54 protein-coding genes (2 of these 54 only partly in view) are annotated in these 57,671 nt (G+C 27.5%); 23 read left to right on the top strand and 31 right to left on the bottom strand.

Annotation, left to right across the window (positions count from 1 at the left end):
• A protein-coding gene (locus CP965_RS05855) for a molybdopterin molybdotransferase MoeA (RefSeq protein ID WP_129061146.1) crosses the window boundary here: on the bottom strand, window positions 1-797 show its 5' portion. Its footprint begins 427 nt before the window's first position; the window shows 797 of its 1,224 coding nt (coding positions 1-797); it begins with the start codon at window positions 795-797; its stop codon lies beyond the left edge, outside the window.
• 73 nt (window positions 798-870) lie between these two features.
• On the opposite strand from CP965_RS05855, the gene CP965_RS05850 reads away from it, so the two are divergent.
• On the top strand, window positions 871-1,275 hold the full coding sequence (locus CP965_RS05850; protein WP_129061145.1) for a hypothetical protein: 405 nt from the start codon (window positions 871-873) through the stop codon (window positions 1,273-1,275).
• Window position 1,276: 1 nt separating this feature from the next.
• Window positions 1,277-1,948, top strand: a complete 672-nt coding sequence (locus tag CP965_RS05845; RefSeq protein ID WP_129061144.1) for a 16S rRNA (uracil(1498)-N(3))-methyltransferase — start codon at window positions 1,277-1,279, stop codon at window positions 1,946-1,948.
• Window positions 1,949-1,994: 46 nt separating this feature from the next.
• Here CP965_RS05845 and CP965_RS05840 read toward each other — a convergent pair whose 3' ends face one another.
• The 7 genes from CP965_RS05840 to CP965_RS05810 form a co-directional block, all read right to left on the bottom strand.
• The gene (locus CP965_RS05840; protein WP_129061143.1) at window positions 1,995-2,390 is read right to left on the bottom strand and encodes a hypothetical protein; all 396 of its coding nucleotides are present in this window, start codon (window positions 2,388-2,390) and stop codon (window positions 1,995-1,997) included.
• Window positions 2,391-2,431: 41 nt separating this feature from the next.
• A complete protein-coding gene (locus CP965_RS05835) occupies window positions 2,432-3,460 on the bottom strand; it encodes a c-type cytochrome (protein ID WP_129061142.1) in 1,029 nt (342 codons plus the stop codon).
• Window positions 3,460-4,707: a cytochrome b gene (locus CP965_RS05830; protein ID WP_129061141.1), complete on the bottom strand. Its 1,248-nt coding sequence runs from the start codon at window positions 4,705-4,707 to the stop codon at window positions 3,460-3,462. The genes CP965_RS05835 and CP965_RS05830 overlap by 1 nt, the downstream gene beginning before the upstream one ends.
• A 10-nt stretch (window positions 4,708-4,717) precedes the next feature.
• Complete coding sequence (gene petA, locus CP965_RS05825; protein WP_129061140.1) at window positions 4,718-5,218, bottom strand: ubiquinol-cytochrome c reductase iron-sulfur subunit; 501 nt, start codon at window positions 5,216-5,218, stop codon at window positions 4,718-4,720.
• Between the two features lie 148 nt (window positions 5,219-5,366).
• Window positions 5,367-6,845: a threonine synthase gene (gene thrC / locus CP965_RS05820; protein ID WP_129061139.1), complete on the bottom strand. Its 1,479-nt coding sequence runs from the start codon at window positions 6,843-6,845 to the stop codon at window positions 5,367-5,369.
• Window positions 6,846-6,886: 41 nt separating this feature from the next.
• On the bottom strand, window positions 6,887-7,789 hold the full coding sequence (gene argB, locus CP965_RS05815) for an acetylglutamate kinase (protein WP_129061138.1): 903 nt from the start codon (window positions 7,787-7,789) through the stop codon (window positions 6,887-6,889).
• A gap of 64 nt (window positions 7,790-7,853) precedes the next feature.
• On the bottom strand, window positions 7,854-9,680 hold the full coding sequence (locus CP965_RS05810; RefSeq protein WP_129061137.1) for a GGDEF domain-containing protein: 1,827 nt from the start codon (window positions 9,678-9,680) through the stop codon (window positions 7,854-7,856).
• 113 nt (window positions 9,681-9,793) lie between these two features.
• On the opposite strand from CP965_RS05810, the gene CP965_RS05805 reads away from it, so the two are divergent.
• On the top strand, window positions 9,794-12,520 hold the full coding sequence (locus CP965_RS05805) for a RecB-like helicase (RefSeq protein ID WP_129061136.1): 2,727 nt from the start codon (window positions 9,794-9,796) through the stop codon (window positions 12,518-12,520).
• Here the strand turns inward: CP965_RS05805 and CP965_RS05800 are convergent.
• From CP965_RS05800 to CP965_RS05780, 5 genes are all read right to left on the bottom strand, one after another.
• On the bottom strand, window positions 12,517-13,083 hold the full coding sequence (locus CP965_RS05800) for a thiamine phosphate synthase (RefSeq protein ID WP_129061135.1): 567 nt from the start codon (window positions 13,081-13,083) through the stop codon (window positions 12,517-12,519). The two genes, CP965_RS05805 and CP965_RS05800, sit on opposite strands and share 4 nt — an antisense overlap.
• Before the next feature lie 104 nt (window positions 13,084-13,187).
• Complete coding sequence (locus CP965_RS05795; RefSeq protein WP_129061134.1) at window positions 13,188-13,874, bottom strand: F0F1 ATP synthase subunit A; 687 nt, start codon at window positions 13,872-13,874, stop codon at window positions 13,188-13,190.
• Window positions 13,875-13,962: 88 nt separating this feature from the next.
• Window positions 13,963-15,168: a threonine ammonia-lyase gene (gene ilvA / locus CP965_RS05790; RefSeq protein ID WP_129061133.1), complete on the bottom strand. Its 1,206-nt coding sequence runs from the start codon at window positions 15,166-15,168 to the stop codon at window positions 13,963-13,965.
• Between the two features lie 89 nt (window positions 15,169-15,257).
• Entirely contained in the window at window positions 15,258-17,534 is a 2,277-nt protein-coding gene (gene metE / locus CP965_RS05785) for a 5-methyltetrahydropteroyltriglutamate--homocysteine S-methyltransferase (protein ID WP_129061132.1), read from the bottom strand.
• Between the two features lie 121 nt (window positions 17,535-17,655).
• Window positions 17,656-18,003, bottom strand: a complete 348-nt coding sequence (locus tag CP965_RS05780; protein ID WP_228712681.1) for a hypothetical protein — start codon at window positions 18,001-18,003, stop codon at window positions 17,656-17,658.
• A gap of 96 nt (window positions 18,004-18,099) precedes the next feature.
• Between CP965_RS05780 and trmD the strand changes: the two genes are divergently transcribed.
• The 4 genes from trmD to CP965_RS05760 are packed head-to-tail and all read left to right on the top strand — an operon-like array spanning window position 18,100 to window position 21,008.
• On the top strand, window positions 18,100-18,789 hold the full coding sequence (gene trmD, locus CP965_RS05775) for a tRNA (guanosine(37)-N1)-methyltransferase TrmD (RefSeq protein WP_129061131.1): 690 nt from the start codon (window positions 18,100-18,102) through the stop codon (window positions 18,787-18,789).
• 54 nt (window positions 18,790-18,843) lie between these two features.
• Window positions 18,844-19,200, top strand: a complete 357-nt coding sequence (gene rplS, locus CP965_RS05770; protein WP_129061130.1) for a 50S ribosomal protein L19 — start codon at window positions 18,844-18,846, stop codon at window positions 19,198-19,200.
• A 33-nt stretch (window positions 19,201-19,233) separates the two neighbouring features.
• Window positions 19,234-19,764, top strand: coding sequence for a phosphorylase family protein (locus CP965_RS05765; protein ID WP_129061129.1), 531 nt, complete (start codon window positions 19,234-19,236; stop codon window positions 19,762-19,764).
• The gene (locus CP965_RS05760) at window positions 19,761-21,008 is read left to right on the top strand and encodes an SPL family radical SAM protein (protein ID WP_129061128.1); all 1,248 of its coding nucleotides are present in this window, start codon (window positions 19,761-19,763) and stop codon (window positions 21,006-21,008) included. Before CP965_RS05765 ends, CP965_RS05760 begins: the two co-directional genes overlap by 4 nt.
• 11 nt (window positions 21,009-21,019) lie before the next feature.
• On the opposite strand, the gene CP965_RS05755 is transcribed toward CP965_RS05760, so the two are convergent.
• Window positions 21,020-21,760: a ferredoxin-thioredoxin reductase catalytic domain-containing protein gene (locus CP965_RS05755; protein ID WP_129061127.1), complete on the bottom strand. Its 741-nt coding sequence runs from the start codon at window positions 21,758-21,760 to the stop codon at window positions 21,020-21,022.
• Window positions 21,761-21,983: 223 nt separating this feature from the next.
• Between CP965_RS05755 and CP965_RS05750 the strand changes: the two genes are divergently transcribed.
• The 6 genes from CP965_RS05750 to CP965_RS05725 are packed head-to-tail and all read left to right on the top strand — an operon-like array spanning window position 21,984 to window position 28,217.
• A complete protein-coding gene (locus tag CP965_RS05750) occupies window positions 21,984-24,500 on the top strand; it encodes a methyl-accepting chemotaxis protein (RefSeq protein WP_228712680.1) in 2,517 nt (838 codons plus the stop codon).
• A gap of 47 nt (window positions 24,501-24,547) precedes the next feature.
• Complete coding sequence (locus tag CP965_RS05745; protein WP_129061126.1) at window positions 24,548-25,150, top strand: DedA family protein; 603 nt, start codon at window positions 24,548-24,550, stop codon at window positions 25,148-25,150.
• Window positions 25,138-25,770: an SDR family oxidoreductase gene (locus CP965_RS05740; RefSeq protein ID WP_228712679.1), complete on the top strand. Its 633-nt coding sequence runs from the start codon at window positions 25,138-25,140 to the stop codon at window positions 25,768-25,770. The genes CP965_RS05745 and CP965_RS05740 overlap by 13 nt, the downstream gene beginning before the upstream one ends.
• On the top strand, window positions 25,767-26,633 hold the full coding sequence (locus CP965_RS05735; RefSeq protein WP_129061124.1) for a patatin-like phospholipase family protein: 867 nt from the start codon (window positions 25,767-25,769) through the stop codon (window positions 26,631-26,633). Before CP965_RS05740 ends, CP965_RS05735 begins: the two co-directional genes overlap by 4 nt.
• On the top strand, window positions 26,630-27,460 hold the full coding sequence (locus tag CP965_RS05730) for a hypothetical protein (protein WP_129061123.1): 831 nt from the start codon (window positions 26,630-26,632) through the stop codon (window positions 27,458-27,460). The genes CP965_RS05735 and CP965_RS05730 overlap by 4 nt, the downstream gene beginning before the upstream one ends.
• A 1-nt stretch (window position 27,461) precedes the next feature.
• Window positions 27,462-28,217 carry an ATP-binding protein gene (locus CP965_RS05725; protein WP_129061122.1) on the top strand — a complete coding sequence of 252 codons (756 nt, stop codon included), beginning with the start codon at window positions 27,462-27,464 and terminating at the stop codon, window positions 28,215-28,217.
• A gap of 9 nt (window positions 28,218-28,226) precedes the next feature.
• On the opposite strand, the gene CP965_RS05720 is transcribed toward CP965_RS05725, so the two are convergent.
• From CP965_RS05720 to CP965_RS05710, 3 genes are read right to left on the bottom strand one after another with little or no spacing between them, the layout of a single operon-like run.
• Window positions 28,227-28,697 carry a threonine/serine exporter family protein gene (locus CP965_RS05720; RefSeq protein WP_129061121.1) on the bottom strand — a complete coding sequence of 157 codons (471 nt, stop codon included), beginning with the start codon at window positions 28,695-28,697 and terminating at the stop codon, window positions 28,227-28,229.
• Window positions 28,698-29,480, bottom strand: coding sequence for a threonine/serine exporter family protein (locus tag CP965_RS05715; RefSeq protein ID WP_129061120.1), 783 nt, complete (start codon window positions 29,478-29,480; stop codon window positions 28,698-28,700).
• Window positions 29,473-30,216 carry an SdiA-regulated domain-containing protein gene (locus CP965_RS05710; RefSeq protein ID WP_129061119.1) on the bottom strand — a complete coding sequence of 248 codons (744 nt, stop codon included), beginning with the start codon at window positions 30,214-30,216 and terminating at the stop codon, window positions 29,473-29,475. Before CP965_RS05710 ends, CP965_RS05715 begins: the two co-directional genes overlap by 8 nt.
• Before the next feature lie 203 nt (window positions 30,217-30,419).
• Between CP965_RS05710 and CP965_RS05705 the strand changes: the two genes are divergently transcribed.
• Together CP965_RS05705 and CP965_RS14115 are read left to right on the top strand one after the other, a co-directional pair.
• A complete protein-coding gene (locus CP965_RS05705) occupies window positions 30,420-30,650 on the top strand; it encodes a hypothetical protein (protein ID WP_129061118.1) in 231 nt (76 codons plus the stop codon).
• Between the two features lie 4 nt (window positions 30,651-30,654).
• Complete coding sequence (locus CP965_RS14115) at window positions 30,655-30,831, top strand: hypothetical protein (protein ID WP_164970999.1); 177 nt, start codon at window positions 30,655-30,657, stop codon at window positions 30,829-30,831.
• A gap of 14 nt (window positions 30,832-30,845) precedes the next feature.
• On the opposite strand, the gene gshB is transcribed toward CP965_RS14115, so the two are convergent.
• A complete protein-coding gene (gene gshB / locus CP965_RS05700) occupies window positions 30,846-31,877 on the bottom strand; it encodes a glutathione synthase (protein WP_129061117.1) in 1,032 nt (343 codons plus the stop codon).
• A gap of 135 nt (window positions 31,878-32,012) precedes the next feature.
• Between gshB and CP965_RS05695 the strand changes: the two genes are divergently transcribed.
• Genes CP965_RS05695 through CP965_RS05680 form a run of 4 tightly spaced genes read left to right on the top strand, consistent with a single transcriptional unit; the run spans window position 32,013 to window position 34,239 of the window.
• On the top strand, window positions 32,013-32,345 hold the full coding sequence (locus CP965_RS05695; RefSeq protein WP_129061116.1) for a hypothetical protein: 333 nt from the start codon (window positions 32,013-32,015) through the stop codon (window positions 32,343-32,345).
• Entirely contained in the window at window positions 32,332-32,958 is a 627-nt protein-coding gene (locus tag CP965_RS05690) for a type III pantothenate kinase (RefSeq protein WP_206732259.1), read from the top strand. The genes CP965_RS05695 and CP965_RS05690 overlap by 14 nt, the downstream gene beginning before the upstream one ends.
• Window positions 32,936-33,553, top strand: a complete 618-nt coding sequence (gene hisG, locus CP965_RS05685) for an ATP phosphoribosyltransferase (protein ID WP_129061114.1) — start codon at window positions 32,936-32,938, stop codon at window positions 33,551-33,553. Before CP965_RS05690 ends, hisG begins: the two co-directional genes overlap by 23 nt.
• Window positions 33,544-34,239, top strand: a complete 696-nt coding sequence (locus CP965_RS05680; RefSeq protein WP_129061113.1) for a class I SAM-dependent methyltransferase — start codon at window positions 33,544-33,546, stop codon at window positions 34,237-34,239. The genes hisG and CP965_RS05680 overlap by 10 nt, the downstream gene beginning before the upstream one ends.
• A gap of 3 nt (window positions 34,240-34,242) precedes the next feature.
• On the opposite strand, the gene CP965_RS05675 is transcribed toward CP965_RS05680, so the two are convergent.
• From CP965_RS05675 to CP965_RS05635, 9 genes are all read right to left on the bottom strand, one after another.
• Window positions 34,243-35,586, bottom strand: coding sequence for a diguanylate cyclase (locus CP965_RS05675; protein WP_129061112.1), 1,344 nt, complete (start codon window positions 35,584-35,586; stop codon window positions 34,243-34,245).
• 9 nt (window positions 35,587-35,595) lie between these two features.
• Complete coding sequence (trpS, locus tag CP965_RS05670) at window positions 35,596-36,558, bottom strand: tryptophan--tRNA ligase (RefSeq protein WP_129061111.1); 963 nt, start codon at window positions 36,556-36,558, stop codon at window positions 35,596-35,598.
• Between the two features lie 65 nt (window positions 36,559-36,623).
• Window positions 36,624-37,904, bottom strand: a complete 1,281-nt coding sequence (locus CP965_RS05665) for a TAXI family TRAP transporter solute-binding subunit (RefSeq protein WP_129061110.1) — start codon at window positions 37,902-37,904, stop codon at window positions 36,624-36,626.
• Between the two features lie 65 nt (window positions 37,905-37,969).
• Window positions 37,970-38,518: a manganese efflux pump MntP gene (locus tag CP965_RS05660; protein ID WP_129061109.1), complete on the bottom strand. Its 549-nt coding sequence runs from the start codon at window positions 38,516-38,518 to the stop codon at window positions 37,970-37,972.
• On the bottom strand, window positions 38,512-39,681 hold the full coding sequence (locus CP965_RS05655) for an MFS transporter (protein ID WP_129061108.1): 1,170 nt from the start codon (window positions 39,679-39,681) through the stop codon (window positions 38,512-38,514). Before CP965_RS05655 ends, CP965_RS05660 begins: the two co-directional genes overlap by 7 nt.
• Window positions 39,668-40,882, bottom strand: a complete 1,215-nt coding sequence (locus tag CP965_RS05650) for an MFS transporter (protein ID WP_129061107.1) — start codon at window positions 40,880-40,882, stop codon at window positions 39,668-39,670. The genes CP965_RS05655 and CP965_RS05650 overlap by 14 nt, the downstream gene beginning before the upstream one ends.
• Window positions 40,879-42,657, bottom strand: coding sequence for an ABC transporter ATP-binding protein (locus CP965_RS05645; protein WP_129061106.1), 1,779 nt, complete (start codon window positions 42,655-42,657; stop codon window positions 40,879-40,881). Before CP965_RS05645 ends, CP965_RS05650 begins: the two co-directional genes overlap by 4 nt.
• On the bottom strand, window positions 42,650-44,437 hold the full coding sequence (locus tag CP965_RS05640; RefSeq protein ID WP_129061105.1) for an ABC transporter ATP-binding protein: 1,788 nt from the start codon (window positions 44,435-44,437) through the stop codon (window positions 42,650-42,652). Before CP965_RS05640 ends, CP965_RS05645 begins: the two co-directional genes overlap by 8 nt.
• Window positions 44,438-44,546: 109 nt before the next feature.
• Entirely contained in the window at window positions 44,547-46,637 is a 2,091-nt protein-coding gene (locus CP965_RS05635) for a TonB-dependent receptor (RefSeq protein ID WP_129061104.1), read from the bottom strand.
• A 117-nt stretch (window positions 46,638-46,754) separates the two neighbouring features.
• Between CP965_RS05635 and CP965_RS05630 the strand changes: the two genes are divergently transcribed.
• Entirely contained in the window at window positions 46,755-47,753 is a 999-nt protein-coding gene (locus CP965_RS05630) for a helix-turn-helix domain-containing protein (RefSeq protein WP_129061103.1), read from the top strand.
• A gap of 26 nt (window positions 47,754-47,779) precedes the next feature.
• Here CP965_RS05630 and CP965_RS05625 read toward each other — a convergent pair whose 3' ends face one another.
• Both CP965_RS05625 and CP965_RS05620 read right to left on the bottom strand, forming a co-directional pair.
• Window positions 47,780-48,676, bottom strand: coding sequence for a DUF4198 domain-containing protein (locus CP965_RS05625; RefSeq protein WP_129061102.1), 897 nt, complete (start codon window positions 48,674-48,676; stop codon window positions 47,780-47,782).
• Window positions 48,677-48,763: 87 nt separating this feature from the next.
• Window positions 48,764-50,875: a TonB-dependent receptor gene (locus CP965_RS05620; RefSeq protein WP_129061101.1), complete on the bottom strand. Its 2,112-nt coding sequence runs from the start codon at window positions 50,873-50,875 to the stop codon at window positions 48,764-48,766.
• Window positions 50,876-50,999: 124 nt separating this feature from the next.
• On the opposite strand from CP965_RS05620, the gene CP965_RS05615 reads away from it, so the two are divergent.
• Window positions 51,000-51,950 carry an AraC family transcriptional regulator gene (locus CP965_RS05615; protein WP_129061100.1) on the top strand — a complete coding sequence of 317 codons (951 nt, stop codon included), beginning with the start codon at window positions 51,000-51,002 and terminating at the stop codon, window positions 51,948-51,950.
• 28 nt (window positions 51,951-51,978) lie between these two features.
• Here the strand turns inward: CP965_RS05615 and CP965_RS05610 are convergent, their stop codons facing one another.
• Entirely contained in the window at window positions 51,979-54,024 is a 2,046-nt protein-coding gene (locus CP965_RS05610; RefSeq protein ID WP_129061099.1) for a TonB-dependent receptor, read from the bottom strand.
• Between the two features lie 190 nt (window positions 54,025-54,214).
• On the opposite strand from CP965_RS05610, the gene CP965_RS05605 reads away from it, so the two are divergent.
• Window positions 54,215-55,198, top strand: a complete 984-nt coding sequence (locus CP965_RS05605) for a helix-turn-helix domain-containing protein (protein WP_129061098.1) — start codon at window positions 54,215-54,217, stop codon at window positions 55,196-55,198.
• 27 nt (window positions 55,199-55,225) lie between these two features.
• Here the strand turns inward: CP965_RS05605 and CP965_RS05600 are convergent, their stop codons facing one another.
• Window positions 55,226-57,349 carry a TonB-dependent receptor gene (locus tag CP965_RS05600; RefSeq protein WP_129061097.1) on the bottom strand — a complete coding sequence of 708 codons (2,124 nt, stop codon included), beginning with the start codon at window positions 57,347-57,349 and terminating at the stop codon, window positions 55,226-55,228.
• Between the two features lie 106 nt (window positions 57,350-57,455).
• Here CP965_RS05600 and CP965_RS05595 point away from each other — a divergent pair, with 106 nt between their 5' ends.
• Window positions 57,456-57,671: the start of a helix-turn-helix domain-containing protein gene (locus CP965_RS05595; RefSeq protein ID WP_129061096.1), read on the top strand. 732 nt of this gene lie beyond the right edge of the window; the window shows 216 of its 948 coding nt (coding positions 1-216); its start codon is at window positions 57,456-57,458; its stop codon lies off the right edge, out of view.

The raw sequence follows: 57,671 nt of genomic DNA, 5'->3' as shown, positions 1-57,671 counted from the left end.
AAGATCTCTTTAAATCCTAATCCTTTAAAAGCTTCATTAGTAAAGTCTGCATCTCCTACAGAAACTCCACCTGAAGTAATAATTAAATCTGAGTCTAAAGAGTTATTGATTAAGTTTTGTAAGGATTTAACTGAATCTTTAGCTTGTCCTATAAAATGAACTTCACAATCTAATTCTTTACATTTTGCTATTAAAGTAGGGGTATTTGAATTATAAATTTGGTAGTCTTCAATCTTTTCATAGTGTAGTTTAAGTTCTTCTCCACTTGCGAAAACAACAATCTTTGGTTTTTTATAAAGTTTTATATGAGAAATACCTTGAGAGCTTAATAAAGTTATATGAGAAGAATTTAATAAAGTGCCTTCTTCAATGAGTACTTGATTTAAACCTATATCTTCTCCAATGAATCTAATATGTGAATATTTTTTAAGATTTTTATTACTTATAATAATCTTTTCATCTTTTATAATACATTCTTCTTTTGGAACAATTAATGTAGCATTTTCAGGAATTTTTGCCCCTGTCATAATTTTAGTACACTCATTATCTTTTAATTTGACATTTTTATTATCTCCTGCAAAAATTGTTTCACAAATAGATAGTTCTGAATTAATATCTTCATATCTTAAAGCATATCCATCCATTGCAGAGTTATTGAATTTAGGAAGAGCAATTGTGCTAAGTATATTTTCAGCACAAATTCTATTAATACTTTCTTCTATGGGGAAAATTTCATATTTATGTTTGATTTCTAAATTTGTTAGTATAGTTAATACTTCTTTTACATTTAAGGCCATGAATTATCCTTCTTTACTAATACCTTATGACAAATAAGATATAATACCAAAATTTTTTAAAAGTGAGATTAACATGGAACTAATGAGTGGTGCGATACAGACACACGTTTATACAATATACTTTTTTTTGGCAATAATGCTTTTTAACCTATATTCTGTATATACTGTTAAGGAATTTATACCTCTTGCAAAGAGATTAAAGTTTATGACACCTTTATATCATTTAACAAATGCAATTGTTATGTATACAGGAGCAATTGTATCTGCATATGCTCAACATTTTTCATTTACTGTATTTTTTATGATAGCAGCAGCAATTTTTTTGTTAGTAATAGAAATAAAAAGATATAAGAGGATGAGAGTAATTAAAAGTAAAGATATAAAGCTTCAAGAAGATTTTAGAGTCTATTCTAAAAAAATATATACTATAGAAATCTGTGTTTTGATTTTTGTTTATATTATTTCAAAGATTTTTTAAAATGCAATTTACTTATCATAAGGAAGCTTCGCAAGAAATTTTAACTGTTGATAATGAAACTTACAAATATCTATTTAAAGCTAGACGACAAAAAATTAATGATGAAATTTATTTTAGAAACTTGAATGATAAAAATATTTATTTATATAGGGTAATTGATATTACAAAAAAAGATGCTAAATTACAATTATTGTCTTTTGAAGAAAAGATAATTGAAAATGATAAAAAAATACATTTAGGGTGGTGTTTAATTGATCCGAAAATAGTAGAAAAATATATAGCTTCTTTAAATGAATTGGGTGTAGATAAAATCACTTTTATTTATTGTGAATATTCTCAAAACAATTTTAAAATAAATATGGATAAATTAGAAAAAATATTGATTAATTCTTCTTCTCAATGTGGAAGATCTTCTATTATTAAATTAGAAAGCTCAAATGGTATAGAAGATTTTTTAAAGCAAAATGATAATGTATACTTTTTGGACTTCTCTTCTAAAAGTATTGATTCAAAAAAAGATGAAATTAAAACTTTAGTTTTAGGTTGTGAAGGTGGTTTTTCTAAAAAAGAAAGGGATTATTTTGAAGAAAATAAAATAGTAGGATTTGATTCTAAATTGATATTAAGAAGCGAAACAGCTGCTATAAGTGCAGTTTCTAAAATTATTGTATAAATTTTATAAAAAGATAAACAAAAAAGTTTATCTTTTTAATGTATAACTACCAAGCTCTTACAATAGAATGACATCTAGCACAGGCATTCATCATGTCTGAGTAAGCATTTGCTGCATCAATATATGCTTTGTTTTCTAAATTCAATTCTAAAACATTTGCATCAAGAGAAATTCTTTTTGCTGCATTTGATGCAATATTTACCATATGCTTTTTATTTTCTGGTAAATATTGAGCAATTACTTTTTCATCAGAAAAAAGAGTATTCCCTTCTCTAACTTTTTGAGTACCACTTTTAATTAATTCAATATTGTTGTTTAAAAAACCTTTTTGAATTTCTGTCATACCTTGTTCCATAATGTTCATTGATTTTTGCATTACATCTTGTGCCGAGCTAATACAGGCTGTAAGTGCTAATGCAGCTAAGATTTTAATTAATTTCATATTATATTCTCCCTCTTTTTATATATTATGAAAAGATGTTCTTAATGAACATCTCTCCATTTACTTGCTTTCCATAGCCAAGCGAAAATTGCAAAAATTACTAGATAAATTAAGAACTTAGGACCTAAAGCTTCTCTTTGCTCTTTTTTAGAATCACCAACTTCTTGCATATATTTTACAACTTGAACTTCTGCATCATTAGTTAAACCAACTCTAGGCATAGCAGTACCTTCTAAGTGTTTTTGAGGGTCATTAACAAATGTATGTAAGTATGATTCTCCTCTTGATCTAATATATTGTGATAAATCTGGAGGAAGTTTCCCCATGTATGCTTTGATATTTTCATTTGGAGTTTTAGCAGCCATTGTACCACCTTGCATATCTCCATATTTAATACCATGACATCTTTGACAAGCATCAGTAAATACTTCCTTATTTGTCATTTCTTTTGGAGAAATTGATTGTAAGTAAGCTACCATATCTGCAATTTCTTGTGGTTGCATCCAACCATAACCTGGCATTGGATGAATTTTACCATCAACAAATTTATGAGATACTTTTGATGCTAAAGCAGGGTCTTTAATAAATGCAACTAGATAGTCTTTTGTATAAATCTTTCCTGCGGTACTTAAATCTGGAGGAACTACACCATAAGCTGCTGCTGCACTTGCATTATCCATTAATTGAGGGAAACCTTGCTTTTCAATAGAGTGACACGCTGTACAATTTGATTGTACTAAAACAGCACCATTTTCAGCATTTCCAGTTAATGAAGTAACTTCTTCATTTGCAGTCCAAAAATCAGTCATTGTTTTTTCAAATGCCACTGCATTATCATACTCTACTTGTGCAAGATGAATATCTTTTTCGTTATTTTCTTTTTGTGCTTCTTCTAAAGCTTCTTTAGCAACAGTTACTGCTTCTTTTGTTGTTTCTTTATCTGCTTCAGCAAAATTATAATTTGCTGGTTCTACATGTGGATGCATTTGAGAGTGAGCAAAAGGTTCAACTCCCCAGTATGTAACAAGTGTTAAAACTACTACTACTGCTAATATTTTTAATTCTCTCATTACTCACCTCTCTTTTTTGCATCAATTTTTGTAACAATTGGAAGTACTAAGAATAAGATAATAAATAGCATTGCTGCTGCAAATCCAATCCACGCATTAGTACCTGTTGGAGGTAGTTTACCCCAAATTGTTAATACAATCAAGTCAGCCATTAATACCCAGAACCAAATAAAGAACATAGGTCTTTTATGTGCTGGTAAAATTTTTGTATCTCTATCTAACCATGGTAATAATAAGAAAATTACGTTTGCAAATCCAAATGCTGCTAACCCAATATCAAATGCCTTAACAGGACCAACATCAAAGAAGAAACCTCTTAATACTTCATATGACCATAAGAAATACCATTCTGGATAAATATGTGCAGGTGTAACCATATTGTCTGCTGGATCAAAGTTTACTGGATCCATTGCAAAGTTATAATGGAAGAATACTAAATAGAAATAGAAAATTAAGAAAATACCTAAAATTGCAAAATCTTTTGAAATAAATACTGGCCAGAAAGGAATAACTTTAGCTTCTTTTTTATTTCCAGTTAAATATTTTTCTGCTTCTGCATCATAATCAATTTCTTCACCTTTTTGATTGTTAACGTGAGGAATTCTTAATGTATAAAAGTGTAATCCAATGATACCCATAATAACAATTGGTAATAAGAATACGTGTAACATAAAGAATCTAGTTAATGTAGCATCTGCAACATTAAAGTCACCTCTAATCCACACAACTAATGCATCACCAATAACTGGAACACCACCAAATAAGTTTGTAATAACCATTGCTGCCCAATATGACATTTGTCCCCATGGTAGCATATAACCAGAGAAACCAGCTGCTGAGAATGTCATAAATAATAACATACCAGAAATCCAAATCATTTCTCTACCTTGTTTATAAGAACCATAATAAATTCCTGTAAACATGTGAATATAAATAATTAAGAATACTACAGAGGCTGCAACACCATGCATGTGTCTAAATAACCAACCATATGCAACTTCTTGCATAATTGTATAGTTTACAGAATCAAATGCTAAATTTACATCTGGTTTGTAGTACATCATTAAGAATAAACCAGAAATTACTAAGATTTTGAACGTTACTGCTAAAAGAACACCCATAGCCCATAAGAAGTTAATATCTTTTGGAATCCAATATTCAGTCATTAAAACTTTTGTTAAAGCTGTAGTGTTAAGTCTTTGATCTAACCATTCACCTACAGAATTAGCTTTTTCAAATTTTGCCATTTACCTCTCCTTATGCCATCATCGCAGCAGCGATTTTTTTGTATTCAGGTCCTTCTTCTCCTAAAACGATAGAAGTTCCTTTTACACTAAATGGAGGTAAATCAAGAGGTCTAGGAGGAGGTCCAAAAACTTGTTCAGCACTAGGGTTGAACTCTCCACCGTGACATGCACATTTCCACATATTTTTCTTCCATGCAGGAATACATCCTAAGTGAGTACAAAGACCAATTGCAACAGTGAATCTATCATCACCAATTAATAAGTCTCTACTATTATCTTCCATATCAGTAGTTTTCTTAAGTACAAAAATTGGTTTACCTCTCCACATAAATGTTTGAGGCTCTCCCGCTTTTAGTCCACTAAGTTCTACTGTTGTAAATCCACCAGCTAATACACTTGGTAATGGATCCCACACTTGTTTCATACCAACAAGTGAAGCTGCTCCACCAACAGCTGCAACAGCTGCAAATGTGTAACCTAGAAAATCCCGTCTATTTGTTTCGTTAGACATTTAGCTTCCTTATTTTAAAATTAAATTTATAGATTATATAATTAATTTTCTTAAATAATGATGACTAAGGTCAAAAATACCTATAATTTCAAGGATGTGTGCTTAAATTACACAAAAGAATTATAAGACAAACTTATCAAAGGAATATTTATTCCTTGATAAATTTGATAATTTCTTCTTCTATTTTATCTTTTTCGATTACTATATTATGGTTGATTTTTGAGTTAAAAAGTGAAGCAATTGAGTGAGGAAGATTAGCATTGTATTTTGAAGAAATTTCTTCTAAAGCTTCTTTGTCTGAATATTTTTTTTCATTTTCATTTAATGCATTTAAAACAGTAGGAGAAAATTTTGTCCATTCAGCTGTTGAATAAATAACTGTTTTTAAATCTTTTTCTTTTAAATTTTCATAAGCTTTTATACAAGTCGCAGTATGTGGGTCCATTAAATAACCATTGTCTAAATAACTTTTAATTGTTTTTGTTCCATATTTATCATCTGAATTAATTGCAGAAAACTCTTCTTGTAAAAGTTTTGTTTCTTCTTCTGTTAATTCAAAAATATTATTTTCATTTAATTCTTCAAATAGCTCTTTTGTTCTTGCCGAACCAAATAAAGAGAACATTATTCTTTCAATATTAGATGATTTCAAAATATCCATTGCTGGTGACTTTGTAAGTATTAATTTCTTTTCTCTAATATCATAAATACCAGTATTTATCCACTCTGTAAGAATATTATTTTCATTAGAAGCAACTAACATCTTTTCAATTGGTAATCCCATTTTTTTTGCATAAAAAGCACCTAAAACATTACCAAAGTTCCCACTTGGAACACTTAAATAGATTTTTTCTGAATAAGTGATTTCATTTTGTTTTATTAATTGAATATATGACCAGAAATGATAGATTATTTGGAAAATAATTCTTCCAAAATTTACTGAGTTTGCGGCACTAAGTTTAATACCATCTTTTTCTAATTCTTCTTTAAAAGAATCTGAAGCTAAAAGATTTTTTAATGCTGTTTGTGCATCATCAAAATTTCCTTTTATTCCGATTATTTTTTGATTATTACCATCTTCACATACCATTTGAAGTCTTTGAACATCAGATGTTCCTCCATCAGGGTACATACAAGCAATTTTTATATTTTCTTTATTTTTAAAAGTATTTAATGCTGCTGGTCCAGTATCTCCTGATGTTGCTGCTAAGATAAGATATTTTTCATTTCTTTGCTTTGCAAGGGATGAAAGTATTGAACCAAATGGTTGTAAAGCCATATCTTTAAAAGCTCTCGTAGGTCCATGATATTGTTCATGGACAAATAAATCATCTTTTACTTTCACTACTGGACAAGGATTGTCTTTATCATCAAAGTTATCATAAAGGTCTAAAGCTTTATGTATTTCTTTATCATCAATATCTATTTCAAAGGCTTTTAAAATGTCATAAGCTAATTGTTTATATGAACAATTTAAATGATTTTCTATGAAGTTTTCTTCAAGTTCAGGTAAATATTTTGGAACATATAAACCTCCAAATGAAGCACTTGGGTTTAAAATTGCGTGAGAAAAACTAACTTCTTTAGGTTTTATGCCGTTATTTCCTCTTGTTTCTATAAAATTCATTATATTTTCCTTATAATTTGTCCTAGTTTTTGATAGAACTTTTATTTTTCATTTAATAATTTTTCCATATCAATACCATTGTTTGGATTATCTTTTCTTAAAAATTGAGTGCCAATTCCATCACTTGTAAAAAGTTCTAATAAAATAGAGTGTTCAACTCTTCCATCAATGATATGTGCTTTATTAACTCCATTATAAATTGCATCTATGCAAGAATCAACTTTTGGTATCATTCCTCCTGCAATAGTTTCGTTTTCTTTATATTTTTCTACATCTTCTTTATCTAAAGAGTTTAGAAGATTTTTTTCTTTGTCAAGTACTCCAATTGTATCTGTTAGGAATAAAACTTTTTGAGCTCCGATTGCTTGAGCAATTTTGCTAGCTGCAACGTCTGCATTTATATTAAATCCTGGATGATTAGGTTTTGCACTATCTGCAATTGGTGCAATAACTGGAATAAATCCTTCTTTTATTAGGTTGTTTATCATTGAACCATTTACTTCTGTTATTACACCTGTGTAACCAAATTTTCCATCATCTTTTGGTTTTGCTTTTATAATAGCTGAGTCTTTACCTGAAATTCCAATTGCTTTAGCTCCATGGTGATTTAATAAAGAAGTGATATTCTTATTAATCTCTCCACTTAGAACCATTTCCACTACTCTCATTGTTTCTTCAGATGTAACTCTATGTCCATCTATAAATTCTGAGTGAATTTGTAATTTTTCTAATAGTTCTGAAATTCTAGCTCCACCACCATGAACAATTACAGGTTTTATTCCTACTAAAGATAATAAAACAATATCTTCTGCAAATTTATCTTTTAGTTCAGGGCTTGTTTGTGCAGAACCACCATATTTTATAACAATAGTTTTTCCATAAAATTTTTTAATATGAGGAATTGCATCAAGGAGTGTTTGAACTTTGTGTTGTTTTTTCTGCATAAAAATTCCTAAGATTATTTTTAAAGGATAATATTTTATCTAAAATAATCTTAAGATTAAAATTTTAATTAACTAATGTTTTATCAAACCTAACTACTTTATTTCTTCCTGAGTTTTTAGCTTCATATAAAGCTAAGTCTGCAAATTTAATACTTTCTTCAAGTTCCAAAGTGTCATTAGGAAAGATAGAAACTCCGATACTCATAGTTTTTTGAATAAAGTTTGTACCACCTGTTGGAATATTTTTTTTAGAAAAATTTGTTCTGATTTTTTGGGCAACATCTATTGCTCCTTGTTCATCACAATTGTAGAGTAAAACTACAAACTCTTCTCCTCCATATCTAACAGCAATATCTGATTCTCTAATATTTTCATTTAAAGTTTGTGAAACTATTTTAATAGCATTATCTCCTACATCATGGCCATAAGTATCATTTACCATTTTAAAGAAATCAATATCTAATAAAAGTACTCCATAAGTAATTCCTGATCTTTTGGTTTGGGAAGTAACTTTTGGTGTAATGTCTTCAAGATATTTTCTATTTTTTAATCCTGTTAAGGCATCAGTCTGGGCATTGTGTTCAAGTATATTCATTAGTTTTTTACTAACTATTACGGTTTTTGCTGCATCTACATAATCTTGAATATAAGGAATCATTTCTCTAACTTTAACTGTTTGTGTAACAGTATCTGTATAGATAGAAATAATTAAGTCTAATTCATTTGATATCGCATAAGGAACACAAAAATAATTCTGTTTATCACAGGCTTTGCATGAAGGGCATATATCTTTAAATTGAGTAGAATCAATAATTGTATTTGTTCTATCTGCTCTACATCCTTCTTCAAATATTTTACAAATAATTTTTGCTTCATTATGAACAAGTTTACATTCATTTGAAATTGTACTTATTTCAAAGAAATTAAATTTTGTAATACCTAGCTTTATTTTTAATACTTCAGCAAGTCTATTATATACATCATCAATCGTTTCATCATATTCTATTGTTTTTCTAAATTTATAGACATCTGATAATCTATCTACAGTATTTTTTACATTAATTAAATGATCTTTATCAGTAATTTTATGATTTTCAGAAAGAAAGATTGAGATTTTAGAATCAATTGCTTCAAGGGTAATCTCAAGTTTTTCAAGTAAGCCATTTATCCAAAGGGCAACATCTTTTGCTTCTTTTCCACTAGGATTTTTTATTCTATAAGAGTAATCCCCTTGTTGAGCTTTATTCATTACTTTTTTAATAGAATCAAATAATGATAAAAATGGAGAAATTAAAAAATTTAATAGAAATATAATTACTATCATTAAGACTAAAGCTATTAACAGTGTATCTGTAATTGTTTTTATTCCTATTTGTTTTGAATCATCTATTGACATTTGTATTGAAATTGCTCCAAGAGTATCTCCTTCTTGGGCATTTGTATGACAACTCATACAGTCTATTTTCCCTTTGCTTGTTGCATTATATGGAATAGTTATTCTATAAGTACTCTGAGAAAAAATATGGTCATTAACAACTTTTTTAGTTTCTCCTGTTTCTAAAACTTGTCTATCAACTTCATCTCTTGCTGTTTCATTGTTTAATCCTTTTCCATACATATCAATTACTTTTTGTCCACGGCTTAACCATATTTTATCAATATTTGGAATATCCTCTAATTGCCCTAAGAAGAGTTCTCTATCATCTATTACTCCACTTACCATTTGAGAAGTTAATGAGTGTTCAACTGTTTTGGCAATTGCTTTTGCTTTGTCATCTATTGATTTAATACCATAACTTCTAAAATTATAGATCATATCTATTGTAATTAGAAAAAAGGTAAATGAAATTATTGAAATCACAAGTAAAATAATTTTATTTTTAGTTTTCATATCTTCTCTCTTCTTCTCTAAAACTTAATTTTTTTAATTATATCTATAATTTAATAAAAAGTATAATAATTATAACAATTAAATTATAATAATAGTTTCTGTATTATACATTTATGAAAAAATATTTAGCATTAAAAGCCAGTGCAGGAAGTGGAAAAACTTTTGCATTAACAGTTCGATATATAACACTATTATTAAAAGGGGCAAACCCTAAAGAAATTTTAACCCTTACTTTTACAAATAAAGCTGCAAATGAAATGAGTGAAAGAATTTATAATACTCTTTTATCATTAGGTGAAGATAAAGCTTATTTATCTGCAATTATTACACAATCAGGTTTCTCAGAAGAAAAAATATTTGAAAAAAAAGATTATTTAATTGATTTATTTAGTAATGCAACTTTATCAATTTTTACGATTGATAAATTTATAAATAAAATTTTAAGAGAATTCAGTGGATATGCAGGAGTTAATGATGACTTTGAAATAAAAGAAGATGATATTGAAAAAATTAGTAGTAAGTTTTTGAAGTCTTTAGATTTAGAAAACTTTGATAAACTAATTGATTTTTCTCTTTTTGAGAATAAAAAATATAATTCACTTTTTGAAATTTTTAAGAATATTTTTGAAAAGGGTGAAGATATTGAAACCGTTAATATAGATTTATCTTTAATTGAACTTCAAAAAAAAGAGGCTTTAGATGAAGCTTTAAAAATAAAAGAGTTTATTCTCTCTTGTGAAGTAGCTTCAAATAGTGCTAAAAAAGCTGTAGATTATGAAAATTTTGAGGAGCTTATATCTAAAAAATGGCTTGAAAAGGAAAGTGCGCAAGATTATTCATATTTTAAAAAATGTTCAAATGACTTATTAGAAAAATATTTCCAAAAAACAAAAGAAGAAGTGGGAAATTATTATAAGTTAAGATCTGCTTTCTCTCTTAGTAGATTGTTTGAATTATATAAGCTTTTTAAAGCTTATAAAAGAAGATATAATAGTAGTAAAAACTATTTACATTTTGATGATATTTCTAATATTTGCTATGAGTTATTAAGTTCCAAAATTGATAAAGAGTTCTTATATTTTAGATTAGATTCTAATTTCTCTCATATCTTAATTGATGAGTTTCAAGATACTTCTTTGCTTCAGTATAAAATATTAAAACCTTTAATTGAAGAGATTCTTTCTAGTACTGATTTTAAAACATTTTTTTATGTTGGTGATACAAAGCAATCAATATATAGATTTAGGGGAGGGAAGAGAGAGCTTTTTGATTATGTATTAAAAACAAATGATATGATTAATGTAGAAGTTTTAAATACTAATTATAGATCTTGTGAAGAAGTTGTAAACTTTGTAAATAAATCTTTCAACTCTTTACCTTTTTATGAGTATTATGATCAATTAGCAATACATCAAGATGGTTATGTTGAAGTATATGAAGATGAAGCATTATTAGATGATGATAAGTTTGTAAATTTAGCAAAAAAGATATCAGAACTTATGCAAAAAGGTGTAAATAGTAACGATATAGCTATTTTAACGTATACAAATGATGATGTATTAAATATTTATTCATACTTAAAAAGGATGTTTCCTTCTTTGAAAATTAGTACAGAAATGACTTCTAAATTAATTAATCAAGAAAATGTAAAAGCTGTTATAAATGCAATAAAGTATTTATACTTTAAAGAAGATATTTATAAAGAAAATTTGAATGCTATAATAGGAAAAGAGCCTAAAAGTTCTTTTGAGTATGAAACGGATTTAAAATATAAAAGTGTACAAGAAGTAATTTTAAAAATTGCAGATTATTTAGAAATTACGGATGACAATATAATTAAGTTTATTGAATTGGCTTCTTCTTATAAAAATATTGTTGATTTTATTTATGAAGTAGATAATTTAGATGCTTCTATAGAAAATTCAGAAAAGATAGGGCTTCAAATTCTAACAATATTTAAGTCAAAAGGTTTAGAGTTTCATACAGTTTTACTACTTGATAGGGTTAAGCAAAAAGTTCCTAATAGAAACTCTCTCTTATTTGAATATGATGATGTTAATTTGAAAAATATTTATTATAAAATAGGTGGTTTAGATAATTATAGTCAAGAGTATAAAGAGGCTTTACAAAAAGAAAAAACTTTAGAATTTGAAGATGAATTAAATATTTTATATGTGGCTTTGACAAGAGCAAGAAAAAATATGATTGTTTTTAAGAAGAAAGAAAAATCTGTCTTTGATTTACTCTCTTTAAAAGAGTTTTCTTCTGGTGAAATAATTGCTAGTGAAAATAAAAGTAAAAATTATGAGAAAACAAAAAAAGTAGTTTATATTCCAAAACAAATTGGTAAACAAGAAAAACCTTTAAATATCCAAGATAATAATGAAACATATACTTTACATGCAAAATATTTTGGAATAGCAACTCATTATTGTTTGGAGATGATGAATGAGTTTGATGAAAACTCTTTACTTTTAGCAATAAATTTAGTGGAAAATAGATTTTCAATCTATCTAAATAAAGAAGATATCCAAAAGATAAAAACTAGAGTGTCTAAGCTAGTTTCTAATGAAGAGTTTATTTCTTTGATTCAAAATGGAACTTTTAGTAAAGAACAATCATTATTTTATAAAGATGAGTTGAAAATAATAGACCTACTTGTAGAAAAAGATGGTAAGTATTATATTTTTGATTATAAAACAACGAAAGATGAGTTACAAGAGCATATAGAACAAGTAAATTTTTATAAAGAAGCCATAAAAAGTATTGTATCTAGTGATGAGGTTTATTCATATATAATTTATTTAAATGAGAATAATATAAAACTAAAAAAAGTTTAAACAAAATATCGAATAGAAGCAAATCCATATGCTTTTGTTTTCGAAATTAACTCGATACTTTCTTTAGATATTATTCCCCCTAAAGCAATAATATCTAAGTCTTCATATGCTCGAACAAGTTCTCTAAGTTCAGCTATTCCTTTTGGTTCACCTTTGTTAGGACTTATAAAAATAGGAGAATATGTAACAGCATTAATATGTTTTTTTTGTGCGTTTTCAATATCTGTAAAGTTATGACATGAAATAATTGTATAAAGGTCTAAGTCTTTAGCTTTTTGAATATCATTAAATTGTTTTGAAGTTAAATGAACACCATGAGCATTTATTTTTTTTGCTAGTTGGTAGTTTTCATTTAGTAAAACTCTTTCTATATTAAACTCTTTACATATATTTACAAAGAGTGTAGCTAATTCTTCATAGTTTAAAGAAGTTTTATCTCTAAAACAAGCCATATTAACTTTTTTTGTTTCTAAAACTTTTCTTAAATTTCTTTCAAAAAGAGTAGGGTCATTTGAATAATATTCGGGGTGAGTAATTAGATAACTAATTAAATCTTCTCTCACTTCTATACCTTTTTTTTAACTAAAAAAGGGGAAGAGTAATTTAACTCTTCCCCTTTTTAATATTTTATAAAATTATTAATTTAAAAGACTATTAATCTAAAAGATTAATGATCTTCATGTTCTAACATGATTGAACCTGCAATATAAACATAAGTTAAAATCATAAAAATAAATGCTTGTAAGAAACCAAAAGCAAATAACATAAAGAAACCAGCTAATGGAACTAGCCAAGGAACTAACATTAATAATACCATTAAGAACATATCATCACCTCTAATAGAACCAAAAAGTCTGAATGATAATGAAATAATTCTTGAAATATGAGAAATAATCTCAATAGGGAACATTAATGGTGCTAAAACTGGCATAGGCCCCATAAAATGTTTAAAGTAATTTACAAAACCATTTTTCTTAATACCTAAATAATTATAGTAAATAAAAACAATAAGTGCTAAAGATAAAGTAAAGTTAATATTAGCAGTTGGTGATTCAAATCCTGGAATAATACCAGTCATATTACTTAAAAAAATCACTAAACCTAAAGAACCAATTAATGGTAAATATCTTCTAGAATTCTCTTCTCCCATTGTGTCTGCACCCATTGAAACAACACCTTGGATATATGCTTCTAAAATATTTTGTGTACCTGTTGGAACTAATTGCATTTTTCTAGTAGCAGTTCTTGCAAGTAGAAAAACAACTCCCACAACTAAAATAAAGTGAGATAAGATAATCCATTCTTGTCCGTGACCACCTATAGTACCTAAGAATGTAAACAGTCTTCCTTCCATTTTCTTCCTTTTTTTCATTGATGACTAAAATATAAAGCAGATTATATATAGTCTTTACTAAAATCTTAATAAATGTGATATTTTTAAATTAAATTTGTTTAAATCTGTAACCATTTTGTTTCAATTTTTCCCCAATCTCTTTTTGGTGTTCTTCACCTTTTGTTTCTAAAGAGATTGTTATTTGGGCTTCTCCGAACTCTAGTTTAACTGAATCTCTATCATAATCTATTTGTACAATATTTGCAGAACACTCTTTAAAGATTTCTGTTAGATGAGTTAAAGAACCAGGTTTATCTATTAGTTTTATAATTAAATTCATTTTTCTATAAGATTTAACTAAACCTTTTTCAATAATTTGAGAAATCATAGTAACGTCAATGTTTCCACCAGAAACTAAAGCACAAACCTTTGAATCTTCTATATCAACTTTTTCATGCATTATAGCTGCTGTTGGTACAGCACCAGCTCCTTCTACTACAAGTTTGTGTTTTTCTAGTAAGAAAAGAATGGCATTTGCTATTTCATTATCACTCACTTCTACAATATCATCAACATAATCAATAATAATATCTAGTAATTTAGGAGTTACATCTCTAACTGCAATTCCATCAGCAATTGTTTTTACAGAAGTAGAATCAATAGGTGTTTGAGATTTATATGATTCTTTCATTCCTCTTGCTCCACTAGCAACAACACCAATTATTTTAATATCAGGATTTATTGTTTTTGCAGCAATTGCAATTCCTGCAATCAAACCACCTCCACCAACTGGTATAATAAGTTGTTTTAAATCAGGAACTTTTTCTAGTACTTCTAATGTAATTGTTCCTTGACCTGCAATAACATCATCATCTGCAAATGGATGAATAAATTCACAGTTTTTTTCTTCCTTATACTTCATTGCTGCAGCATAAGCTTCATCAAAATTTTCACCTGTAAGTACTACATTCGCTCCATGTGATTTTACTCCACTTACTTTTGTTAATGGAGTTGCTTCTGGCATAAAAATTGTTGCTTCACAATTAAACTGTTTTGCTGCATAAGCAAGACCTTGTGCATGGTTTCCAGCACTTGCTGCAACTACTCCTTTGTCTCTTTTTTCTTGAGGAAGTTTTGCAATTCTATTATAAGCTCCTCTTACTTTAAAGCTTCCTGTTAATTGTAAGTTTTCTTTTTTTAAATATATTTCACTATTAAATAATTCACTTAAAATAGGAGCTTTTGTTAAGGGAGTATTTTGTGCTACATCTTTTAAATTTTCTTTTGCTTCTTTTATATTATCTAAGGTAATCATGGCACTTCTTTATATTAATTTTTGAAATGATATCTAAAAAGAGTTTTCAGAATGATAAATGAAAACTCTTTTTTAGTATATAAATTATTTTATTTAAGTTCTTCTCTTACTTGATTTACCGCTTCTACCATATTTTTTAAACTAGGTTTAACTTCTTCCCATTTTCTTGTTTTTAAACCACAATCAGGATTAATCCATAATTGTTCTTTTGGTAAAACTTCAAGTAAAAGTTTAATTTGTGTTACAAGTTCTTCTACGCTTGGAATTCTTGGACTATGAATATCATAAATTCCAGGACCTACTTCTTGTTTATATCCTACTTCTTTAAAGATTTTAAGTAATTCATTTCCACTTCTTGCTGTTTCAATAGAGATAACATCTGCATCCATTGCTTCTATTGTTTTAATGATATCATTAAATTCACTATAACACATGTGTGTATGAATTTGTGTTTCAGGTTTTGCGCTACTTACTGCAATTTTAAAGTCTCTTACTGCCCAATCTTCATAAGTTTTAATATTTTCTTCTCTTAGTGGATATCCCTCTTTAAAAGCAGCTTCATCAACTTGAATGATTTTAATTCCTGCATTTTGTAAGTCATCTATTTCATCACTTAAGGCAACTGCTATTTGTTTTGATACTTCATCTCTTGGTTTGTCATCTCTTACAAATGACCAGTTAAGAATAGTAACAGGACCAGTTAGCATTCCTTTCATTATTTTATCTGTTTTACTTTGTGCATATGTAATCCAATCAACTGTCATAGCCTTTGGTCTACTGATATCTCCAAAAATAAATGGTGGTTTTACACATCTACTTCCATATGATTGAACCCATCCATTTTGAGAAAAGCCATAACCTTTAAGTTGTTCTCCAAAATATTCAACCATATCATTTCTTTCTGGCTCTCCATGAACTAATACTTCAATTCCACACTCTTCTTGGAAAGCAATACAATAATCAATATATGTTTTCATGTCTTTTTCATATGTTTCATATGAAATTTCACCTTTTTTAAAATCTCTTCTTGATTTTCTAACTTCAGGAGTTTGTGGAAAAGAACCAATTGTAGTAGTTGCCAAATCTTCATATTTAAGAAGTTCTCTTTGAATTTTAATTCTATCTTCAAATTTTTCATCTCTTGATAGTTTTTTAAAATCTTGAACTCTTTGTTTTACTGTTTCATCATGGATTAATGTTGATGATTTTCTATTTTCATTTGCTTGAATATTCTTTTCAAAATCTTTATTTTCTATTTCATTTAAATTCTCTTTTCCATGGAAAAATAGTTTTGAAATCAAATGAATTTCATCTAGTTTCTCTTCTGCATAACTTAACCAAGTTTTTATTTGTTCATCCATTTTTGTTTCATATCTTAAAGTAAATGGAGTATGAAGAAGTGAACAAGAAGAAGAAACTAAGATATTTTCTTTTTCAACTTTTTTTGAAATTTCTTCTAAAATATTGATACTTTTTTCTATATCATTTTTCCAAATATTTCTTCCATCTACTAATCCCACGATTAATTTTTTATTACTTTCTGCTATTGCTTCTAAGCTTTCTAAGTTTTTCTTCCCATATAAAAAGTCTAAAGCTAAACCAAAAATTGGAGTGTTTACTAAAATTTTTGTTGCTTCAATAGAGTGTTCAAAATAAGTGGCAACTACTATTTTTAATTTAGATGAAACTTTTGCTAATTTATCATAAGTAGGTTTGATTAGACTTAATACTTTTTGTTCGTTATCTTTTACAAAAATAGGCTCATCTATTTGAACAATAATCTCTTCATCAAGTTTAGAAATTTCTTTTAATAACTCTTCATAAATAGGAAGAATCTTAGAATGAAGTTCATAAGTATCTCCTCTATCAACTCTTTTTGATAATCCTAAAAATGTTATTGGACCAATAAGATTGATTTTAGTTTTTATTCCATTTTCTTTTGCTTCTTTAAATTCATTAATAATTTTTGTAGCATTTAATTTATACTCATCTTCTAGCGATAATTCAGGAACTATATAGTGGTAGTTTGTATTAAACCATTTTGTCATTTCCATAGCAACACTATTTTTGTTTCCCCTTGCCATAGAAAAATATAATTCTTCATTTTCTAAGTTTTTAAATCTTTTTGGAATTGCATTTAACATAATGCAAGTATCTAGTACATTATCATAATAAGAAAAGTCATTTGATGAAATATATTCTATTCCTGCATCTTTTTGGTACTTCCAATGTTTTAGTCTTAATTGTTTTGAGACGTTCTCAACTTCTTTAAATGAACAATTTTTTGACCAGTATTGTTCTAATACTTTTTTTAATTCTCTTTGTTCTCCAATTCTTGGAAAACCTATTACATATGATTTTGACATTATTTATCCTTCAAAATATATAGTTCTTATATATGAACTATTTGATAATTAATTATTTACAAATTAATTAAAAAAAATTTGTAAAACCTAAAATTTTGGTACTGATTAATATTTTTTTATTTTAAAGAATAATTAGTGGAGGATGAACGCCTGTTCTTCTAAATGCAAAAAATTTGCAATAGTAAGGGCATCTTGGTATAAATTTGAAGAGTGCAACAGCAAGTCTAGTTTTACTTTTAAAAAAGCAGTCACAATGACAAGGCTTATTAACAGCTGATACTAGACATAAAGTTAAATTATCTAAAGGAGGGTCATTTTCTTCAAATTCATCTTCTTGATTTGATGATTTGTTAGTAAAAGCGTATTTTGAAACAATGACAAGTCTTTGCAATTTGTTTTCAACAGCATAAGCTAGAATACTAGCAAATGTAAAGTATTTTTTTCCAAAACCTTTTGGTGCTTTCATCATTTACCCTCCTTTCATTTTAATTTATTATTTGGAAACTTAGCAAATATGAACTTAAATAAAAATAGGATAACATGATAAAAAAGTTTAAGGCTGGCTTTGAAATTTATTTTTGTAACTTTATTTCCCAATTTAATAGAACCATATTTTTATGATTCAATATTAAAAAGGGCAGTTGAATCAAATTTTATAACTTATGAATTTTTTAATCCAAGAGATTTTACTAAAAACAAGCACAAAAAAGTAGATAAACAAATGATAGGTGGTGGAGCAGGAATGTTAATGACTACTCAACCACTTTTTGATTGTTTAGATGAAATAAAAAGAAAGAATCCTGATGCATATATCATATTTCCTTTAGCTGCTGCAAAACCTTTTAAACAAAATGATGCAAAAAGATTAGCAAAGAAACAAAATATAGTTTTTGTTTCAGGTAGATATGAAGGAATAGATGAAAGGGTTATAGAAAAGTATGCAAATGAAGTATTTTCTATTGGAGAGTTTATTTTAACAGGTGGAGAGTTACCATCTTTAGTAATGGCAGATGCAATTGCTAGAAATGTAGACGGAGTTCTAGGTAATGCTGACTCTTTAGTTGAAGAGAGTTATGAAAATGACCTTTTGGAAGCACCTTCTTTTAGTAAACCAGAAAAATTTGAAAATTTAAGCGTTGTTAAAGAATTCTTAAAGGGAAACCATAGTAAAATTGCCACCTTAAAATATAACTTGGCTATATGCAAGACAAAATACTTTAGACCAAGTTTAGTTACAAATAAAAAAACAAAATAAAAAGTGTGATACCCCGCGTCTTGCAAAGGCGGGCACTTTCACCAAAGGGAAAAAATGAAAAATAGATACATTGCAAGCTTTGAAGCAGCGCAAATTGCAGAAAAAGAAATTCCTCAGTTTAGAGCAGGGGATAACGTTAGACTTGGTGTTGAAATTAAAGAAGGTGAGAAAAAAAGAGTTCAAACTTTCGAAGGTATAGTAATTGCAAGACAAGGTAACGGTGTTGATGCAACTTTTACTGTTAGAAAAATTGGAGCTAACTCTGTTGGAGTTGAAAGAATCTTCCCATTATATTCAGAGTCTTTAAAGTCTTTTGAAGTAACAAGAAGAGGTAGAGTAAGAAGAGCTAAATTACATTACCTTAGAGGTCTTACAGGTAAAGCTGCAAGAATTAAAGAACTTAAAAAGTAATAGAACTAGGGCAAAAGCCTTAGTTTTACTTACATGAATAAAATTTTAATCCACTGTGCACTTCTTTGTGAAGCACAATCTTTTATTAATTTTCTAAAATTAACACAGAATACTTCAATTACAAATATTCCAAACAGTACAAAAATATATGAAAATGATGATATTATTTTAGTTATATCCGGAATTGGAAAAGAGAATACCATTAAGGCTTTAACTTTTGTATTTGAAAACTATAAGATAAAAAAAGCATTTAATATTGGTATCGCTGGTTGCTGTGATGCATCTATTAAGATTGGAACTTTATTTTGTACTAATAAACTACTTCCAAATATAAATTTTGCTTCAATTACTACTGTTGATAAACCATTAGATAGTGATGAAGATTTAGAAACAATATTAGTTGATATGGAAGCTAAATATTTTATAGAATTTTCAAAAAAATATTGTAGTGATATTTATGTTTTTAAAGTTGTTTCTGATTATTTAGATACACAAATCCCAAAAAAATCTTTTGTAATAGAACTTATACAAAATGTATACCCTAAAATAAAGAATTACCTATGAGTTATGTTGAAAAATTTAAAACAAATATTGAGAAAACAAATTATAATAATTTAGATGAAGAGAATAAACAGTTTATAGAAAACATTTCTTTAAAATATGAATTTTCATTCCAAGAATTAAAGCAACTTATCGATTTTGCAATTGATTTTAAAATGTGGCATGAAAAAGAGTTAAAAGATATTTTTAAAGAGGAATATTCAAATAGAAAACAGTGTTTTAATGATATAAGAAATAAATGGATTGAGTTAAAAAATAAACCAAATTCTTATAATAACTTTTCAAAAGATTTATATAAAGATGATGTAAGAAGATTTAAATTCACTCAATATGAAGCTCCTAAGGCAGCTTTAGGTTCATGTCCTGTTGCAAGTCCAAATACTAGATGTTGTAATTTAATGACTCTTGATGCAGTTCAATCTTGTGGCTTTGATTGTTCTTACTGTTCTATTCAATCTTTTTATAATCAAGATAAAATAGGCTTTGATGTAAATTTTAAAGAAAACCTAAAAAATTTAAAACTAGACCCTAATAAAACTTATCATATAGGAACTGGACAAAGCTCTGATTCTTTGATGTGGGGGAATAAGGAGGGAGTTTTAGATGCACTTTTTGATTTTGCAAGAAGAAATGAGAATGTTATTTTAGAGTTTAAAACAAAGTCAAACAATATAAAGTATTTTTTAGAAAATGATGTTCCCAAAAATATAATTTGTACTTGGTCTTTAAATACACCTACAATAATTGATAATGAAGAACATCTTGCTGCAAGTTTAGAAAAAAGAATAGAAGCAGCAAAAAAAGTAAGTCAAAAAGGTGTTTTAGTAGGCTTTCACTTCCATCCAATTGTTCATTATGAAAATTATTTAGAAGAGTATGAAGAAGTTTATAAGACTCTTATATCAAATTTTGAACCAAATAAAGTTGCATTAGTAAGTATGGGAACGCTTACTTTTATAAAACCCGTAATTCAAAAAATTAGGAATAGAAATTTTAAATCAAAGATTTTACAAATGCCTATGGTAGATGCTAATGGAAAACAGTCTTATCCTCTTGAAATAAAAAGAGAAATGTTTTCCCATGCTTATAATACTTTTAAACCTTGGCATGATAAAGTATATTTTTATCTTTGTATGGAAGACCACTCTTTATGGAAAGATGTTTTTGGGTATGAATATGCTACAAATGATGAAATGGAAAATGAGATGAAAACATCTTATTTTGATAAGATAACTGCAATTAAATAAGGGAAGAGAGTCTATTCTTCCCCTGAAATAATATCTCCTTGATAAGTCATAATTCCATAATCAAGATTTATTACATTTTTATAGTTTGAATTTAACATAACTTTTTGGCAGTATGCACTTCTACTTCCACTATGACAGTAAACAATAATAGGTATATCTTTTTTATCTTCAATTTGTTCTAAAGCTTGATAAAAAGATGTTGTTGGTACTAAGTAATCAGTTCCTTTTATTCTTGAGCCTACCCATTCCATCCATTCTCTTGTGTCAACTAATAGAAAATTTAAATAACCTAATTCTCTTGCTTCAAGTAGGGCTTCTAGTTCTTTTGCATTTACTTGTTCTTTTTCTAATAGTTCTTCACACTGTTTTTTTGTAAGACCTAATGAGTGTTGGTTTTCTTCGTTAACTTTTTCTTGTGTGTTTTGTTTTACATATTCAGGTGTACAAAAGATTGCACAGTGACAATGCCCTAAAGAAGGTATTTCTTTCTCTAGAGCAGGGGTACAGGGACAAAGTCTATTATCTTCTTTTTCTCTTTCTTCTGTTGTTTCGCCTATTACCATAAAACAGGGACAATACCTTTTCCCATAAATCATTTTATTTCTAGTAAGTCCTAATTGAATTGATTCATTTACATCATTTTCTGGGTTATACACAAAATTATAATTTTCACATACTTTATCCGTATATTGTTTTGTTAATTCTAATTGCGTTTGAAACTCATCACTTTCTATATCAATTTTTTTAATCATTATATTTCCTAAATTTTTTTGGAAATTTTACACGTATTTACTTTATAATATCTTATATATATAAGTTATTTTTAGTGTTTTAACCAGAAATAGTTGTATTATAAGTAGAAGTTATTAATAATTTGATTTTCAAATAAAAAAATATCAAATATTACATTTGTAATACTATTATAATATTATATATTGATAAGATTTCACATATTTGAAATATAAAGGTGAGAAAATGAAATCTTTAAGTATAAACAAAAAATTAATAATTTTGATTGTGGGAAGTTTAGTATTTTTATCTTTTACGATTGTAGCTTTTAGCTTTAAAGAGAGTGTAAAAAATACAGAAAAAGACAAACTTGAACAATTAAAATCAATAACTTCAGGTAAAAAGCAACATATTTTTGATTATTTTAAAAGTATTGAAGGCTTGATTGTTTCTTCTGCAAATTCATCTTCTACTATTGAAGCTTTAGATTATATGTCTAAATATTTTTATTCTTTAGTTGATGAATCAGAGAATTTAGATATAGAAGCTATGAAAAGTGAGTTAAAAGAACACTATGATAATTATTATGTAAATAATATAAATTTTAATATTTCTGAAGTTGAATCAAAAAAAGCAACAGAAAAATATCTACCTAAAAATTTAAATGCTTTACTTGCTCAATATATTTATATTGTAAAAAATAGTTCTAAAATCGGTGAAAAAAATAAGATGATAGACTCTACATCATTTCTTACCCGTTATACAGATATTCATGGAAAGTATCATGATACTTTTAATACAGTTTTAAGAAAGTTTTCTTTATATGATATTTTTCTTGTTGATATGCAAGGTTCAATTATTTATAGCACCTTTAAAGAAAAAGATTTTGCAACAAACTTAAAAAATGGACCATATTCAAAAAGTGGAATTGCTAAGGTAAATGAAAAAGCATATAGACTTAATTTAGGAGAAGTTGCCTTTTCTGATTTTAAATATTATGAACCAAGTTATAATGCTCCTGCTTCATTTATTGCAACACCTGTATTTAAAGATGAAAAAAGAATAGGAAATATAATTATGCAGTTTCCTATAGATATTATTGATGGAATTATGAATTTTGGTGGAAATTTTGAAGATGCTGGTTTAGGTGAAACGGGAGTAACTTTCTTAGTTGGAAGTGATTATAAAATGAGAAATAATCATAGGTTTACAAAGGATATCCAAGAAGAAGCAGTAAAAAATTTAGGAACAACAATATTAACTTATAAGATTGACAATTCTTCTGTGAAGAAAGCTTTAAATAAAGAAGAAGGAAGACAAATTATAGTAGATAAAGATGGTCAAAAAGTTTTAAGTGCCTATTCTAGTTTGAATATTTTTGGTAATACTTGGGCAATAGTTTCTCAAATAAAAGAGAGTGAAGCTTTAAGAAATATATACTCTTTAAATCTTTTGTTAGTAGGTATTTCATCAGGTTTATTACTTATAATTGTATTCTTTTCTTTATGGTTACTTAGAACTTCTATTATAAAACCTTTAAATGTTTTTCAAAATGGTTTATTAGCTTTCTTCTCTTATTTAAACAATGAAACGCAAGATATTAATAAATTAGATGATTCTAAAAAAGATGAAATAGGAAAAATGTCAAAAGTTGTTAATGAAAATATTGAAAGGGTAAAAGAGAACCTAGAAGAGGATAAGAGTTTAATAAATGAGACAGTAAAGGTTTTATCAGATTTTGAAAGTGGAGATTTAAGCAAAAGAATAACAGTCAATTCTTCTAATCCTACTTTAAATGAACTAAAAAATGTACTTAATAATATGGCTGATAATCTTGAAAAAAACATTGACAATATTTTAAAAGTTTTAAATGAATATACCTATTATAATTATTTAAATAAAGTTGATAATCAAGGATTAAAAGAGCATTTGTTTAAATTAGCAAATGGTGTAAATATTTTAGGGGATTCTGTTACTGAAATGTTAATTGAAAATAAGACAAATGGTCTAAAATTAAATAAAAGTTCAAATACTTTACTTAAAAGTGTAAGTACCTTATCAAATAATGTAAATGAAGCAGCAGTTTCAATAGAAGAAACATCAGCATCAATAGAAGAGATAAATAGCAATATCATTTCAAGTAATGAAAATGTGCAAAAAATGGCATCTTATGCCCATGAAGTTACAAACTCAGTAGAGCATGGAGGAGAATTGGCTAATAAAACAACTTTGGCAATGGATGAGATTAATACTCAAGTAAGTGCTATAAATGAAGCAATAACAGTAATAGATCAAATAGCATTCCAAACAAATATTTTATCATTAAATGCAGCAGTAGAAGCAGCAACAGCTGGAGAAGCAGGACAAGGTTTTGCAGTTGTTGCACAAGAAGTTAGAAACTTAGCGTCAAGATCAGCAGAAGCTGCAAAAGAGATTAAGTCTTTAGTTGAAACTGCAAATGTAAAAGCAAATGAAGGAAAAACAATAGCTGATTCAATGATTGAAGGGTATTCAGGACTAAAAGATAATATTTCACATACCATAGAATTAATAGAATCAGTTTCAATTTCTTCAAAAGAACAACAACAAGGAGTTTCTCAAATAACAGAAACTATTGCAAAACTTGATAAACAGACTCAAGAAAATGCCTTTGTTGCACAAAATACAAATGAAATAGCACAAGAAACAGATACTATTTCAAAACAAATTGTAGATGATGCAAATAAAAAAGAGTTTGCAGGAAAAGATATAGTAGGAGTTTAAAAAATAAAACGATAGAATTAGATATCTTAGAATTTGGAAGTTAATTTATGTTGCAAGATATTGTAAATTTTATTGTTGATTTAGTAGGGAATTTAGGCTATATAGGGATATTTTTAATGATGTTTCTTGAAAGCTCTTTTTTCCCTTTTCCTAGTGAAGTAGTTATGGTTCCTGCGGGTTATTTAGCTTATAAGGGAGAAATGAATATTTTTATAGCTATTTTTGTTGGAATTATAGGAAGTTTAGGTGGGGCTTTATTTAATTATTTTTTAGCAATAAAATATGGTAGAGCTTTTTTAATTAAGTATGGTAAATATTTTTTTATAAGTGAAAATACAATATTAAAAGTAGAAGATTTTTTCAAAGAACATGGTCATATTTCTACTTTTTCAGGAAGACTTATTCCTGCTGTTAGACAATATATCTCTTTCCCTGCTGGTTTAGCAAAAATGAACCTGTTTACTTTTTGTATATATACAAGTTTAGGTGCTGGAATCTGGGTTATTATTCTTACTCTTTTAGGTTACTTTATTGGTGGAAATGAAGCTTTAATAAAAGAGTATTTAAGATATATCATTTTTGCTATTTTAATAGGTCTTGCAATAATGGGATATTGGTATTATAAGAGAAAAAAATCATGCGTGCAATAGTTACAGGATATAGTTCTGGAATAGGGCAGGCTATAGCAGAGCTTTTAGAAAACAATTCTTATGAAGTAGTTCGTTTAAAAAGTAGGCTAAATGAGAAAAAAACTTTAGAAAAAGAACTAAAAGAAGAGTTAAAAAAAGCAGATATTCATTTATTGATAAATTGTGCTGGTGTAGGTGTTTTTAAACCCCATGAAGAAATAAGTATTGATAAAATCCAAGAGCTTATTGATGTGAATTTAACAGCTCCAATAATCTTAAGTAATTTATGTCTTAGAAGTTTGAAAAAAACAAAAGGGCATATTATAAATATTTCTTCAATTGAAGCAACAAGACATTCTAAGTTTTCAGCTTTGTATACAGCAACAAAAGCAGGTTTAAGAAATTTTTCTTTAGCTCTTTTTGAAGAACTTAGACGTTCTGATGTAAAAGTTACAAATATAAATCCAGACCTTACAAAAACAAACTTTTTTGATGAGTTTAATTTTGAACCAAGTGAAAATAAACAAGCCTATTTAAACCCAGAAAATATAGCAAAGCAAGTACTTGAAATAATAGAGTTTGATGGAGTGATTACTGATATAACTTTAAGACCACAAAGATTAGAGATAAAGAAAAAATGAAAACAGTATCATTAGTATTAGGAAGTGGAGGAGCTAGAGGTTATGCTCATATAGGTGTTATAGAAGTTTTACTTTTAAAAGATTATGAAATAAAATCTATTTCAGGAACTTCTATGGGAGCACTTATTGGAGGGCTTTATGCTTGTGGCAAGCTAGAAGAGTTTAAACAATGGGTTTTAACAATTGATCCCCTTGAAATAATTAAACTTCTTGATTTGTCTTTTTCAAAAACAGGACTTATCAAAGGTGAAAAGATTCTTGAAAAAATAGAGGAATTAATAGGTGAAGTAAAAATAGAAGATTTGGATATTAGCTTTACTGCTGTTGCCTCTGATATTGTGAAACAAAAAGAAGTTTGGATTCAAGAAGGTAAGTTAATTGATGCGATAAGAGCCTCTATTGCGATTCCTACAATGTTTACGCCTAAAAAAATAAATGGAAACTATTTAGTAGATGGAGGTATTTTAAATCCTCTACCTATTGCTCCTACAATTGCAGATAATACAGATTTAACAATTGCTGTAGGTCTTTACAGTGATAGTAAAAAGCAATATAATATAAAAATAAAGAAACCAAAGAAGAAAAAGATTTTTAATATAAATAAAAGATTTTTAGACTTTTTTAAAAAAGAGGAAGAAGAGAAAGACAGCTTGGATATTGACCCAGAAAATATGGGAATGTATAGTATTGTTTGGCATACAATCGATACTATGCAAAATACAATTATGAAGTATAAATTAGCAGGACATACTCCTGATATTGAAATTAATATTTCAAAATATGCTTGTGAATTTTATGAGTTTAATGAAGCTGAAAAAATGATTGAAGTTGGTAAAATAGAAGCTAAAGAGGTTTTAGAATGAAAAGATTTTTAATAAATAATTGGAATAAAATTTTATTATCAATATTTACTATTCTTGCTGTTTTATTTGCAATAACTTTCACTATTGATGATAATGCAAAAAAACTTGTAGATGATTCTTTTACTCAAGCACTTATTGTTTTTGGAAGTGCAAAGGCTTTAAATGCCGTTATTTCTTTAGCTCAAGGAACAGAACTTAGTCTACCTTTTTTAGTAGTAGCTATAGGGGAAGTTTTAGACCCCATAAATGATTTAGTGGAACAATTTTCTTTAGTAATGCTTGCTAGTATGACTTCTTTAGGGATTCAAAAAATATTTTTAAGTTTTGTTACGAATGAAATATATAACTATACCCTTTTTACTTGTGTTATTATTTTTAATATTTGGTTATTTAAAAGATTTAATAAAGATGAAAAGGTAAGAGAGATATTTTTTAAGATTGTTTTTGTTTTACTTTTTTTACGTTTTGCAATACCTATGATAAGCTATGTAAATGATATTTCATATAATTACTTTGTAAAAAATGAATATAATATTGAAATTCTAAATGAAAATTTAAATGAGACAAAAGATGAAATAAAAAAAGTAACAGAAGAGACTATTGAACAAAAAGAAAATAATTCATTTTTTGGTAAAGTGTTAGAAAAGTTTGATTCAAGTTATTATGAAAAAAAAGTTGATAGTTATACAAAGGCTGTGAATAATTCAAGTGAAGATATTGTTGATTTAATAATAGTTTTTATTTTTCAAACTATTTTTTTACCAATACTTTTTTTATTTGTTTTATATTGGTTTATAAAATCTATTTTTAATATGAAAAGGGCTTAAGATGATAGATTGGCAAAATACATATGCAAGCATTTATAGAGCAAAACAAGAGAGATTGAAACCAGTTAAATATATTGATGAACTTAGGTTTAATGATTTAGTTGGAATAGATAAACAAAAAGAAGCCATAATAGAAAATACAAAAAGATTTCTTAATAATTTACCTTCAAATAATGTTTTACTTTGGGGTGCAAGGGGAACAGGGAAATCTTCTTTGATAAAAGCTCTTCTCTATGAGTATAAAGAAGAAGGACTTAGAGTAATAGAAATGGATAGAGATGATTTAGACGATTTAATTGAAATCTCTGACAAAATAAGAGAAGAACCTTATAAGTTTATAATCTTTTGTGATGATTTATCCTTTGAAGAAGGAGAAAAAGGATATAAAGGTTTAAAGCGTATTTTAGAAGGTTCTATTGAAGCAACTCCTAAAAATATAAAGATATACGCAACATCAAATAGAAGACATCTTATTACAGAATATCATAAAGATAATCAAGGCACAGTAGTTGCAAGTAATGGTGAGATTCATTATTCAGATAGTGTTGAAGAAAAAATTTCTTTAAGTGATAGATTTGGACTTTGGTTATCTTTTTATCATGGAACTCAAAATGATTATCTAAAAGTTGTAGATTTTTATTTTAAAGATTATAAAGGAAATAAAGAAGAAGTTCATAAAAAAGCTTTACAGTTTTCCCAAAGTAGAGCTAGCAAGAGTGCTAGAACTGCAAAACAGTTTTATAATACCTTTATGTGAGAATTAATTTTAGATTATTGGTCTATTGTATCGCATAAAAAACAGTGAAGGTAATGCAAGTCCAAAACCTATACCACTTAAAATAATTACAGCTTTTAATCCATTATCAATAAAAACAGTTATTAGTTCAGGGCTTACCCCTTGAACATCCATTTGAATTAAATTTATAATTGCTGTAAAAGCGTAAGTCCCTGGAAGTAAAGGAATAATAGAAGCAATAGTATACACAGGTCTTGGAATTATATATTTTCTTGACCAATATAAAGCAACAACTCCTACTAAGGTTGAAGCTAAAAAAGTTGCAAGTTCTATTGGTATATTAAAGTCCATTAAAGCATATCTTGTTGTATAAGCTATTGCTCCACCTAAAGCACAAAATTTTAATGCAGATGAAGGTACATTAAAAACCATTGCAAAACCCACAGCAGGAATTGCTGAAAAAATAGCATTTAGTAAATATTTAATAATTATATCTTCCATTTACCAACCTTTTACATTTAGTAAAGCAAAAGCTAAAATAATACCAATTGATGTGGCAATACTTAGTAAAAGTGCTTGCATCCATCGTCCCCAACCCATTGATAAATAACCTTTTACAGCATCAAGCACAGAATTAACAAAAGGAAAACCTGGAGCTAGTAAGATAACACTTGCTGACATTACGATATTTGGAGTAGTACTTAGATTAAAGGTTTCAGATAAACTTGCAATCAAAGTAGCAACAAATGCAGTGCTTATAAAACTTATTATTAAAACAAACTTTTTTCTTGCAAGAACTTGTCTAATATACATGCCTACGCTAGCAGCTAGAAAAGTTATAATAAAACCATTTATATCACTTCCATAAAGATAAGCAAAGCAAGCACAAGATAAACCAACCATAAAAACTACTAGCCACTTATTATAATGATTTGGTCTAATGTTTTTTATCGTTTGAAAAACAAAGTCTACATTTTTTTTATTTTTTTCAACTTCAATACACATTTTTTGAACATCACAAACAATTGACATATTTATTGGTTTATGATGTGCTCTTCTTGTTGTTGTCACTGATTGTGTTTGTTTATTACTTAGAGTTGTTAAAACAATTGCTGAGGGGATTAAAGATACTTCTACAGAACTGACTCCTAATGCAGTACCTAATCTTTTTGCTATATCTTCTATAAGCTTACTTTCTGCTCCAAATTCAAGCATTAAAACAGCTGCTTTAATTATAGCTCGAGTTATTTTTGTTTGTTCTTCATAGCTTAATGCTTTACTCATTAAATTTCATCTTTATTATTTTACCTTTATCATCTGCTATATAAAGGTTATTGTGTTTATCAAAAGTAATTCCTTCTTGTGCATACTTTTTAGATAGTTTATATTCTTTTATTACTTTCTTTAACTTTATATCATATTTTATTAGTAGATTTCCTTTGTCACTTACTAAATACAAGTAATCTTTATAAAAACAAAGTCCAGCAATATCTTTGTATCCATGGTCTATTATATCTTTTATTTCGAGTTTCTTTTTATCTTTATAATCTAAAATAACAATAACAGAAGAGTCTTCTTTTGGGTAGGGCTTATTTGATTGGTTTGAGGCATAGATTTTATTTTTATATAAAGTAAGTCCTTCTATTCCATCTTTTCCTTTTTTTATTATTTTATTACCTTTATACTTGCCTTTTATTTTCATCTGTTTTATTATTGAAAATTTTTTTAAATTTAAAATTATAATTTCATCTTTTTTTTCATTTGCTACTAATAATCTATTATTTTCTTCATCAATTGTTATAGCTTCTAAATCAAAATCACCTAATTTTTTTTCTCTTAATAATCTACCTTCTAAAGTAATTTCATAAATTGAACCTTCATCATTTACTACAAAAAGTGTATTACTTTTTTGTGAATATACTATTCCTGAAGCTTCTGGGATTTTTGCAATAATTTTTTCTTTTGCAAAAAGATTTTTAGTTGAAAAGATTAAAAGAATTATTAGTAAAAAATATTTCATTGTAGATTTTCCTCTTATTTTTTGAAATTTTATAGTAATTTTTATAATGTAATCATTAAAAAATATAAAAAATAAAATTGAATGTAAAGCCTATTAGATAGGCATAGTAGTAAAATGTAATTTTGGCTTAAGGATATTTTTATATATTTTCATTAATTTATAGTTTATAATTATAAAAATTAAATTATTTTGGAATTTTTGCAATGGCAGAATATTTTGATGAGATAAAAAACTTTAAAGAAGAAAACCCTATTAATATAATAGTATTTAATATTATTAATAAAATTAAATATGCCCATGATTTTACTACAGCTGCTAAAATGATGAAAGAAAATAATATTAAGTTAGAGGATATTGCTTCAAGAACTATTAGACTATCTTTTATTGATTTTATAAAGTTAGCAGATATTCTTATTCAGAGTAAAGGTAAATAGATTAATGAATCCCATAATTAATAAAATTGTCTTAGCTATAAAAAAAGAAGAGGATTTTAATAAAGCAGCACAGATTATGATAGAAAATAAATTAACTATTAGTGAATTATCAAAAAAGACATTAAAATTATCTCAATTAGATTTAGCAAAATTAGCAGATAAAATATTTCAAAAGAAATAAAAGAAAAGACTCTTTTATTCTCTTAGTTCACTTAGTCTTTTAAGTAAGTATTCTAATTCAGCTCTTTTTTCAACTTTTTCATGAACTTTTTCTTCTAAAAAATCAACTACATTTTTATGAAGTTTTACTTTTGAAAGTTTATTTATATTTGTGATTCCTCCTGGATTTAAAACATTTACTTCTAAAATTTTATCTCCAATCATATCAAGTCCTGCAAAATAAATACCATCAGATAAAAGTTTTTTTCCTACTTTTTCACAAATTCTTTTTTGTGAGTCTGTTAAAGTATATTTATGGGCTGTTCCTCCAGCTTGGATATTTGCTCTAACTTCTCCTTCTGCTGGTTTTCTATGGTATGCTCCAATTGCTTTTCCATTTAACATCATTACTCTTACATCACCATCTTGAGCCCCATGAATATACTCTTGTAAGATAACATAATTTTCTCCTGAACTATCAATATAAAAATCAAGGAGTGAGTTTATATTTGATTTTGCATTTTTTTCTAATACAATTACACCTCTACCACCTGAACCATCAAGAGGTTTTAAAATCATTTTTTCTTCATGAGACTCTTCAATTATTTTTTTTATATATTTTTTACTACCTGAAACGTGAGTTTTAGGAAGATAGCTATTTGTAGGATCATGGAAAGTTGTTGTATAAAGCTTATTATTAGCTTTTCTAATTCCATCTACATCATTAATAATTATTGTTTCATCTTTTACTGAATCTAAAAAGTTAAAAACTATTGGAGAAATAGGAGGATCTTTTCTAATCATAATACAATCAAAAGCATGTAGTGCTTTTAATTTAATTTGAAAATCGCACTTTTTATAAAATGATGTTATTGATTCTGGAATTTTTTCTTCAAATATTAAAGTCTTAGCAAAGCCATGAACAATATTATTTCTTACTGTTAAATCATTTGTATATAAAATAGAGACTTTGTGTCCTCTTTGCATACACTCTTTTATGATTGCAAGAGTTGTACTTTTTAGAGGTTCAATATTATCCCAATGTTCAATAATAAATGCTACATGCATTTTATAATCCTTCTTTATAATTTAGTTTTAATATTATACTTCTTTTTTCATTACACTTTAGCTTAATAGTAAAAGGTTTACTAAATACTAACTAATGTTTATATATAATAGGAAATATTAAATACAAGGGAAGTTTTGAAAGATTTAACAAAATATTATTTAGATAAAGAGATTTTATTTAAAGAAATAGAAGAAGTTAGTCCAAAAGAGTTAAAAAGTAGAAAGAAAATAAAAATTTATGTGGCAACGGCTACAAATAGAGATTATTATGCGATTTTTATAGTTGACTCAAAAAGTAGATTTATAAGGAAAAATGCAGAAGACTTGATGTTATTAGAATCTCAATTATCACAATACAAAGAGCATAACTTTAAGAAAAAAGAGTTACTTATAAGTTCTGCTTTATGCTCAAAGGCTAAAAAATTATTAGAAGATAATAAGTGGAGAGTTCGAGTTGATTTTATGTGATATTGGAAATACAACTTTTCACTTTAATATTGATGGAAAGGAACAAAAATATTTATTAAGTTCTTCTATCCCAGATTTTGAAGAAAAAATATATTATGTTTCTGTAAATGATAATGCAACTGCAAAGTTAAAATTAACAAATGAGGATATTGTTGATTTAGAACCATATATCGACTTTAAAACTAAATATGTTGGAATGGGTTTAGATAGAAAAATTGCTTGTTGTTTCATTGAAGATGGAATACTAGTTGATGCAGGAAGTGCAATTACAGTAGATATCATAAAAAAAGGCAAGCATAAAGGTGGATTTATTTTACCAGGATTAAAGGCTTATAAAGAGATTTATCCTCAAATTTCACATAAGTTACAGTTTGACTTAAATACAAAGGTAAATTTAGATAAAATCCCCCTTTGTACAAAAGATGCAATATCATATGCTATATTAAAATCAATTATAGAACCAATAAAAAAAGTAAGTAAAAAAAAGCAACTCACTTTTACTGGTGGAGATGGGGAACTTTTAAGTAAGTTTTTTGATAATAGCATTTATAAAAAAGATATAATTTTTGAAAATATGAGAAGGATAATTAATGCTAACGATTGCATTACCTAAAGGAAGAATTGCAAAAGATACTCTTGATAAGTTTGAAAAAGCTTTTGATGAAGAGTTTGTTTTTGAAGATAGAAAGCTTATTTTAGAAAAAGCAGGATTTAGATTTTTAAATGTAAGAAATCAAGATGTTCCAACATATGTAATGCATGGAGCAGCTGATTTAGGTGTAGTAGGACTTGATGTACTAGAAGAAAAAGAATATGATTTAATCAAACTTCTTGATTTACAATTAGGTCGTTGTAAGGTTGCTTTTGGACTTATAAAAGGTCAAGAACTTGATATGACAAAAAGTAAAATTACAGTTGCAACAAAACATGAAAAAATAGCAAAAAGATATTTTGAAGAAAAAGCAATGGCTGTTGATATTATTAAACTATATGGTTCTATTGAATTAGCACCTTTAGTAAATCTTGCAGATTGTATTGTTGATATTGTTGAAACAGGTGCAACAATGAAGCAAAATGGTTTAGAGGTAGGACCTACTATTATGGAAAGTTCTGCACACTTAATTGCAAATAAAAATGCTTATTATGCTAAAAAAGATGTAATTTTCGATTTAAAAGAAAAGATAGAAGCTGTACTTCAATGGGATTAAATCTATATTCTAAAATTGAACCTTATTTAGATTTTCAAGATGAGGTTTATAATTTACATAATGAGTTTATGTCTATTGTTTTTCATAAAGAATTAGACAATATTTTAGATGTAGGTTGTGGGCAAGGTTTTTTTGTAGAGAGCCTTAATTTAAATGATAAAAAAGCTTTTGGAATAGATTTAAGTAATGAGCAAATTGAAGCTTGTAAACAAAGAGCTTTGGAAAATGTTGCTTGTCTTGATTTAAAAGATATAAAAGAAAAATATGATTGTGCAACTGCTATTTTTGATGTAATAAATTATATTCCCAAAGATGGTTTAAAAGAATTTTTTGAAAATATTTATAAAGTTTTAAATGAAAAGGGATATTTTATATTTGATGTAAATACTCTTTATGGTTTTGAAGAAATAGCACAAGGTTGTATAACTATAGATTCTGATGAGAAGTTTATTGCAATTGATGCTACTTATGAAGATGAAAAGTTAGTTACTGATTTGACTTTATTTACTAAGTTAGAAGATAACAATTTTAAAAAAGAAAGTGATTTTATAACCCAATATTATCATAGTAAAGATAGACTAAAAAAAATGCTAAAGAAAGTTGGCTTTGAGCTTGAAGAATTAAGAGATTTTAATCTTCATAGTGATGAAAAAGCTGATAAGCAAATTTATATCTGTAAGAAATAGAAGTTAAACGTTACAGCTTAAAACTTCTATTTCAATTTTATTTCTTCCTGAGGCTTTTGCTTTATACAAAGCATTATCTGCCCTATTAAAAATTTCTCTTTTTGTATCATTTTTATGATATTGAGAAATTCCTACAGAACAAGTTAAAGAAAGTTTATCTCTAAAATCATGTATTTCAACTGTTGAGCGGATTTTTTCTGCAACTAAAATTGCTTCTTCGATGGTAGTGTGTGGAAGTAGTATTATAAATTCTTCTCCACCCCACCTAGCTACAACATCACTTTGTCTTGAACAAAAATTTAAAATCTTGGCAAAGTCTTGTAATACAGAGTCTCCTTTAAGGTGTCCATATGAATCATTTACCTTTTTAAAGTGGTCAATATCAACTAAAAGAATAGTAAATAAACCATTTTCATATCTATCAAGTTTTTTTATTTCATACTCTAAAAATGATTCAAATTTTTGTCTATTATATATTTTAGTTAAATAGTCAGTTGAGGCTATTTCTTCTAACTCTGTTTGTGTCTGAATCAGTTCTTCATTTGTTTTAGAGATTTTATTTCCTTCTTTTTTCATAAGTTCTATCCACTTATTATAAACAATTCTTAAAAGCTCTTTTTGAGAAATTATACCTGTTACATAACCTTTATCGTTTTCGATAATAATTCTTTTGAATTTTTGTTTTCTAATGAAAGCCAAAGCATCGGCAATTGTAGAATGATCTTTTAGGGTTTTAATAGGACTTGTCATAAATTTTGAAATCTTTTGTGTTAAATCACAATCTAAGTGAATAAGATTTATAAAATCTTTTGAAGTAAAAATTCCTACAGCTTTTTCATCATTATTTTTGATTATAACAGCATCATTTCCACTGTTTTTTATAAGTTTAACAGCATGAAGTGCAGACGAATCTTGATATGCAAATACAGCTTGATAGTTTAAAATAAGTTTACCAAGAGTTTGTCTTTCCATTAGCATTTGAGGGTCAATATTATTGATTATATCAGTATAAGAAAGAATTCCTTCTAGTTTATTATTTTCATCTACAATTACCATATATTCTTCAGTAGAATTTATTTGATTTAATAAATTAATTAAGTTAAGGTTTTTATTTATAACTTTAACTTTTTTTAATCCCAAATCTTTAAGTTTAGTTGTGTGGTCTACTCTTTCTAGTTTAAAATCAATTAGTTGTGAAGTTGTAAGAATTTGATAATCTGAAGAGCTAGCAATAACAATTGTCCTAAGATTTGAAGCTGCCATTTTCTTAACTGCTTCTTCTAGTGTTTTATTTGAATCTATAGTAACTATATCTTTAATTGCTATATCTAATACTTCAGGTATCATATTTTTTCCTTACAGACCAACGATTGATCTAATTTTCTCCATTTTAGCACTTGCAATTTTTCTTGCTTTGCTTGCTCCAAATTCTAAAATCTCTTTTACTTCTTTTGGATTATTTATTAAGTGTTCTCTTCTTTCTTGGTATGGGGCAAAATGCTCATTAATCTTGTCTAATAAAGTTAATTTAAAATGTCCATAACCTTCACCAGGAGTTGCATATCTTTGTTGTAAATCTTTTAGTTCTTCATCGTTCATAAATAGTTCACAAAGTTTGTAGATATTGCAGTTCTCCCACTCTTTTGGTTCATCAAGCTCTTTTGAATCAGTTACGATTGACATAACTTGTTTCTTAACACCTTTTTTTGTTCCAAACATATCAATTGTATTTCCATATGATTTAGACATTTTAGCTCCGTCAGTTCCTGGAACTGTTGCTACAACTTCATCTACTTTTGCTTCTGGCATTACAAGTATATCTGTGTTGTAGTGATGGTTAAAGCTATTTGCAATGTCTCTTGTCATCTCAACATGTTGAATTTGGTCTTTTCCAACAGGAACAATATTTGAATCAAAAATTAAAATATCAGCAGCCATTAAAACAGGATATGAAAATAATCCATGATTAGCATTTATACCTTTTGCTACTTTGTCTTTATATGAATGAGCTCTTTCAAGAAGTCCCATAGAAGTATGATTTGATAATATCCAGTATAATTCAAGTACCTCTTTTACATCATGTTGTACCCAAAAAGTTGATTTTTCAGGATCCATTCCTAATGCTAAAAAGTTTACAGCAGCTTCAAATATATTCTTTTCTAAAAGCTCTTTTTCCTTAACAGTTGTTAAAGCATGATATGAAGCTAAAAATGCAAAAAGTTCACCATCATTTTGTGACTCTACCATTTTTTTAATCATACCAAAGTAGTTACCTATGTGTATGGTACCTGATGGTTGAATTCCAGATAATATTCTCAATTTATACTTCCTTAAATTTTTTTAAAAACGCATTATATCTAAAGTAAATATAATAGCTTTTTAAATCAATTATTTAGTTTTCTTTCAATTTTGTTTTCAATTAAATCAATATGTAATTGTAAATTATAATATTCTCCCATATAGGATAAAGGAACTTTTGTCTCTTCTTTTATTTCAATTTTTAGTTTTTCAAGTTTTGCTAATTCTTTTTTTAAACTTTCTATATCTAAGCTGTCTAATTTATTATCAAGCTCTTTTACTTGTTCATACCATCTATAAATTTTAGATCTCATAGTCCAATTATATAGAGGGAAAACTCCTTTAAATAAAGGGAAAAGTAAAGTAAGTAAAGGAATGATTAAAAGCTTTAATCTATCTATATTTGAGGCAATCCAATATGGAAAGATTTTTTCTAACCAAGTGTCTCCATATTTAAAATACCTACTTGCTTCTTCATGCATTTCAAGTTGCATATTTAAGTCATTTGGAAATTGTTCTGCTTTTGAAAAAAGTTCTTTTTTATTATGAACTTCTTTTAGTTTTTTTAGAAGAAGTCTTATTAACTCTTCTGAAAAATCTTCTTTTACCACAAGATTTGCAGTAGTAGAAAGTAAACTTATATTTTCATCTGGAAGGTTTTTAAATAAATCTAATGTACCTTCATATAAAGTTAAAGCTTCTAAAAAAGGATATTTCCTGCTATAAGCTTTTGCTCTTTTAAAACTCAAAATATTTATATATGGATTAGCTAAAAGATCTTCAATTATTTGTGATTTATGAGAAGAAACGATAAACATTGTATCTATATTCCCTTTTTCTAGTTCTTCTTTTGCTTTTTGTAAATCATAATGAAAAATTTGTGAATTTTCATTGTTTATTCCATTATCTGCTAATATTTTTTCACTTAAATCTTTAGTGCCACTTCCTTCTTTTCCTATAGCTATTTTTTTTGAGAAAAATTGAATTATATAATCAACATTAAACCCTTCATTTCTATAAAATACCCATAAAGGTTCATAATAAATTGAAGCAAGAGATTTTATATTCGAAACATTTTTTTCTAAAATAGTCCCATTTTGAATAAAAGCTACATCAGCTTTATTTTCTTTTAATAAATTTATATTTTCAATAGAACCTGCTGAAGTTAATAGATTAACTTTTACATTTTCTTTTTCTAATAACTCTTTGTAGATTAGGGCAGTTTTATAATAACTTCCTGTTTTTGAGCCTGTAGCAATTGTAATCTCTTTTTTTGGTGCTGGTTGAATAAACTGTATAGTTATATAAAAAGTAGCAATTATCAGTAAAATAACAGGAAGAGTTACAGTAAGGATTTTATATTTCATTTTTTCTCTTTTATTTTTTCTTATTATAACTTAGAAAAATAAAAGAGAAAGTAATAATAGTTTATTTAGAATAAATTTTGTAGAAGGATTTTAAATCCAATAATAATAAGGATAACTCCACCTAAAATTTCAGCTTTACTTTCATATTTTGCTCCACCTTTGGAACCAATATAAACACCAATAATACTAATAATAAAAGTTGTAAGTCCAATAATTAAAAGAGATAAATAAACATTTAAATTAAATAAGTGAAGTGAAAAACCTGCTGCCATTGCATCAATACTTGTTGCAATTGCAAGGGTTAATAAGATTTTATGAGATATTATACTTATTTCATCTTCTACATTTTCTCCAAAGGCTTCATAAATCATTTTTCCACCTATTAATAAAAGAAGAACAAAAGCAATCCAGTAATCATACCCTCCAATAATATCTTTTAATCCAACACCACCAATATAACCAATAAAAGGCATTAAAGCCTGAAATATCCCAAAATATAAACCAGCAGTAACTGCTAAACTTCTTAGACTTTTTTGATTTTTGATTCCTAGTCCAATAGATACAGCAAATGCATCCATACTTAGTGCAATTGCCAAAATTATGACTTCTAACATCTCTCTTTCCTATCATATTTAAATGAAATTATACCTAATAGAAAAAATAATAAGCTTACAAGTATAAAAGGAGCAGTTGGGTCAAGTTTATAAATTATTGTACTAGCAAGCGGTCCAATAATCATTCCTATACCTTGAGCTGCACTTACTGTACCAGCAGATGCACCTTGTTCTTCTTTTTTTACTAAGTTCACGGCTAGAGTTTGATAAGCTGGGAAAAGTATTCCCATCCCAAATGCACCAAGGCATAAACCAAGTGTTAAAATAAGTTCTGAATTCATTAAAAATACAAGAATATATCCAACCATTCCTATAAAAGCACCATATTTAAGAAGTTTTGTTGCTTCAATTTTACTTTTTGATACTAATATTTGCGATATAATAAAGGAAAATCCAACACAAGCTAATATATAACCAGTCATTTCAGCTGCCTTTAAAGAGTCTAATCCAAATTTGTCAATAATATAAAAACCTAGACAAACTTGAGCAGTTACAATGGAAAACATAGTTATAAATGCTGCAAACATGGGTATTCTTAGTCTTTCATCAAAAACTTTTAAAATAGGAGTTTTTTCTGTTGTCACAGGTTTTTCATGGGGTAGTATCATATACAATGCAATTGTTCCAAGTAAAGGTAAAATAGCAAAAGTATAAAGGGGTGTACTTAATCCAAAATTTGCAAGATATCCACCTATAGGTGGACCTATTACCATTCCTATTCCACTACTTGCAGCAAGTTTTGCAATATATCCTGTTCTTTTTTCTTTTTCAATATGATCAGCAATTAAAGCATTTGATACAGGAGTAATAGCTGAATAGAAAGCTCCTATTCCACCTCTTGTAAGAATTAATATAAATAATGAGACTATCACAGCAGGTGGGGAGATAATAGCATTATCAATAAATATTGCTAATACTAAATATGATATAGCTACTCCTGCTACGCCTATTACTAAAATAGGTTTTCGTCCTACTATATCACTTTTTCTTCCCCAGTATCTAGATAATAAAACCCATAAAACTCCTGCAATAGCCACTGTTAACCCTGCATGCCACTCTTCTAGATGTAGTTCCCTTATAATAGGTCCTACTACTGCTAAGAATGCCATCATTGCTGATATACATAAAACATTGACAATCATTAATATTTTAATTTCTTTCATTTTTTAATTTCTCTTTCTCTAATTCTATTTTATATGAAACATAAGCAGCTAATAATCCTATAAATGCTCCAATTAAAACTATATTTGTATATCCTAAAATACCTGCAAAAGAAACTGCTAAGGTCGCAAATATAATTCCTGAAAGCATATATACACTATGTTGTGCTGCAAATTGAGCAGCTGGTGTTTTTTTTGAGGCTTTATCCATCATTAAAGTTGTCATAATAACACTTGATGGAGTATAGAATGAAAAAATAATCCCAACAATTAAAATTGTTGAGATAGTTTCATTATTATGAAAAAGGATTAATAGCAACAACATTCCAAAACATTGTCCTAATGAAGCACCAACTAAAACAGTTTTTTTTCCATATCTTTTTATAAACCAAGTGGTTGAGAATGAGGCAAGTACTCCTATACTATAACCTATAATATGGACAGCATATCCAATTTTATCTAGACTCCATCCCAAGTCAACAAGCATTGGAGTAATAAGTCCGTATGCTGAGCTAATTGTTGCTGGATATAAAAATAAAAGTAAAAGCCATTGCTTTTTATCTCTCCCTTTCCAAAAAGAGATAAACTGCTTATAATTGAGTTCTGTAGTAACTTGTACTTTTTTTTGATTTGATTCTTTATAAAAAATTATTTGAATAAGTGCTATTAACATAGTTATTGAAACTATTGTCATTGTAAACTCCCATCCTAAATGAGTATAAAGAACAAGACCTACACCTCCTCCTAGAACCATTCCTAAAAGACCACTTGCTGCTTTTATGGACATAGCAAAAGACCGCTCTTTTTTAAAGACATTTTTATATACAAGTCCATCTAAAGCAATACTTTGAGAAGCAGCAGTAAAAGCAAAAAATACACTTAATAAAATGATAGTTTGCAAATTATTTATAAGACTAAACTGTCCTATTGTCAGAAGAGTTGTAACCATTAAAAGCTGAAAAATAATAATCCACCCTTTATAGTGTCCTATTTTGAACTTTATTTTGTCAATAAAAGGAGCCCATAAAAAGCGAAATACCCAAAATAGTCCTAACATATATATTAGACCTAAGTTTTCTAATGGCATTTTATTTTGTCTTAATATTCCAATAAATGCTTCAGCAAAAAAAGCAAAGCCTATATACTGACTAGTATATAGGCTTATTAGAAGAGTAAACTCTTTGAGTGTAAGCTTTTTCTTCATTCTATAGTACTCTTTACATTCCACTCTTTTACTCTTTGTTGTGCTTGGAACATTGAATAATATTTACCTTGTTTTTTAAAAAGTTCTTGATGAGTTCCCTTCTCTTTTAGTTTTCCATCTTCAATTACTAAAATGTTATCAGCATGGGCAATTGTAGAAAGCCTATGTGCTATTACGATAACTGTTTTATCTTTGATAAGTTCATCTAGAGCATTTTGAACAGCTACTTCACTTTGGGTATCAAGTGCTGAGGTAGGTTCATCAAGTATAACTATAGGAGCATTTTTGAGTATTGCTCTTGCTATAGAAATACGTTGACGTTCTCCTCCACTTAAACTTCCACCAATCTCTCCTACTTTTGTCTCATAACCATTTGGAAGTCTTGATACAAATTCATGACAAAAGGCTGCATTAGAAGCTTTTAATACTTCTTCGTCACTAGCATTTGGTTTTCCCATACGAATATTATTTAAAATAGTATCATCAAATAAATATACATCTTGAAATACTACAGAGATATAACTCATTAAAGTAGTTTGTTCCATATTTCTTATATCAATATCACCAATTTTTACAATACCATTTTGTGGATCATCATATCTCATAATAAGTTTAGTAATAGTAGTTTTACCACTTCCTGATGGTCCTACAATTGCAGTAAGGGATTTATCTTTGATTTGAATATCTAAGCTTTTTAATGCAGTTTGATTTGTTCCCTCATAAGCAAAATCTACATTTTCAAACTTAATATCAAACTTTGTAGGTTTTTGTTTTGGTTCTTTTATAGAAAACTCTTTTGTATCTAAAAGTTTTTTAATATGTTTAAAAGAGGCTTCCATAATATCTAACACTCCAGAAACAGCTAAAAAGTTTGCTAAAGGCTCTGATAATCTTCCTAGTATAATTAATAATGCAAGTAATGCACCTATTGTAAACTCTTCATTTGCTATCCATAAACTTCCTAAAGCAAGAACAAATAGAAAAACAAATTCTACTAAGGTATTCATAATAATCATTGGAAGAGTTGAAGCATAAAGCCCTTTTTTCTGAACCTCTCTTAATATTCCTATAGATTTTTGAAGATTTTGTGCATTTTCTCCTACTTGGTTTACAGCTCTTAAAACTGGTAATCCTTGAATATATTCAACTGTATCTGCCTCAAGAGTTGCGTGTGCTTTTGCTCCTTGGGTTTTGTCCCATTTTGTTTTTTTTCTACTCCATTTATATACAGGTACAGCTATAGGAAGGGCAATAAGAAGTGCTAAAGCCATTGCTGGGTCTATAAAAAATGTTGCTATTACAATTACTATTGGAACAATAGCAACTTCAAAAAACATTCCAGAGACAATTCCCATATGAAGTATTGATTCATCAACATTTTGTGCTAAAATAGAATTAAGTTCCCCTGTTCTATATTTATATAAACTTTGAAGAGGCATAGTTTTTATTTTTTCTCCAAGTTTATTTCTAAGGTCATGGGTTATTTGTACAATATCTTTAGAGTATTGGAAATCTGAAGCTAACCATCTAAAAATAAAGGATACTATACTAAGTATTGCAATTATTCCAAACCAAAATAAAGTATTATTTAAATTAAAATCATTTGTAAAAATACTATTTAAAAGTGGAAAGAAAAAAGCAAAAGCTAATCCTTGGAAGATGTAAGCAATAATAAAATATAAGAAGCTTCTTTTCACTAAAGAAGCACTTTTATCTGCTATTTTTAAAGTAATATCATATGATTCTTTAAATGAAGATACCTTTTCGTTATTCATGTGATTTTCCTTTTTCTAAATTCCATTGACTTGCTTTTTCATAGTTATTCCAAAGTTTTTTATAAACATTTTTGTTTTCTAATAACTCGTCATGTTTTCCAATTTCAGCTATTTCTCCTTGATCAAAAACTACTATTTGATCGGCATCTTTTATAGTTGAAAGACGATGTGCAATCATAATAACTGTTTTATTTACAGTTAGATTTGCTAATGCTTTTACAATTTCTTCTTCATTTTCTGGATCAGCAAAAGCTGTTGCTTCATCAAGTACAACAATTGGAGTATCTCTTAATATAGCTCTTGCAATAGTAATTCTCTGTTTTTGTCCACCTGATAGATTCGCCCCTCTATCTCCTGCCATAGTGTCATAACCATTTGGTAAAGTTTTTATAAACTCATGTATTTGAGCAGCACGAGCTGCATTTATTACATCTTCTTTGCTAGCTTTTGAATTTGCCATTTTTATATTGTTGTAAATTGTGTCTTGAAAAAGAAAAGTATCTTGAAAAACAAAAGAGACAGTATCCATTAGAACTTGAGGGCTTATTTCTTTTATATTAACTTCCCCTATATTTATTTCTCCACTATTAACATCCCAAAATCTAGGAATTAGTTTTGCTACTGTACTTTTACCAGCTCCACTTGGTCCAACTAATGCAGTAACACTTCCATTTGGCACTCTAAGGTTTATATTTTTTAAAGCATAGTTTTCTATATTATCATACTTAAAAGAGACATTTTTAAACTCAATATCAAAGTTTTTAGGAGTTTTAGGTTCTTTTGAAATAGGAAGAGAAGGAATATCTAAAACTTCTTGAATTCTTAAGGCTGAAGCTTGAGATTTTTTTATAAAGTTTTGAAGCCACATAACAGGCATCATTGCATCTGCCATTCCAGTACTTAAAAAAAGTGCTGAAATTAAAGCAAAAAGTTCTAAAGAATCATTGTTTAAAAGTATTGTTCCTGTTAATAGAACAGCTAAAAGTGTTGGAAGAGGGCTTAAAATTATCATACCTAATTTTGCAGAAATAGCACTTATTTTCATCCAATTACTTAGGTTTTCTTTATATGCTAGAAGTGAATCATTATATCTTTTAAAAGAGCTTGTTCCATCATCAAAAGTTCGCACTACTGGCATTGCTTGAGCAAATTCAATTACTGCTTTATTGATATTACTTTGACTTTGTTCATATTTTTCTCTTAATACTTTTGAATCTCTCATAGCATATGCCATAGCTATCCATCCTAAAATTAAAACAGTAATACTAGCAAGTGCTAATCTATAATCAATAATTAATAGTGCTATAAGTGTTATAGTAGGGGCAATTATACTTTTAGCTATCATAGGGGTACTGTCTGCTACAAAAGCATGTAAAGCCCTTACATCATTTTGCATTACTTTCTTTAGTGTTCCTGAACCGTTTGAAATAATATATCCAAGAGGAACATCTGCTAAATGCTGAGATAATTTAGTTCTTAATATTTGTTCTAATCTAAATGCTCCTAAATGGGATACTACAAAAGCATAAAATCTTGATAAAAAAGCAATGACGGTCATTATTGCTAATAAGATTATGGTATTGAAAAGATTAAATTTTATTCCAAGTATTTCCATGGGAGTTTCTTGCATAATACTTGTTAATGTCAAAGATAAAAGTATAAGGGTCACAATTAAGCTAATAGCTCCAAGGGAAGCTAAAAGAATTGCCATTCTTATCTCAAACATTACAGGTTTCATAATAGCCCAAAGACCATGTTTTTTTTCTGTTTGTTTCTTCATTTATAAATTCCTAAGTACTGTGAGGTTTGTATTGTGAATTATATAGATATTGATAGAAACTATCAATATCTAATTTATTCTTTAAGGATTATTTTTTATTTAAAAAGGATTAAAAAGTATATTTAAGTCCAACTCCAAATTTTCTTGGTTCATTAAAGCCTACCCAAGAAGTTCCTTCCTTTGACATATATGAATTTACATAATCTTCATCTGTGATATTTGTAACATAACCATAGATATCAAAGTCACCTATTTTGTAACCAACTTTTGCATTAGAAGTGATTCCTCCATCTGCTTCAATTAAGCTATCATTATTTGCTCCATCAATAAAGGTAGTTTTTCCTTTTGCCTGAATATCAAGTCTTCCATATAAACCTTTTTCTTGAAGATAAGCTAAACCTATACTTGCCGTATATCTTGGTGTATGTTCTATATTTTCTCCATCATATTTCTTTGTTCCATTATCATAATCATCATATTCTGCATCAATTAAACCAATAGCTGCTGATAATTTAATATTATCCGTTATATAATATGCTCCATCAAGTTCAATTCCTTGAGAATGAGCTTTATTTGCATTACTTGTAGCAAATACTGTTCCACCCATTAATTGTTTATAAACATGAATATCTTTAATATCCATTCTAAAAATAGCAAGATTAAGTGAATAGTTCTCTCCTAAGTGTTTTAGTCCTACTTCATAGTTTATAGATTTTTGAGCTTCAAAGCTATTATCTGAACTATTATCACTAGAAGGGTAATAGTTAAATCCTCCTGGCATATATCCTTTTGAAACTGAAATATAAGTTGTTGTATCAGCATTTATATAGTACATTAAAGCTAATTTTGGAAGAAAAGTATTCCAAGTTTTTTCATCAAGGTAGTTTACATCTGGATATGCTGTACCTGCCCAACTAGATTTAGCAGTAACATCTATATCTTTTTTGATTCTTTGATATCTAGCTCCTAAAGTTAGCTCAAAGTTTGCACCTAAAGGAATCATTGTTTGTCCAAAAATAGCTTGGGTTCTACTGTTTGTAGTTGAATAAGCATCTCCTGTATACACATCTCCATAATAAAGTTGTTCTGCTCCATAAGGTCCTTGTTTTCTTTCTTCTTTATCAAAATAAACACCGGTTACCCATTTTATATCTTGATTTTTACTTGATAGTCTTAATTCTTGTGTCCAAGTATCAATTTCTGAGTAATTAAATTGTCTTAAACCGTCACTTGGAGTATGAGCTCGATTATCTGTATCATATTCTCCATCAAAATCTATTTTTTTATGGGTTGTTGTTGATTCTAGCTTTATTTTTTCTAATTCATAATTAAGATTTAAACTTTGAGAATTAACTTTTGTTCTTTCGAAAGCTGGAACATCAAAACTAATATTTTCAGCATCTTCACGCTTTAAACTATTTATATCTAAACTTGGATCTGAACCAAAACCATCCATGAAGTATTTTTTATCATAATTATTAGTTAAAACTAATTTTGAAGAAAACTCATCGGTTGGCTTATATAGTAAGAAACCACTTGTTTTTCTAGAAATTTTTTCATTTGCATCACTATCCATAGTAGGATAATGATTTGTAATCCAACCATCATCTGAGCTATAAGAATTATTTATCCCTGCATATAGTTTATTGTTTATTATTGCTCCACTTGTATTAAATGAGGTTCTAAAAAAATTGTCATTTCCATATTCTGCAAGAATACTTCCTGTCCACTCATTCGTAGGGGTTTTTGTAATTATATTTATTACTCCACCAATGGCATCTTTACCATAAAGAGTTCCTTGTGGTCCTCTTAGTACTTCTATTTGTTCAACATTTTCTAATGAAGGATTAAAATCATATCTATCATAATAGGGTACTCCATCAATATATATTACAATAGGATTGTTATTTGTAAACATTGATGTATTTAATCCTCTAAAAGAACTCATATTTCCATTTAAAGAATTTTGAATATACATATTTGGTATTTCTTTTATTACTTCAGAGACTTTTTTTATACCTTTTTCTTGTAATTCATCTTTTGTGATTACTGTAATACTTTGAGGGACTTCAATAATATTTTCTTCAACTTTGTTTGCAGTAACTGTTACTTCATTTAACTTTGTAGTCTCTGTACTATTTGCATAAAGAAAGTTACAACAAATTAATGAGATTAATATAAGTTCCTTGTTTTTTTTCATAATATAACCTTTTATTAAAATTTATGGAAAGAATGGTTAACATTATACTGATAATTACAATCAAAAATAAATTTTATTTTAATAAAAAAGTATTTTCTTTTAGTAAAAAGGTATTTAATGTCACATAAAATTGATTTAGATAGTTTTGATGAGTTTATATTAAATAAATCAAAAGATTCTAATCTTACATATTCTTTACCAAATAATATAGGACTATTTGAATGTAGTAGGGATAATATTCAAAAAGATATATTATTATTTAAAACAGATGCAAAGGTAAATATTAATGATTTGATAGTTAATTCCTCTTCTCAAGTTTCAGGGTTATATATGATAATTAATCTTGAAGGTAATATTATACATACAGATAAAACTGATAAGTCAAAGCTTCTTTTTAATAAAGGAGATATGATAACGAAATATATAAATAATTATGAAGGTGGATATGAGTTTAAAAATGAGACAAATATAAAAAGTTTGTGTTTACTTATAAGAGATGATTTTTTAGAAAAGTACTTATTAAACCATTTAGATAATAAATCAGAACTTGATAAAAAATATAAAGACAATATCTCTTCTCAATTAAGAAAAAGCATAGCTAATCATAGGCTACAGTCCTTAGCTTATGAACTTTATAATTCTCCTTTTGAAGGAGACTTAAATCAACTTTTTATGCAAAGTAAAGCCTTAGAGTTTATATATGAAGAGTTTAATAGTATAATCAATGAACAAAATGGTAAGTGCTCTTGTGAAATTTGTTCTTGTGATAAACTTAATATAGATGATATAAATGCTTTGTATAAAGCCAAAGAATTGATTGAAAAAGCAGATAGATTTTATACTTTAAGTGAGCTTTGCAAAAAAGTTGCTTTAAATGAATTTAAACTAAAATATGGCTTTAAGAAAGTTTTTAAAACTACCCCTGGACAAATGATTTTAAATCTAAAAATGCAAAAGGCAAAAGAACTTTTATTAAGTCAAAACTATAATGTATCTGAAGTTTCAAGAATGGTGGGATATAAGTATCAACAAAGTTTTACAAATGCTTTTATAAAATGTTTTAATACTACACCTAAGTCTTTGATTAAGTCTAAAAATTATTATGACTTTAGCTAATAAAAGCTAAAGTCTTAAATTATGTTTTATTCTTTTACATTAAAAGTTAAGCTACTTCCATTGAAAGAATAATTAACTTTATTGTATAAATCTTTTAGTGGTCCATCTTTTGTAACAGTTCCTCTGTGACTACAAGATATAATCCACTGTCCTGCACTTTGTACTCTTATTTGAGCTTTTCCTTCTTTTATATATGACATTAAAGAAAAACCTTCATTTTGACCAAAAGTGTTACTTGCTGCTGTAATATAATCCATACTTGAAGCACTTGCATTTAATGGTTTCCCCATAAATAAAACTTCAAACTCTACAAGGTCTCCTACTCTTACATTAGAAAGGTCTGTTTTAGGAATAATTTCAAGTCCTTTATTTGTAGCTTTTTGTGCTGTCCAGTTTTCTAAAGTAAGATAAGATTTTGCGCTTGCTTGATACTTTACAGACATCAATATTTTTTTGATATCTTTAATTTCATTTTTTGGTTTTAGTTTTAATCTTTGTCTATCTTTTGAATCTAAATAACTTGTATAAAAAGTAGGTTTAGAATTTGCTTGAATTGTATAAACACCTTTTAGACTTTCTTTTTTCAAAGCAATTTTTTGTAAAGCAATATCTGCATCATAAACATCAAAACTTTTAGTCTGTTTACTTGCTTTAGCAAGTTCACTTGAAGGAATTTTTAGTTTTGTTTTTTCTCCTTTAGGATTAGTTATAGAAAACTCTTCTATAATAACTTTCCCATTTGCAGAGTTTAGTATATCATCAATTGGAATTGAGTGACCCCATCCTAGACTAACTGTTGTGTGACCAGGTTTATGAGAAAATGACTCAAAAGAGTTAATCCATAAACTATGAGCTGATAAAGTGCTAATACTTAATGTACTTAAAGCTATTGTAGAAAAAAGAGCTTTTTTTATTTTTTTCATATTTTTCCTTAAATAATTTTTTTAGAGTTTATCTTATACAATAATAATTATCAATACACTTTTTATGATAAAAGGATTTTTTTTAATTTAAAATGTATATTTTATCCCAATTCCTATTTGTCTGGCATCTCCAAAAACTACATTATGTGCTTGTTCAATATTTGAAATATATTCTTCATCTGTTATATTTTTTGCATAAATATATGTGTCAAAATCTGAAAAACGATAACCAAGTTTTACATTTGTTGTAAAATAATCATCAGTTTGTGCACTCCAATTACTACTTTGATCATAATATACAGTTGTCCCTTGATAAAAAGAATCAATTCTTCCATAAAAGCCATTAGGATGAATATAAGATAAACTTAAAGTAGCTGTTTTAGATGGAGTTTTTTCTATTCTTTTATTATCATAGTTTGTTGTACCATTATCAAAATCATCATATTTTGCACTTATAATTCCTAAAGAAGCACTTATATCTAAATTATCAGTTAAAAAATATCTTCCTTGAATTTCAAACCCTTGCGAGTGAGCTTTTTTTGCATTTGAAGTAACATACATTCCATTACCTACATTTTTATAAACATGAATATCTTTTATATCCATATAAAAAATTGAAGCTGCAAGAATTGCTTTATCAAATTCTGCTTTAACTCCTACTTCGTAATTAACTGAAGTTTGAGCTTCGAAACTATTCTCATGGGCAGTTCCAGAAAATGCAATATAATTAAAACCTCCTGGCATATAACCTTTTGAAATAGAAGTATATGTAGTCCATGTGGGATTTATTTTATAGCTTAATGCAAATTTTGGTAAAAATACATTTGAAGTTTTCTTACCCTCTTGTGTTAAGAAAGCTGTTGGAGAGGAATAAGTATTTGAAAAGTCATTACTATAATATTGCCCTGAATTTAAACCTTTATAAAAGGCATTCATATTAATTTCTTTTGTTATTCTTTGGTATCTTCCTCCTACTGTTACTTCAAAATCTTCTAAAAATGGAATCATAACTTGTCCAAAAATTGCACCAGTTTTAGCAGTATTATCAGACATAAAATTTGCTTCTGTATTTTCCATAGCAGGGAACTGTTCTCCAAAAGGTCCTTTATCTATATCTTCTTTTTCTAAAAAAAGTCCTGCTATCCATTTTGTATTGTTTTCAGTTTTACCTGATAAACGGAATTCTTGACTTAAACTTTTGTTTGTAGTATCTCCAAACATTATTAAGTCTTTATAAGCTAAACTATCTGAAAAATCTTGGTCAATGTGTGATAAGGTATCTGTTTTTTTATGAGTAGTTATTGAATTGAATTCCAAATTATCAAGTTCATATTTTAATAAAAGACTTTGAGAAAAGGAGTCTGTTTTTGTATATGTTGGCACATCAAAACTTACATTTTTTGCATCATCTCTTGTTGCTGTCATTGGATCTAAATAGTTTTTCCCATCAAACCAATTAGTTTTGAAATAATCTTTTGAAATAGTAAATTTTGTAGTTAAATTATCTGTTGGTTTATAAAGTAGATAAGTATTTATTTTTCTATCCCTTTGAGAGTTTACATCTTCTTCATTTTTTCCTTGATAATTATTTGTTATCCAACCTTCATCTTGTAAAAGTTGTCCATTTATACCTAAGAATAACTTATCATCAATAAGTGCTCCATTTAGATTAAAAGTACTAAATATATGTTCTTCACTTCCATATTCTAGTCCTAAGTTTCCACTCCACTCATTTGTAGGTTCTTTTGTTATTATATTTATAACTCCTCCAATAGCATCTTTCCCATATAAAGTACTTTGAGGACCTCTTAGAACTTCTACTCTTTCAATATTTGCTAAAGAAGCATCAAATCCATAACGATCTGTTTGAGGAATTCCATCAATATATATTACAATGGGATTATTATTTGTAAAAGTAGATGAGTTAAGCCCTCTAAAGTTTACATAAGTTCCATCAAAAGGTTTTGTAGACATATTGGGAATATTAGAGATTACATCTTTTATATTTCTAATTCCTTTTTCTTCAATAGTATATTCATCTAAGACACTTATACTTTGAGGAACATCCTTGATATTTTCATCAATTTTATTGGCACTAACTGTAATTTCATTTAATTTAATAGGTTCTTTTTTTCCAGCAAAAAGAAGACTATTAGTAACTAGGGAAATTAAAGCCAGTTTTAGCAACTTATTATTCATTTTTCTCTCCATAATATAGTTTTAATAGTTATTAAATTATAATCAATACTCAATATCAATTTCAATGGTAATTTTAGGAATATAGGATTACTTTTTAAGAGAGTAGTATTTTTTTGGAGATAAAATGTCTTTAGCTGAACTTAATTTCAAATATAATGATAACAAAGGTGAAATGATATTTCCTAAGGAAAAAGTAGAAGGGAAAATTATTGATAAAAAAATCAATGATTCTATTTATTTTATAAAGGCAAATATAGTTTTAAAAGATGATATTATAGTTTTATCAAAAACTAAAGTTGATGGAATTATGTTAGATTTTAATTTAATAGGAGATGTTGATTATAAATCTAAAATTTCAAATCATGGTTTTACTACATCAAGTAATAAAACAGATATCGAATTAATAAAAGAAGAGAGTACTGAATCGAAAGCTAAGAAAGGTGAAATAAATAAAATAACACTTGTTGTAAAAAAAGATTTTTTATCTCAACTTTCCACTGAAAACCCTCAAATTGATAAAGTTTTAAATTTTTTAGAAAAACCATATTGCCATAAACTTTTAGTGAGTAAAACTACTGATTATCAAGTTAACAAAATATTAAATCAATTATATTCTTCAAATATGTATGAAGGGAGTCTTGGTGAAATATATTTACAATCAAAAGTCTTAGAACTAATTTATTTAGAGTTTCATCATTTGTTTAAAGATGAAAAGGTTTCAAAAAAAAGTGTTAAGTTTGATGAAGAAGATATTCAAGCTTTAAAAAAGGCTAAAAAAATAATTATGTCTTTAGATTGTGATTGTACAATTTCTACTTTATCAAAAAAAGTTGCCTTAAATGAATTTAAATTGAAGTATGGATTTAAAAAATATTTTAATACAAGTCCTGGTAATCTTTTTCTTGAACAAAGAATGTTGAAGGCTAAAAAACTACTTGAAAATAGTGAATATAATATAAATGAAGTATCTAAAATCATTGGTTATAAACATCAACAAAGTTTCTCTAGTGCTTTTACAAAATATTTTGGTTTTAAACCCAAAGAAATTATGAAAACAAGAAAGTATTATTTTTAAAGTGAGATCTTAATCTCACTTTTTTATATTAGAATGTATATTTTACTCCAAGTCCAAATCTTCTTGGTTCATTAAAACCTACACCTCTACCATATGATACAACATACTCTTCATCTGTAATATTTGTAATATATCCGTAGATATCCCAATCATTGACTTTATATCCTATTTTTGTATCTGCTGTAAAACCACCATCAGTTTCTTCAACTTTGCCATTTCTTCTAAAGCCTGTTTTCCCTCTTCCTTTAATACCTACTCTTCCATAAAGACCATCTTGGGTAAAATATGATATTCCTAGAGAAGTTGTAAATTTTGGAGTACCTGTGATTTTTTGTCCGTCGTAGTTAACGCTAGCATCTGTATAATTGTCATATTTTGCTTCAATTAATCCTACACTTGCTGTTAATTCGAAATTGTTGCCTAAATAATATCTAGCATCAACTTCTATACCTTGTGAGTGGGCTTCTTCTGCATTATCAGTTACAAAAATCCCTCCTTCTAAAGTACTGTAAACATGCAAGTCTTTCATTTCCATTCTAAAAATAGCTGCATTTATAGTATAGTCATCTTGTTGATATTTTATTCCAATCTCGTAATTTGTAGACTTTTCAGAATCAAAAGAAGAATCACTACCGTCACTTGTAGAATAAAAATTAAAACCACCAGGAATAAATCCTTTTGAAACTGATGTATATGCCATTAAGTCATCATTGAAACTATAAGATAAAGCAAGTTTAGGTAAAAAAGTATTCCATGATTTATCATCATCATATTTATGAAGACTAGTAGAAGTATCTGTGAAACTAGTATAGAAATTTGATTTAATATCTTTACTTATTCTTTGGTATCTTCCTCCAAGTGTTAATTCAAAATTATTTAGGGGAATCATTACTTGACCAAAAACTGCATAAGTATTTGTATCAATTGTAGAAACTACATTTGCAGTACCTCTTGCACTTGCATTTCCATATGGTCCTTGTTCTCTTTTTTCATCATCAAAAAATAATCCTGTTACCCATTTTATATCTTGATTTTTACTTGCTAATTTAAATTCTTGAGACCAAGTTTCCACATCTGAAATGATAAGAGAAGCTAAACCATCACTACTTGTATCTGATAGAAAGTCACTATCATGTACAATATCGATATCAAAATCTTTATGTATAGTTACAGATTCAAATTTCATTTTTTCTAATTCATAATCAAGTTTTAGACTTTGAGAATTTGTTTTTCTTGTAATATATGAGGGTACATCAAAGCTAACACTTTCATCTCTTTGTAGATCATTTATGGGAAGAGTACTATCAATATTTATTCCTCTTCTACCATATTCTTTATCATAATCATGAGAAATAATAAATTTACTTGATAAGTTATCTGTAGGTTTATAAATTGTAAAAGCACTTAATCTTTTTGCTTTTGTTCTATTTGCATCTTTATTCATACCTGAATAATTATTTGTAATCCAGCCATCATCTGATTTTATTGAACCATTCATTCCTGCATATAGTTTATTATCAATAATTGCTCCACTTGTATTGAAACTTCCTTTTGTATATCCATAGTTTCCAGCTTCTGCATTAATACTTCCATGCCATTCATTTTCTGGTTCTTTAGTAATAATATTTATAACTCCTCCTGTAGAATCTTTTCCATAAAGTGTACCTTGAGGACCTCTTAATACTTCTACTTGAGCAACATTTATAAATGAAGGATTATAATCGTATCTATCATAATATGGAACTCCATCAACATAAATAACAACAGGATTACTAAGGGTAAAAGTTGAACCCGTTAATCCTCTAAAAGTTGTTGAAAGGCTTCCATTTAAAGCCTTTTCAAAACTCATATTAGGTATTTCATTAACTACTGCTTCTATATCTGTTATTCTTTTTTCTTCCAATTCTTCATTACTTATTACTGTAATACTTTGAGGAACTTTTTGAACATTTTCTTCTATTTTATTTGCACTAACGGTAACTTCACCTAGCTTTTGAGGTTCATTTTGTGCTAATAAAAAAGTACTTGCAATAGTTGATATTAAAATACTTTTAACTAATAAATCTTTTTTCATTTTTCATTTCCTTTATGTCTTTAATTAGTATTGACAATTAGTGACAGAATTCTACAAAATATCGATAATAAAAATCAATACTAAAAATATTTTGAATATATTTTTTTATATTGTAAAAATGTAATAATTACACTTTAATAATATAAACACTATACTAATAATAGTTATTAAAATTAATAGAAGGTTATTTATGAGTAAAGGTTTTTTGAGTAGTTTTAAAGGGTTTTCTAATGAGAATGAAGTTTTCAGTACAGAAAAAACTATTTTGAAAAGAATTGATGAAAATGGAAAATGTAATTTAAGTGAAATAAATTTTAATGATACGGTATTTTTATATAGAAGTGATTATTTATTAAAAACTGAAATTAAGCAAGAAATGGTTCATAAAATTGATGGTGTAGCTTTTACTGTTGGCTTAGAAGGAACAATGAAATTAAAAAGTCAATTATCTAATAAAGAGTTTTTCTCAAAAAAATCACATATAAATATGCATCTTATTTCAGAAGATAGTATTTATCATGAGATTCCTAAGAGTAGTTCTTACAAAGCTTTATCTTTTATTTTAAAAAAGCAGTTTTTAGAAAAGGTTTTACCTGAAAATAAATTGAAAGAACAAATATTTTCATCATTACGAGAATCTTATTTTAGTAAAGAGCTTTGTAATATAAAAATGGATACAAAAATGTCTTTTTTAGCAAATGAAATTTATTCTAGCCCTATGCTTGGGAAATTAAATCAATTATATCTTGAGTCAAAGTCTTTAGAAGTTATTCATAATTGTCTTAATTCATTTTCTCAAAATGAATTTAAAAATGATTCAAATGGAATAAAGTTTTCACAATATGATATTGAAGCCTTACATAAAGCTAGAAAAATTTTGCTTGAAAATATGAATAATCCTCCTAGTATAGAAGAACTTTCAAAGATTGTAAAACTAAATGATTTTAAATTACAATTAGGGTTTAAAAAACTTTTTAATCTTACTCCTTATGCTTTTTTATTGGAAGAAAGAATGCAAAAGGCTAAAGTACTTTTAGAACAAAGTGAATATAATATAAATGAAATAGCCTTAATAGTTGGGTACTCTTATGCACAAAATTTTTCAAATGCTTTTTTTAAAAGGTTTGGTATGAGACCTAAAGAACTTATGAAAACTAGAAAATATTATTATTAAATTTAAAGTAGGCTAGAAGCCTACTTTTTAGAAAGTATATTTAAATCCTAATCCTAGAATTCTTCCTTTTGATGGTGCTCCATATTTTACAGAAGTTGCGTTATCATAAAAACCATATAAGTCATAGTACTTATCGAAAATATTTTTACCAAAAAGATAAATTTCTTTATTTCCTGAAATTAATCCAATATGCATATCAACTCTACTATAGGCATCTAAATCATAGTGATTTTGTACATCAGCAGCTCTTTTTGACATATATGTATAGTCAAGTCTAGTATTTAGTTTACTACGAGAGTTTAAGATATTAATTTTTGGTAATGCTATTTGATATGCTAAAGAAATTGTGCTTTGAAATTTAGGTGTATCAGGAACTTTATTTCCAGGATTAACTGGTCCACCTAAAGAATTATTTACATAATCTCTAATTGTCGCATCAGTATAAGCAAAATTACCTGATATATTTAGATTTTCATTTATCAACCATTTAAGAGCTAATTCATATCCGATACTTCTTGTATCAGCATTTACTACAAAAGATGAAACACCAGTGCTATCAATCATATAGTTATCTTTTACACTAGTATAAAAAATTGAACTATCTATTCTTAATTTATGGTTTAGAAGTTCTGATTTTATACCAACTTCTCCTGAATAAATACTTCCAGCTTCGTATCTTGCATCGCCTTTATTTTCTCCATAATCTTGAAAACCCCCTGGATTATAACCTTTTGAAATAGTTGCGTAAAGATTTGAATCTTCATTTAAGGCATAGGTTACTCCCAGTCGACCAGTTGTAAAACTATCATTAAGTTCATCATTATCTAAAACACTAACTGAATTTTCTGTGTAAGTTGCATTATATTTTTTATAATCCCAAGTTTGTCTAATTCCTCCAGTGATTTTCCATTGTTCATTTAGTGGAATAGTTGTTTCTGCATAAATTCCATATCTTTTGGTATCAAAATTTCTAAACTGGTGATTCCCGGGATATACTACAAAATTAGAACCTCCCATACGAGAGTGATTATGTGTTCTATCCGAATTTAAAAAACTAGCTCCTATTACCCAAAAAATATCAGCTCCTGGTAAAGAAGAAAGTCTTAAATCTTGAGTAAATACTTTGTCTGAAGATTCTTGTTCTCTCCAATACTCATTAGGATAACCCATCATTGCTTGATAAACAATACGGTCAAAAACAACAGGTGAAATATTATAAACATCAATATATGATGAAATTGATGTAAGTTGACTATTTTTAAAACTATGTTTTATTTGAAGAGACTGTTTGTCTAATTCCTTATGACTATAATCATAAATACCTGGGGTCAAATCCATTTTAGGGTCATCATTATAAGGCTGTAAAACTATATTTTCTCCCATATGTTCACTTTTTTGGTGTTCTATAGTTAATAAAGCTGATGTTTCATCAGAAATATCCCAAAGTAAACTTCCCCTAATCCCCAAAAGGTCTGGTTCTGAGACTGCTTCTGCTGTTTGGATATTTGTAATTGGATATTCATATGAAGATTGATGTACAGCAAGACGGGCACTTAAGGTTTCACTTAAAGGTCCTCCTATTGCTAAGTCTATTTTATGTTCTTCTCCTGAGAATTCACTTTGAAAATATCCTTCAGTATATTGTGTAGGCTTTTTTGTTGTGATATTTATTGCTCCTGCACCACCTAATCCTCCAAAAAGTGTACCCTGAGGTCCTTTTAATATCTCTATTTGTTCTATATCAAAAGTAGCTAATGATAAATGCCTAGAACTTATAGGTGAACCATCAATATTAACAGCGACAGAAGCATCATCCATACTAAGTGGATATAGTGCTCCTACACCACGAATAGATACGCTTGAAACATTTGCTCCACCTGAAGTATTGATACTTACACCTGGTGTTGCCCTTAAGATTTCTTCTGTACTAAAGAAACCTTTTTCCCTAATCTCTTTTCCATCTATTACAGAAATTCCAAAAGGTAGTTCTTTTGCATCTTCGATTTCTTTTCTAGCATTTATTGTGATAGTCGGTAGACTAATTGTCTCTTTTTTATTCTCTTTTTGATTTTTTGTTGGCTCTTCTGCATATAAATATTGACTTGCCATAAGAGATATTATTGATAATTTTAATATCTTTTTTATATTCATTCTTGTCTCCTTAATGAAAATTTAAGATGGATTATAATTTAATTAAAAACAGTTATCAATATTATTATTTTCTTTGAGGGATTAATATTTTACTTAAAGGTATTTTATGTGTACATATATAAGCACAAATCAATTATGGGATAAAATAGAAAAAGAGTTTTCTCCTTATGAAAAAAGGAAGAATGGAAGTATCTTACTAGAAGAAGAGTTTGGAAATATGAGTTTGAACTTTTTTAATACGGGCTCTGGAATAAATTATTCTTCTTGTATTGCAACTTTCTTTGAGGATACTATTTTAGAAGGACAGTATAATAGTGATGTT

Source organism: Halarcobacter mediterraneus, from assembly GCF_004116625.1.
GTDB lineage: Bacteria > Campylobacterota > Campylobacteria > Campylobacterales > Arcobacteraceae > Halarcobacter > Halarcobacter mediterraneus.
This window is presented reverse-complemented; position numbering and strand designations above follow the sequence as displayed.

Excerpts from the sequence above, each read along its gene's own strand:
- CP965_RS05675 (WP_129061112.1), bottom strand. The coding sequence starts at position 35,586 with ATGATACCTGAAGTATTAGATATAGCAATTAAAGATATAGTTACTATA.
- ilvA (WP_129061133.1), bottom strand. The coding sequence starts at position 15,168 with ATGATTACCTTAGATAATATAAAAGAAGCAAAAGAAAATTTAAAAGAT.
- CP965_RS05625 (WP_129061102.1), bottom strand. The coding sequence starts at position 48,676 with ATGAAAAAAATAAAAAAAGCTCTTTTTTCTACAATAGCTTTAAGTACA.
- CP965_RS05780 (WP_228712681.1), bottom strand. The coding sequence starts at position 18,003 with ATGATGAAAGCACCAAAAGGTTTTGGAAAAAAATACTTTACATTTGCT.
- CP965_RS05720 (WP_129061121.1), bottom strand. The coding sequence starts at position 28,697 with ATGGAAGATATAATTATTAAATATTTACTAAATGCTATTTTTTCAGCA.
- CP965_RS05680 (WP_129061113.1), top strand. The coding sequence starts at position 33,544 with ATGGGATTAAATCTATATTCTAAAATTGAACCTTATTTAGATTTTCAA.
- CP965_RS05620 (WP_129061101.1), bottom strand. The coding sequence starts at position 50,875 with ATGAATAATAAGTTGCTAAAACTGGCTTTAATTTCCCTAGTTACTAAT.
- CP965_RS05725 (WP_129061122.1), top strand. The coding sequence starts at position 27,462 with ATGATAGATTGGCAAAATACATATGCAAGCATTTATAGAGCAAAACAA.
- CP965_RS05710 (WP_129061119.1), bottom strand. The coding sequence starts at position 30,216 with ATGAAATATTTTTTACTAATAATTCTTTTAATCTTTTCAACTAAAAAT.
- CP965_RS05845 (WP_129061144.1), top strand. The coding sequence starts at position 1,277 with ATGCAATTTACTTATCATAAGGAAGCTTCGCAAGAAATTTTAACTGTT.
- CP965_RS05600 (WP_129061097.1), bottom strand. The coding sequence starts at position 57,349 with ATGAATATAAAAAAGATATTAAAATTATCAATAATATCTCTTATGGCA.
- CP965_RS05635 (WP_129061104.1), bottom strand. The coding sequence starts at position 46,637 with ATGAAAAAAAACAAGGAACTTATATTAATCTCATTAATTTGTTGTAAC.
- petA (WP_129061140.1), bottom strand. The coding sequence starts at position 5,218 with ATGTCTAACGAAACAAATAGACGGGATTTTCTAGGTTACACATTTGCA.
- CP965_RS05610 (WP_129061099.1), bottom strand. The coding sequence starts at position 54,024 with ATGAAAAAAGATTTATTAGTTAAAAGTATTTTAATATCAACTATTGCA.
- CP965_RS05655 (WP_129061108.1), bottom strand. The coding sequence starts at position 39,681 with ATGAAAGAAATTAAAATATTAATGATTGTCAATGTTTTATGTATATCA.
- metE (WP_129061132.1), bottom strand. The coding sequence starts at position 17,534 with ATGTCAAAATCATATGTAATAGGTTTTCCAAGAATTGGAGAACAAAGA.
- CP965_RS05715 (WP_129061120.1), bottom strand. The coding sequence starts at position 29,480 with ATGAGTAAAGCATTAAGCTATGAAGAACAAACAAAAATAACTCGAGCT.
- CP965_RS05810 (WP_129061137.1), bottom strand. The coding sequence starts at position 9,680 with ATGAAAACTAAAAATAAAATTATTTTACTTGTGATTTCAATAATTTCA.
- CP965_RS05740 (WP_228712679.1), top strand. The coding sequence starts at position 25,138 with ATGCGTGCAATAGTTACAGGATATAGTTCTGGAATAGGGCAGGCTATA.
- CP965_RS05735 (WP_129061124.1), top strand. The coding sequence starts at position 25,767 with ATGAAAACAGTATCATTAGTATTAGGAAGTGGAGGAGCTAGAGGTTAT.
- CP965_RS05630 (WP_129061103.1), top strand. The coding sequence starts at position 46,755 with ATGTCACATAAAATTGATTTAGATAGTTTTGATGAGTTTATATTAAAT.
- argB (WP_129061138.1), bottom strand. The coding sequence starts at position 7,789 with ATGCAGAAAAAACAACACAAAGTTCAAACACTCCTTGATGCAATTCCT.
- CP965_RS05765 (WP_129061129.1), top strand. The coding sequence starts at position 19,234 with ATGAATAAAATTTTAATCCACTGTGCACTTCTTTGTGAAGCACAATCT.
- hisG (WP_129061114.1), top strand. The coding sequence starts at position 32,936 with ATGCTAACGATTGCATTACCTAAAGGAAGAATTGCAAAAGATACTCTT.
- CP965_RS05665 (WP_129061110.1), bottom strand. The coding sequence starts at position 37,904 with ATGAAATATAAAATCCTTACTGTAACTCTTCCTGTTATTTTACTGATA.
- CP965_RS05850 (WP_129061145.1), top strand. The coding sequence starts at position 871 with ATGGAACTAATGAGTGGTGCGATACAGACACACGTTTATACAATATAC.
- CP965_RS05805 (WP_129061136.1), top strand. The coding sequence starts at position 9,794 with ATGAAAAAATATTTAGCATTAAAAGCCAGTGCAGGAAGTGGAAAAACT.
- CP965_RS05745 (WP_129061126.1), top strand. The coding sequence starts at position 24,548 with ATGTTGCAAGATATTGTAAATTTTATTGTTGATTTAGTAGGGAATTTA.
- CP965_RS05615 (WP_129061100.1), top strand. The coding sequence starts at position 51,000 with ATGTCTTTAGCTGAACTTAATTTCAAATATAATGATAACAAAGGTGAA.
- CP965_RS14115 (WP_164970999.1), top strand. The coding sequence starts at position 30,655 with ATGAATCCCATAATTAATAAAATTGTCTTAGCTATAAAAAAAGAAGAG.
- CP965_RS05835 (WP_129061142.1), bottom strand. The coding sequence starts at position 3,460 with ATGAGAGAATTAAAAATATTAGCAGTAGTAGTAGTTTTAACACTTGTT.
- CP965_RS05660 (WP_129061109.1), bottom strand. The coding sequence starts at position 38,518 with ATGTTAGAAGTCATAATTTTGGCAATTGCACTAAGTATGGATGCATTT.
- CP965_RS05650 (WP_129061107.1), bottom strand. The coding sequence starts at position 40,882 with ATGAAGAAAAAGCTTACACTCAAAGAGTTTACTCTTCTAATAAGCCTA.
- CP965_RS05730 (WP_129061123.1), top strand. The coding sequence starts at position 26,630 with ATGAAAAGATTTTTAATAAATAATTGGAATAAAATTTTATTATCAATA.
- CP965_RS05750 (WP_228712680.1), top strand. The coding sequence starts at position 21,984 with ATGAAATCTTTAAGTATAAACAAAAAATTAATAATTTTGATTGTGGGA.
- CP965_RS05645 (WP_129061106.1), bottom strand. The coding sequence starts at position 42,657 with ATGAATAACGAAAAGGTATCTTCATTTAAAGAATCATATGATATTACT.
- CP965_RS05840 (WP_129061143.1), bottom strand. The coding sequence starts at position 2,390 with ATGAAATTAATTAAAATCTTAGCTGCATTAGCACTTACAGCCTGTATT.
- CP965_RS05640 (WP_129061105.1), bottom strand. The coding sequence starts at position 44,437 with ATGAAGAAACAAACAGAAAAAAAACATGGTCTTTGGGCTATTATGAAA.
- CP965_RS05705 (WP_129061118.1), top strand. The coding sequence starts at position 30,420 with ATGGCAGAATATTTTGATGAGATAAAAAACTTTAAAGAAGAAAACCCT.
- CP965_RS05755 (WP_129061127.1), bottom strand. The coding sequence starts at position 21,760 with ATGATTAAAAAAATTGATATAGAAAGTGATGAGTTTCAAACGCAATTA.
- CP965_RS05830 (WP_129061141.1), bottom strand. The coding sequence starts at position 4,707 with ATGGCAAAATTTGAAAAAGCTAATTCTGTAGGTGAATGGTTAGATCAA.
- CP965_RS05605 (WP_129061098.1), top strand. The coding sequence starts at position 54,215 with ATGAGTAAAGGTTTTTTGAGTAGTTTTAAAGGGTTTTCTAATGAGAAT.
- CP965_RS05795 (WP_129061134.1), bottom strand. The coding sequence starts at position 13,874 with ATGGAAGGAAGACTGTTTACATTCTTAGGTACTATAGGTGGTCACGGA.
- thrC (WP_129061139.1), bottom strand. The coding sequence starts at position 6,845 with ATGAATTTTATAGAAACAAGAGGAAATAACGGCATAAAACCTAAAGAA.
- gshB (WP_129061117.1), bottom strand. The coding sequence starts at position 31,877 with ATGCATGTAGCATTTATTATTGAACATTGGGATAATATTGAACCTCTA.
- rplS (WP_129061130.1), top strand. The coding sequence starts at position 18,844 with ATGAAAAATAGATACATTGCAAGCTTTGAAGCAGCGCAAATTGCAGAA.
- CP965_RS05760 (WP_129061128.1), top strand. The coding sequence starts at position 19,761 with ATGAGTTATGTTGAAAAATTTAAAACAAATATTGAGAAAACAAATTAT.